Below are 57,671 nucleotides of genomic sequence, written 5' to 3'. Positions count from 1 at the left end.
AGCGACACCCCGGTCGTCGTCGGCGCGGTCGCCGAGAACCAGGTGCAGCTCGGTGACGGCGGCGCCATGCAGACCCCGGCCGGCCGCGCCTCCGGCCTCGGCCGCCCGCAGGCCCCGCAGCCGCCCGCCGGGGGCTTCGGCCCGCCCGGCAGCGGCGACGGCCACTACGGCGGCATGCCGCCGCAGGGCTCGTTCGGCGCGTACACCGACGACGACTTCGCCAAGCCCCGCACGGGCCGCAAGTGGCTCAAGCGCTCCTTCCTGTTCGTCCTCACGCTGGGCGTGGTGGGCGGCGCGCTGTACGGGGGCTGGCGCTGGACCCAGACCCAGTACTACGTGGGCTCCAAGGACGAGCACGTGGCGCTGTACCGGGGCATCAGCCAGGACCTGGCCTGGGTGAAGCTCTCGGCGGTCGAGAAGGACCACCCCGAGATCGAACTCAAGTACCTGCCGCCCTACCAGCGGAAGCAGGTCGAGGAGACGATCGCGGGCGGCACCCTCGGCAAGGCCGAGACCAAGATCCAGCAGCTGGCGACGCAGGCCACGGCCTGCAAGAAGCAGGAGCAGCGCAAGGCCGCCGCCGACGGCGCGGCCGACAAGGCTCCGCCGCCCTCCAAGGGCACCGCCACCCCCGACTCCAAGCCCACCACAGCCGCTCCCTCCCCGGGCCCCACCCTCTCCGAGGAGGAGCAGAAGCTGGCCTCGAACTGCGGCAAGCAGTAACCGGCCCGTAGGGGGGCCTTCACCACCATGAGCGTTGTCACCAACACGACCACCATCGGCGCCATCGAGGCGCCGAGCCGCCGCAACACCGAACTGTGGCTGCTCGGCTTCGCCGTCGCCATCCCGGTGTTCGCCTATCTCAACGTCGGCCTGGCCATCGACGGCAAGGTGCCGTCCGGCATGTTCGGCTACGGCGCGGGCCTGACGCTGCTGGCGGGCGTGGCGCATCTCGTGGTGCGCAAGTGGGCGCCGTACGCGGACCCGCTGCTGCTGCCGCTGGCGACCCTGCTGAACGGCCTCGGCCTGGTGCTGATCTGGCGGCTGGACCAGTCGCCGCGGATCATCGCCCGGTACGACACGTTCACGCCGGACGCGCCGAAGCAGATGATGTACTCGGCGATCGGCATCGCGATGTTCGTCGGCGTGCTGATGCTGCTCAAGGACCACCGCGTCCTGCAGCGCTACACGTACATCTCGATGGCCGTGGCGCTCGTGCTGCTGCTGCTGCCGCTGGTGCCGGGCCTCGGCGCCGACGTCTTCGGCGCGAAGATCTGGATCAACATCGCCGGCTTCTCCATCCAGCCCGGTGAGTTCGCCAAACTCGTCCTGGCCGTGTTCTTCTCCGGCTATCTGATGGTGAAACGCGACGCACTGGCCTTGGCCAGCCGTCGCTTCATGGGCCTCTACCTGCCGCGTGGCCGCGACCTGGGCCCCATCCTGACCATCTGGGCGATCAGCCTGCTCATCCTGGTCTTCGAGAACGACCTCGGTACCTCGCTGCTGTTCTTCGGCATGTTCGTGATCATGCTGTACGTGGCCACCGAGCGGACCAGCTGGGTCGTCATGGGTCTGCTGATGTCCACCGCGGGCGCGGTCGTCGTCGGCTCGACCGCCAGCCACGTGCAGTCCCGTGTCGCCGCCTGGCTCGACCCCTTCGGCTGCCTGGAGACGGCCCCCGAGGGGTCCAACATGCTCGCCGCCTGCGATCAGATGACGCAGGTGCTCATGTCCTTCGGATCCGGCGGCATCCTCGGCACCGGCCTCGGCCAGGGCAACTCGGACCTGATCGGCTTCGCCGCCAACTCCGACTTCATCTTCGCCACCGTCGGCGAGGAGCTCGGCCTGGCCGGCGTGATGGCGTTCCTGCTGCTGTACGGCCTGATCATCGAGCGCGGTGTGCGCACCGCCCTGGCCGCCCGCGACCCCTTCGGCAAGCTGCTCGCGATGGGCCTGTCCGGCGCGTTCGCGCTGCAGATCTTCGTCGTCGCCGGCGGCGTCATGGGCCTGATCCCGCTGACCGGTATGACGATGCCGTTCCTCGCGTACGGCGGTTCCTCCGTGATCGCGAACTGGGCCCTGATCGGTGTGCTGATCCGTATCAGCGACACCGCGCGCCGCCCGGCGCCCGCCCCCGCCCCGTCCCCCGACGCCGAGATGACCCAGGTGGTCCGCCCGTGAACAAGCCCCTGCGCCGGGTCGCGATCTTCTGCGGCCTCCTGGTCCTCGCCCTGCTGATCCGCGACAACTGGCTCCAGTACGTCCGGGCCGACGAGCTGAACTCGCACACGAAGAACAAGCGGGTCACGATCGAGCGGTACGCCCACGAGCGCGGCAACATCATCGTGGACGGCAAGCCGATCACCGGCTCCGTCGACACCAAGGACCCGTACTACGCGTTCAAGCGCACGTACGTGAACGGCCCGATGTGGGCGCCCGTCACCGGGTACGCCTCCCAGGCCTTCGGTGCCACGCAGATCGAGTCGATCGAGGACGGCATCCTCACCGGCAACGACGACCGGCTGTTCTTCGACCGCACCCTGTCGATGTTCACGGGTGAGAAGAAGACCGGCGGCGACGTCATCACCACCCTGAACGGCGCCGCGCAGAAGGCCGCCTTCGAGGGCCTCGGCGACAAGAAGGGCTCGGTCGTCGCGATCGACCCGCAGACGGGCAAGATCCTGGCGCTGGCCTCCACGCCGTCGTACGACCCGTCCAGCTTCGCCGGCTACCACAACAAGGACGCCAAGGCCTGGCAGGCGCTGGAGAAGGACCCGGAGAAGCCGAAGCTGAACCGCGCCATCCGTGAGATCTACCCGCCCGGCTCCGTCTTCAAGGTCGTCACCGCCGCGGCCGCGCTGGAGAACGGCAAGGTCACGAACATCGACGCGGCGACGGACACCCCGGAGCCGTACAAGATCCCTCTCTCCACCAAGAACATGAAGAACCACGCCTCGGGCTGCGAGAACGCCAGCCTGAAGCGGGCTCTCGAGGTGTCCTGCAACTCGGTCTTCGCCAAGCTCGGCGACGACGTCGGCCGCGACAAGATGGTCGAGATGGCGGAGAAGTTCGGCTTCAACAAGGAGCAGTTCGTCCCGGTCCGCGCCGTGGCCTCCGTCTACAACAAGAACATGGACCGCGGCGGGAACGCGCTGTCGTCCATCGGTCAGTTCGACACCGCCACCACGCCGCTGCAGATGGCCATGGTCGCGGCCGCGGTCGCCAACGACGGCAAGCTGATGAAGCCGTACATGATCGACCAGCTGCGCGCCCCGAATGTGGACATTGTCACCCAGACCGAGCCGGAGGAGATGAGCCGTCCGGTCTCGGCGGAGAACGCGCAGCTGCTGCAGACGATGATGGAGAGCGTCGTCAGCGACGGCACCGGCTCCAAGGCGGATGTGAACATGGAGGGCGTGAAGGTCGGCGGCAAGACCGGCACCGCCCAGCACGGCGAGAAGAACAAGGCCCGCCCGTACGCGTGGTTCATCTCCTACGCCAAGACCGACCAGGGCTCCCCGGTCGCCGTCGCGGTCATCGTCGAGGACTCCGCCGGCACCAACCGCGAGGACATCAGCGGTGGCGGCCTGGCCGCCCCGATCGCCCGCGATGTGATGAAGGCGGTCCTGAAGAGCAGGGGCTGACCCGACCGGCCGGGCACAGTCGGATACCGGTCCTGTATCAGGTACTGGTCACGGACGGAACGCCTTGCGCAGCCCGGTACCGTATGCGCGAACAGCTATACCGCCGGACCACGCACGGGTGCGGTCGGGACAGACGGAGAGGGCTGGTAAAGGCTATGGAAGAGCCGCGTCGCCTCGGCGGCCGGTACGAGCTGGGCTCGGTGCTCGGCCGTGGTGGCATGGCCGAGGTCTACCTCGCGCACGACACCCGGCTCGGTCGCACCGTCGCCGTGAAGACGCTGCGGGCGGATCTCGCCCGTGACCCGTCCTTCCAGGCCCGGTTCCGCCGGGAGGCCCAGTCCGCCGCCTCGCTGAACCACCCGGCGATCGTCGCCGTCTACGACACCGGTGAGGACTACGTCGACGGGGTCTCCATCCCGTACATCGTGATGGAGTACGTCGACGGCTCCACCCTGCGTGAGCTTCTTCACAGCGGCCGCAAGCTGCTGCCCGAGCGCACCCTCGAGATGACCGTCGGCATCCTGCAGGCGCTCGAGTACTCGCACCGCGCCGGCATCGTGCACCGCGACATCAAGCCGGCGAACGTCATGCTGACGCGCACCGGCCAGGTCAAGGTCATGGACTTCGGCATCGCCCGCGCCATGGGCGACTCCGGCATGACCATGACGCAGACCGCCGCGGTGATCGGCACGGCCCAGTACCTCTCCCCGGAGCAGGCCAAGGGCGAGCAGGTCGACGCCCGCTCCGACCTGTACTCCACCGGCTGCCTGCTGTACGAGCTGCTGACCGTGCGGCCGCCGTTCGTCGGCGACTCCCCGGTCGCGGTCGCGTACCAGCACGTGCGCGAGGAGCCGCAGCCGCCGAGCACCTTCGACCCCGAGATCACGCCCGAGATGGACGCCATCGTCCTCAAGGCGCTGGTCAAGGACCCCGACTACCGGTACCAGTCCGCCGACGAGATGCGCGCGGACATCGAGGCCTGCCTCGACGGCCAGCCGGTCGCCGCCACCGCGGCGATGGGCGTGGCCGCGTACGGCGCCGCGGGCGGTTACGGCGGCTACGGCGCCGACGACCAGCCGACGACGGCGCTGCGGCAGACCGACCCGGCCGGTCAGACCTCGATGCTCCCGCCGATGAACCCGGACGACGGCGGCTACGGCTACGACGACCGCCCCGGCGGCCGCCGCGGGAACAGGCCTCCGAAGAAGTCGAACACGTCGACGATATTGCTGGCGGTGGCGGGCGTACTGGTGCTCGTCGGCGCGATCCTGATCGGGCAGGCGCTGTTCGACCAGGACAACGGCTCCGACCAGGTCCCGGTGCCCCAGCTCGTCGGCAAGACGCTCCAGCAGGCGCAGACCAGCGGCACCAACGTGGGCGTGAAGGTCCAGCAGGGCGGCACGGCCCGCTGCGAGCAGCCCAAGGGCTCCATCTGCACCCAGAGCCCGGAGGCGACCGAGGGCGCGCGGATGGCCAAGGGCGAAACCATCACCGTCCAGGTGTCCGAGGGCTCCCCGCTGCAGGAGGTTCCGGACGTCACCGAGAAGTCCCAGGAAAGCGCTACGGAGCAGCTGGAGAACAAGGGCTTCAAGGTCGCGGTGAAGGAGGAGGAGTCCGACGAGGAGCCGGGCACGGTCCTGAGCCAGAACCCGAAGGGCGGCTCGCAGGCCGAGAAGAACTCCGAGGTCACCATCACGGTGGCGAAGAAGTCCCTGAAGACCGTCCCGCGTGTCGTGGGGAACCAGTTCGACCAGGCCAAGGCCCAGCTCGAAACGCTGAAGTTCACCGTCGCCCGCGTCGACGTCGACTCGCAGCAGCCGGCCGGAACGGTGATCGAGCAGGACCCGAAGGGCGATTCGAAGGCGGCCGAGGGCACGCAGGTCACGCTGAAGGTCTCCAAGGGCCCGGCCCAGCAGCAGACCATCCCGGGTGACATCGCGGGCAAGAAGCTCAAGGACGTCCGGGAGCAGCTCCAGGGCATGGGTCTGAACGTCCAGCTCGCCCCGGGCGCGTCCGACAAGGACAACGCCACGGTGGTCAACAGCAACCCCGGCCCCGGCTCTCCGGTGACTCCGGGCCAGACGGTCATGCTGTGGACCGTGGGCGGCGACGACGGCGGTGACAACGGCGGCGGCTTCTTCGGCGGCGCCAACGGCTAGCCGCGGCCGACGACATGCAGTGGGGCCCGCCTCCTTCGGGAGGCGGGCCCCACTGCGTTGGTTCCGGGCGGTGTCAGCCGAGTTCGGCCGGCGGGGTGCGGGTGTTGTCGACCTTCTCCGTGCGCTCCAGTTCGCCCCAGACGATGAAGCGGTAGTCGGAGGTGTACATCGGCGTGCACGTCGTAAGAGTGATGTAGCGGCCGGGCTTCTTCTTGCCCGCCTGCTTGGGGATCGGCTGCAGGACCTCGACGTTGTACTTGGTCGTCTGCGGCATGGTCTTGAAGACCTTGTAGACGTACCAGGTGTCCTTGGATTCAAAGACGATCGAGTCGCCGGTCTTCAGCTTGTGGATGTTGTGGAACTTCGCGCCGTGCCCGTCCCGGTGCGCGGCCAGGGTGAAGTTGCCCTGCTTATCCTGGGGGAGGGCGGACTTGACCGGGTCGGTGTAGTAGCCGGCGACGCCGTTGTTCAGGGTCTTGCTGTCGGTGCCCTGCTTGACGAGTATCTCGCCGTTCCCCATCGCGGGGACGTGCAGGAAGCCGATGCCGTCCCTGGTGTCGAGCGCCCCCGGACCACCGGCCCAGCGGTCGCGGACCTGATCGCCCTCTTTCGCCGCCGCCTGGTCGGCGAGCACGTTCGTCCACCACAGCGAGTAGACGACGAACAGACCGAGCAACACCCCACCCGTGATGAGCAGTTCGCCGAATACGCTGACCGCGGTGGCGATCCGCTCGCGCGCACGTGACACTGTGTCGGTTCCTCTCTCAGCCTACGAGCGCGTCCGGTTTCCCCTTGCTGCGCGGGCGTTCCTCGACCATCTTCCCCCACACGATCATCCGGTAGGTGCTCGTGAACTCGGGGGTGCAGGTGGTCAGTGTGATGTATCGGCCCGGCGCGGTGAACCCCGACCCCTTCGGAACGGGATCGATCACGGAGACGTTCGAGGGGGCGGTCTGCGGCAGGATGCTCGCCATCTCGTACGTGTAGTACGTGTCCGCCGTCTCCACGACGATCGGATCACCGGGCTCCAGCCGGTTGATGTACCGGAACGGTTCGCCGTGCGTGTTCCGGTGGCCGGCCACCGCGAAGTTGCCCTGCTTGTCCTGCGGCATCGCGGTCTTCAGCTTGCCCTCGCCGTAGTGGCCCACCATGCCGCGGTCGAGGACCTTCGGCTTGCTGATGCCCTCGGCGATCGGCACCACCACGTCGAGCTTCGGGATGTACATGATCGCGAAGCCCTGGCCGGGCTCGAAGGCGTCGGGCGTGCGGCCGTCCTTCGTCTTCGCCCAGTCCTGGGTGATCTGTTCCTTCGCCGTGTTCGCCTCCTGGCCGGCCCGGACGTTCGTCCACCACAGCTGGTACGCGACGAACAGCAGCATCACCACGCCGAAACTGATGAACAGCTCGCCCACCACCCGGCTGGCCACCACGCCCACGCTCTCCTTGCGGGCACGGGCGGCCCTGCGGGCCTCCACCCGGGACATCGGGCGGGAGGGCGCCTGTTCGGCCGCAGGAGGGGCCGTGGCGGCCCCTCTGCGCCCTCTGGCCTTCGCGGCCCTGCGGCGTTCCGCCCGGCCCGGGCCGGGGACGGGAGCGGGGGCGGGCGTCGTGCCCGGTTCCTCGACCGTCCGCAGCGCCACCGTCTCGTCGTCGCGCACCTGCGCGTGCGCGTACGGCTCGGGGTCCGGTATCGGCTCGTACGCGGCCGTGGGCTCGGCCTCGTACATGGCGGTCGGCTCGGGCTCGTACGCGGCCGTGGGCTCGGGCTCGTACACGGGAGCCGGCTCAGGTCGGTACAGCGCGGCCGGGTCGGGCTCGTACAGGGCCGCGGGCTCGGGCTCGTACGCCGCCGCGGGCTCGGGCTCGTACCCGTACGCCGCGGGCTGTTCCCCGTACCCGTACGGCTCCGGGTCGGGGTCGGGCTGGCTCGCCGCCCGGAACCAGGGCGACCCCTCCGTCACGCGACGGCCTTGCCCACCACCGGCGCGAGGCCCGTCGAGCGTGCCACCGCGCCCGTGTCACCGCACTGCTCCAGCCAGTTGGCGAGCATCAGGTGACCGTACTCGGTCAGCACCGACTCGGGGTGGAACTGCACGCCCTCCACCGCGAACTCACGGTGCCGCAGGCCCATGATGATGCCGTCCTCGGTGCGCGCGGTGACCTCGAGCTCGTCCGGCAGGTCGGCCGGCTCCGCGGCCAGCGAGTGGTACCGGGTCGCCGTGAACGGCGAGGGGAGTCCGGCGAAGACGCCCTTGCCCTGGTGCGTGACCGGGGAGGTCTTGCCGTGCAGCAGCTCGGGGGCGCGGTCGACCACGCCGCCGTACGCGACGGCCATCGACTGCATGCCCAGGCAGACGCCGAAGACCGGGACGCCCGTGGCCGCGCAGTGCTTCACCATGTCGATGCAGACGCCGGCCTGCTCCGGGGCGCCGGGCCCCGGGGAGAGCAGGACGCCGTCGAAGCCGTCCTGGGCGTGCTCCAGGGCCACCTCGTCGTTCCGCAGCACCTCGCACTCCGCGCCGAGCTGGTACAGGTACTGCACGAGGTTGAAGACGAAGCTGTCGTAGTTGTCGACGACGAGAATGCGAGCGCTCACTGACCGTCCACCGTCACATCGTTGAACGGAAGCAGCGGCTCCGCCCAGGGGAACACGTACTGGAAGAGCACGTAGACGACAGCGAGGACGAGCACGAGCGAGATAAGCGCCCGTACCCACGTGTTGCCCGGCAGATGCCGCCAGATCCAGCCGTACATGACGTCTGCCGGTCCTTCTCTCTCGACTGTGGTCCCCATGCCCGTCGGGACCAGGGTAAGGGGCGGAGGTGTCGTCTTGGGTCAGCAGTTCAAAGCTGTGGATCAGAGCTGTGGATTGTTCAGAGCTGTGGATTGTCCAAGGCCGTGGGTCGGCCCTGGGTCACGGGCCGGGTGGCGTCCAGGTGGGCCCAGACGATCAGCCGGTGGCTGCTGCCCCACTCGGGCTCGCAGGTGGTGAGCGTCAGATAGCGGCCCGGGCCGTCGAATCCGGACTTCCGCGGCACCGGGTCGATCACGCCGGTGTCGGTGGGCACGGTCCGGTACGGCTTCCCGGTGATCCGGTACGTGTACCAGGTCGTCCCGTCCGTGAGGACGACCGCGTCGCCGGGACGGAGCTCCGGCACGTCCTTGAAAGGGTCCCCGTACGTGCGGCGGTGACCGGCGACGGCGAAGTTGCCGGTCGCGCCGAGGCGGGCGGTGCCGGCGTAGTGGCCGAGGCCCTTCTTGAGCGTGCCGGTGGCCGTGCCCTCCAGGACCGGCCAGTCCCACTCGGAGCCGAAGCGGGGGATGTACATGACGGCGATGCCCTTGCCGGCGCGGTACGGCGGCGGGGCGGGGGCCTGCGCGGGTGCCTGCGCGGGCGGCGGCTCGCGGGCGACCCACTCGTCCTGGAGAAGCCGGATCTGGCCGTCCATGGCGGCCTCGGCCTTCACGCCCGTCCAGAACATCACGTAGCCGACGAAGAGCACGATGACCGCGCCCACGGTGATGCACAGCTCGCTGAACGTCCTGACGACCAGTCGTACCGACAGCACCACTGGCCTCCTCGGCCGCCCCTGCGGCTCAGCTGCTCGGCTTGGCGTAGTGGAGATCCACTGTGCCGGAGTACCCCGGCAGAGTCACCGTCTCGTGCTCGTCGACTTTCCAGCCGAGCCCGTAGGCCTTCACGTACAGCTGGTAGTTCTGCAGCGCCGGGGACGCCGTCAGCGCCTTCTCCAGCGCACGCCTGTCGCCCACGGCGGTGACCTTGTACGGGGGCGAGTAGACGCGGCCCTGGAGGATCAGGGTGTTGCCGACGCAGCGCACGGCGCTGGTGGAGATCAGCCGCTGGTCCATGACCTTGATGCCGGTCGCGCCGCCCTTCCACAGGGCGTTCACGACGGCCTGGAGGTCCTGCTGGTGGATGACCAGGTCGTTGGCCTGGGGCTCGGGGTAGCCGGGGGCGGCCTGGGCGTTCGGCGGGGCGTCGTCGAGGGTGACGGTGAGGCCCGGGCCGGTGACCTTGGTCGTGCCGGCGGCGGCCTCCAGGGCGCGCAGTTCGGCGTCCTCGGCCTTGGTCGAGCCGTCGTCGCGGCGGGCGAGGGTGTCCACTTGGTCGCGCACGGCCGCGGTCGACTCGTCGAGCTGGGCGTTCTTGTGACTCCGCTCCTGGATCAGGTCGGAGAGCCGCAGCAGGGAGTCGTCCGTGCGAATGTTGGTGCCCTTGGCGGTGTTGAAACTGGTGACGAAGATCAGACCGGCGAGCGCGAAGACGGCAGCGGTGAGCACCCGGACGGGGCTCCAGCGGTTGCGTCGCCCAGGTCCGGCGGCGGAGTCGGCAGAATTGCTCAACGTACCCTGATCCCCTTCCGTGCCGCGGAAGCACTACGCTAACGGACGCCCCGGGGGGCCGGTGGTCCTCCCACCCCCGTCCCGGTGCCAGCCATCGTTCACTGCGCGGTCACGCAGCGCATCGACAGGAGAGTCCCTCGTGCCGAAGTCACGGATCCGCAAGAAGGCCGACTACACGCCGCCGACGGCGAAGCAGGCGACCAACATCAAGCTGACCAGCAGCAGCTGGGTGGCTCCCGTGATGCTGGCGCTCTTCCTCATCGGCCTGGTGTGGATCGTGGTCTTCTACGTCACCGACGGCACCCTGCCCATCAAGTCGTTGGCGAACTGGAACATCGTCGTCGGCTTCGGCTTCATCGCGGCCGGCTTCGGCGTCTCCACCCAGTGGAAGTAGGGGAAGCTCACCCCAGAACTTATCCACAGAGTTGTCCACATCACTGGGGACAAAGTTACGACGATCTGTGGATAACTCACATGAGGTTGACGCCGATGTGACTGGTGAGACCTCGGAAGATTCCGCCCACGCCCCTTGCCCAGCCTGGAAAATCCCAGGTCAGAGGCAAGGGGCGTGGGTTTTTCGCACACCGTGCACAAGATCCGGCACGCGCTGTGGACAACTCTGGGGAAAGCTTGCACGGGCGGTGTCCGCCCTTACGGCCCAGCAGCCGGAACGGCGGTCTCGGACCCCGGGACGCCGGCTCAGACCAGCGCGGCGGATCGGGCCAGCACGATCCCCAGGTTCACCGCGAGCAGCAGCCCGCAGGCCCCGTACTGCACCAGCCGGCGCCGCTCCCGCGGCGCGTGCACCATCGCCAGGGTGACCAGCGCACCGCCGACCAGACCGCCCACGTGCGCCTCCCAGGAGATGTTCTCCCGGGTGAAGGTCAGCAGCAGCGACAGGCCGATGAAGAGCACCACCGGCCGCATGTCGTGCCGCCGCCGCTTGGCGAGCACCGCGAAGGCGCCGATCAGGCCGAAGACGATGCCGGAGGCGCCCAGCGAGAACTGGTTCTCCGGGGCCACCAGATAGACCAGCACGGACCCGGAGAGCCCGGAGAGCAGGCAGAGCAGCGCGTACCGCGTACGGCCCAGCTCCGGCTCGACGGTGCCGCCGATGATCCACAGGCCCAGCATGTTGAACAGGAAGTGCGGGATCTCCTGGTGCAGGACCGTCGAGGTGAGCAGCCGGTACCACTCCCCGTCCGCGACCCCGACCGTCTCGGCGAGCGCCGGACTGTACGCGTAACCGATCATCGCCAGCTCGTCGACCAGCCGGTCGCCGGCCACCAGCACCGCGATGAACAGGGCCAGATTGATCCCGATCAGGATCTTGGTGACGAAGCGCCCGTCGGACGCGAGCCGGCCGCCCACTATCGTGCGCGGCTGGTTGGCCCCGGGCGCGTGGCCCGTGCCGGATCCGTTGCGGACGCAGTCGGGGCACTGGAAGCCCACGGACGCGCTGACCATGCACTCCGGGCAGATCGGCTTCTCGCACCGGGTGCACCGGATGCCCGTCTCCACGTCCGGGTGGCGGTAGCAGCGCGACAGACCGGACTCCATGGGAGGTCCCTCCTGAGGACGTGGACGGCGGGGCCGGTGACAACACACCGCCCCGCCCATCCATACGGACGGGCGGGGCGAAAAGGTTCCCCGGAGACGAAAGGGGAGCCGCGCGCCGGCGTCAGCGCGTCTCGATCACCACGGACTGGATGACCACGTCGTTGACCGGACGGTCGGTGCGCGGGTTCGTCTGGGTGGTGGCGATCGCGTCCACGACCTTCTTGCTCGCCTCGCCGGTGACCTCACCGAAGATGGTGTGCTTGCCGGTCAGCCAGGCCGTCGGGGAGACGGTGACGAAGAACTGCGAGCCGTTGGTGCCCGGGCCGGCGTTGGCCATGGCCAGCAGGTACGGCTTGTTGAACGCGAGCTCCGGGTGGAACTCGTCGGCGAACTTGTAGCCCGGGCCGCCGGTGCCGTTGCCCAGCGGGTCGCCGCCCTGGATCATGAAGCCCTCGATGACCCGGTGGAAGACCGTGCCGTCGTAGAGGGGGGCGGTGGACTTCTGGCCGGTGGCCGGGTCGGTCCACTCGCGCTCGCCCTTGGCGAGCTCGACGAAGTTCTTGACCGTCTTCGGGGCGTGGTTCGGGAAGAGCTCGATCTCGATGTCGCCCTGGTTGGTCTTGAGGGTGGCGTAAAGCTTCTCGGCCACGATGTGCCTTCCGTGAGTCTGCACTTACGTCGACCGATCCTCGCACGGAAGGGGCGCGGAGGCAGAAGCATGACCCGGATGGCTGCCCCGCATGCCGGACGGGGAATCTGCGGGCATGATTTCGCGAAGGGCGGATATGCGAACTGTGCCCTGTTCGGGACGTGCCACTCGGTTGCGTCCCGGATCCCGCGATTACGCCACCGAGGAGGAGGATCCCGTGACCCGCATGGACAGCGTGCGCGCCGCGACCGGTTCGGCGAAGGACAGCGTGCGTCACGCCGCGGACGTGGTGGCGCCTTACGCAGACACGGCCAGAGAGCAGGCCGCGCTCTATGCGCATGAGGCACGCGTCAAACTCGCACCGAAGGTCTCCAAGGCCGCACATCAGGCCCGTGTGCAGGCTCGTGTGCAGTACGCCGCGCATGTCGCGCCGCATGTACCGCCGCGGGTGGACGCTGCCGCGCACACAGCGGCGGACCGTACCCGCAAGGCCGCCCGGGTGGCGGCCGACTACACCGTGCCGCGTGTCGAGAGCGCGGTCGCGGCGACCGGTCCCGTCCTGGAGGAGGCCGGTCAGCGTTCCGTCGCCGCCTGGGCCGCACTACGCGGTCAGGTGACTCCGAAGGAGATCGAGAAGCTGGTCAGGAAACACAAGCGCCGGGCCAAGGCCGGGACGGCCGCCAAGGGGATGCTGGTCCTCGGGCTGCTGTTCGGCGGGGCCTTCGCCGTGTGGAAGTGGTGGGACAAGCAGGCCAATCCCGACTGGCTGGTCGAGCCGCCCGCGCCCACCGAAGTCTCGGAGGGTACTGAGGGGTCGGAAGGTTCGGGTCGTTCCCCGCTGTCGTCCGTGGAGGGCGGTGGCTCCCTCGACGCCGAGGTGGAGGCCAAGCAGGCCGAGTCCGATGCCGCCGATCGCGATCGTGACGAGCGCCGCTGACGCCTGAGCGTCGTTCGGGGCACGTCGGGCGGTGGACGCCGGTCGAGCGGATGGCTCCGATCGGTCGGAAAACGTCGGTCGGTCGGAGAACACCGGTCGAGCGGATGACTCCAGTCGGTCGGAGAACACCGGCCGGTCGGACGACTCCGGTCAGCCGAGGACGTCGGCCGGTCCGAGGACGCCGGGAGACTGTGCGCTCCCGGCGTCTACGCCGTCGCGGCACTTTCCGCGAGGGCGCGCTCGCCGCGCTCCGCCCGCTCGGCCCGCTCGTCGCGGTCCGCGTCGTCGACCGGGTCGGTCTCCAGGGCGGCATCGGCACGCAGGTGACGGTGGCGTGCGGAGGGCGTGGCGTTGTGCGCCTCGGCGCGGATGCGCTGCTTGATGGTGGGCGGCAGGGACCTGTCCCGCGCCGCCGGAGAGACGGCGGCGGAGGCCGGTGCTCTCCGGTCCACCTGCGCGGGCACCGTCGCGAGCACGCGGCGGGCGGTGGCGTCGGAGGCGGTCGGCTCCTCCGGGCGGCTGACGGCGGGCTGCTGGGCGGCGGTCGCGGGGGTCGCGAAGCCGAGGGCGCCCAGGAGGGCGACGAATACGGAGACGAAGGCGGTCCAGAACTGCTTGACCTTGGCGGTTGCCATGGCTCCTCGCTTTCGGCGGTGCGCCGGGGGCCGGCGCGTCATTCGGACGGGTCTGCGGTGGTTCATTTCAGGTTGCGCGATCTACATACCTTTCTCATGATGTGTACGCAGCCCGGGAAACCCAGGACCGACGCCGTCGCCACGCAGTTCTTCCGATGAACACCACCCGTGCGGCGCAACCGGCCGCTTCCGCTTCCCTGCTCGGGCGGCCGGCGCGAACTCCCGCCGGGCCGCGGCCGCCTCGGCCCACCGCACCGCCGGCCCCATCGCCAGCCCGGCCACCAGGAAGATCCCGCCGAGCACGAACCACCCCGGCACGCCCCAGGTCATGAGCAGCGCCGTGACCAGCAGCGGCCCCGCCGTACGGGCCAGCGGCACCCCGGTGCCGAAGAAACCCTGGTACTGGCCGACCCGGCCGGCCGGCGCGAGGTCGAAGGAGAGCTGCCAGGACCCGGCCGACTGCCGCAGTTCCGCGGCCACCTGAAGGACCGCGCCCGCGACGAGCACGCCGAGCGCCGCCCAGCCCGGCAGCGCGAGCGCCGACAGCGCGAACACCGCGCACGAGACGAGCATCACCGCACCGGACGAACGCACCGCACGGGTCGCGGACGCCGGATCGGTCACCGAGCGGGCGACGCGGACCTGAAAGAGCATCACGGCCGCCGTGTTGAGCACGAACAGCGCCGAGACCGTCCAGCCGGGCGCCTCCGTACGGGCCGAGACCCACAGTGGCAGCGCCAGGCTCAGCAGCGGCAGCCGCAGCAGCAGGACCGCGTTCAGCAGGCTCACCAGCGCGTACGGGCGGTCCCGCAGCACCGCGAACCGGGGCGCGGCCTCATCGCCCGGCTCGGCGGCCGGCTCCGCGGCCGGGACCTTCGGCAGCCCGGACAGGACCAGCGCGCAGATCAGGAAGGCCGCCACGTCCAGGGCGAACACCGCCAGGAACGCCTCCCGGCTGCCCAGGTGCAGGGCCAGGCCGCCGAGCCCCGCGCCGACCGCGAGGCCCGCGTTGAGCGTGGACTGCAGCCGGGCCATCACGCCGGTGCGCTCCTCCTTGTCCACGAGGCCGGCCAGCAGCGCCTGCCGCGCCGCGGCGAGCCCGCACTGCGCGGTCGCGTACGCCGCGGCGGCCACGAGGAAGAGCCCGTACGAGCGGATGAAGAGGAACGCCGCGACGGACCCGGCGGTCAGCAGCGCGAGCACGACCGCGGTGCCACGCGCCCCGCGCCGGTCGGCCAGGTGGCCCAGCGGAACGCCGGCGAGGGAGCCGACGGCCCAGGCGAGCGTCAGGCCGAGACCGATCTGGGCCGCGGACAGGCCGACGATCCGGGAGAAGTACAGCGCGGAGCAGACGTAGAAGGCGCCGTCGCCGACGGAGTTGCTCAGCTGCGCGGCGGCGAGCGCGCGGGGCGCTCCGGGCGGGGGCAGGAGAGTGAGGGCCATGTCCATGACGTTAGCGAGTCACTGGCCCGCTGACCTGGTCCATTCAAGGCCGGGGAGACTGGGCCACTTGGACGCCCCCGAACACCTCTCACAGGGCGAAATGCATAATGACCGTCCCCCACGGAGAGCGTCTCTGCGAAAGACCGGAAGACCGTCCCCGACGAGAGAGCGGCCATGACCATCGAGTGGCGTTACACCATCCAGCCCGATCTGGGCGTGCTGTCCCTGGCCGGCTTCCTCGGCACGGACGCCGTGGGCCGGTTCGCGGGCGCGGTGGGCTGGGCGGTGGCCCGCGGCACGGGTCCGGTCATCCTCGACCTGACGAGCCTGCGCGGCTGGTCGGACGGCGGCCGCGCGGCGGTCGCCGAGGCGGCGGTCCGGCTGGCGGCGGAGGGACGGAGCCTGGAGCTCGCGGCGGCGCCCGAGGGCGGCTGCCCGCCGATACCCGTGCACCCCGATCTGCCGGCCGCGCTCGCCGCCCACCGCGGCGGCAGCGGCGCGGAGCAGCGCGAATGGCGCACCGGCGACTGGCCGACCCCGGAGCAACCGGTTTGAAGTGACGTGAGCCACAGACTGTCACAGCCGTGACCCGCCCGGTGTCTTGAGTCCGAACCCCCTGGGAGACGGACCCGGAGGCGACGGAGGAGACCCGCCATGGCTGAGCACACCAGCGCCACGAACGTCCCGAACGTCACGGGCGCCGCGGACGTCGCGCACGTCACGAACGTCGTCGTGATCGGCGGCGGTTACGCCGGGGTCATGGCCGCCAATCGCCTCACCCAGCGCGACGACGTGACCGTGACCGTGATCAACCCGCGCCGGAGCTTCGTCCCGCGCCTCCGCCTGCACCAGCTGGTCGCCGGAACGCACGAGGCGGTCGTCGACTACGCCACCGTCCTCGCCGACGGCGTCCGGCTGCGCGTGGACACCGTGGACCGCATCGACGCGGCGGGCCGCGGCGTGACCTTGGCGAGCGGCGACACCCTCGCGTACGACTACCTGATCTACGCGGCCGGCAGCGGCAGCACCGTCCCGCAGGTGCCCGGCGCGGCCGCGTTCGCGTACCCGATCGACACCCTGGAGACGGCCCGGCGGCTGCGGGCCGTCCTCGAGGACACGCCCCTGTCGTCCCCCGTGACGGTCGTCGGCGGCGGCCCCACCGGCATCGAGACCGCCGCGGAGCTGGCCGAGCGGGGGCGCGGGGTCACCCTGGCCTGCGGCGGCGCCCTCGGCCCGTACCTGCACCCCCGCGCCCGCCGTACGGCCGCGAAGAGGCTGGCGGAGCTCGGCGTGACCGTGCTGGAGGGCCCCGGGACCAAGGTGACCGCCGTGACCGCCGACGCCGTGCAGCTCGCCGACGGCCGTCGGCTCGACGCCCACGTCACCGTCTGGTCCACCGGCTTCGGCGTGCCCGACCTGGCCGCCCGCAGCGGTCTGAGCACCGACGCCGTCGGCCGGCTGCTCACCGACGAGACGCTGACCAGCGTCGACGACGAGCGCATCCTCGCCGCCGGAGACTCGGCCGCCCCGTCGGACCTGCCGTTCCGGATGGGCGCGTACGGCGCGGGCTGCCTGGGCGCGCACGCCGCCGACACGGTGCTCGCCCGGCTGGCCGGGCAGCGGCCCGAGCGGGTCAAGCTGTCGTTCCCGGCGATGTGCGTGAGCCTCGGCCGGCGCACCGCGATCTTCCAGCTGGCCCACAAGGACGACACCGCGATGCGGCTCTACGTGCCGGGGCGGGCGGGCGCGAAACTCAAGGAGTTCTCCTGCGAGGCCAGCGTCAAGCACCTGGTGCACGAGGCCGCGAAGCCCGGCTCGCACCGCTGGCCCACGAACGACGCGCACCGGCGCGCGCAGCTGGCCGAACGCGGCGGGACGCCGGACGCCCCCGTGCAGGCCGTGGTGAAGGCCGCCGCCGGGCACACGGCCTGACGGCCGCCGAGGAGGGGAGCGCATGCCGTGGCCGACGCCACCACCGACCGGGCGACCGAGAGCTTCGTCGCCCACCGGAATCTGCTCTTCACCGTCGCGTACGAGGTGCTGGGCTCCGCCGCCGATGCCGAGGACGTCCTGCAGGAGACCTGGCTGCGCTGGATCCGGGCCGAGCCGGACCGGGTCGCCGACCACCGGGCCTACCTGGTCCGGATCGCCACCCGCCAGGCGCTCAACCGGCTGCGCACCGTGAAGCGCCGCAGGGAGGCGTACGTCGGGCCGTGGCTGCCCGAGCCGATGCTCACCACCCCCGACGTCGCCGACGTCGAACTGGTCGAGAGCGTGTCGATGGCGATGATGCTCGTCCTGGAGAGCCTCTCCCCGACCGAACGGGCCGTCTTCGTGCTCCGCGAGGTGTTCGAGATCGACTACGAGGAGATAGCCGAGGCCGTCGAAAGGAGCCCGGGGGCCGTCCGCCAGATCGCCCACCGCGCCCGCCGGCGCGTCGACGCCCGCCGCCCGCCACCCGCGCCGGACGGCCTCCCCGGGCGTGGTCCGGGCCGCGCTGGAGTCGTTCCGGCGCGCGCTCGAGTCCGGGAACCCGCAGGAGCTGCTCGACGTGCTCGCCCCGCAGGTGGTGCTGGTGAGCGACGGCGGCGGCGGGAAGCGGGCCGCGCTGCGGCCCGTGGTCGGCGCCGACAAGGTGGCCCGCTACTCCTTCGGCGGCACCGCCAGACACCGGGTGACGGTCGCCTGCGAGACCACCGTGGTCAACGGCAGCCCGGCGCTCGCCGTGCACGTGAACGGCGAACTGGACGGCGTCATGGCGCTGCGCGTCGAGGACGCCCTGATCACCGGCCCCTCCTACGTCCGCAACCCCGAGAAGCTCACCCACGTCGGCTCCGAGACGCCGCTCGCCCTGCGCTGAGCCGCGGACCGCCCCGGACCGCCCCGGATCGCCCCCGGCCCGCCCGCGGCCGCCCGCGGACGAGCCGCGCGAGCCGACGCAAATGCCCTCCGCCCGGGAGTCTTCCCAGGTCGGAGGGCATTCGAGGAGTGGAGCCTAGGGGAGTCGAACCCCTGACATCTGCCATGCAAAGACAGCGCTCTACCAACTGAGCTAAGGCCCCGGAAAACGCAGGCGACCGGTCGTTCTCCCGACCGGGCCGCGCCGCAGACCAGAGTACCGGGTCACCCCCCGGGTACGGCAAAAACATTGGGGCTCCCGGTGCGAGAGCACTCTCCGTAAGATGCTTGCGAGGTTCGCAGTGGCGAACCGCAGGGATGGGGAGAAGCAATGGATGCAGCGCAGCAGGAAGCCACGGCAAGAGCCAGAGAGCTTCAGCGCAGTTGGTACGGCGAGCCGCTGGGGGCGCTGTTCCGCCGGCTGATCGACGATCTCGGGCTGAACCAGGCCCGGCTCGCGGCCGTACTCGGCCTGTCCGCGCCCATGCTGTCCCAGCTGATGAGCGGCCAGCGGGCCAAGATCGGCAACCCGGCGGTCGTCCAGCGCGTCCAGGCCCTGCAGGAGCTCGCGGGTCAGGTCGCGGACGGCAGCATCAGCGCCGCCGAGGCCACCGACCGCATGGAGGAGATCAAGAAGTCGCAGGGCGGCTCGGTCCTCACCACCACCAGCCAGACGACGAACAGCTCGGGCGCGCCGACCGTGCGCCGGGTGGTCCGCGAGATCCAGTCGCTGCTGCGCTCGGTCGCGGCGGCCGGCGACATCATCGACGCGGCGGACTCTCTCGCCCCGACGCATCCGGAACTGGCAGAGTTCCTCCGGGTGTACGGCGCGGGCCGTACGTCCGACGCGGTCTCGCACTACGAGTCGCACCAGAACTGACGCCGACACGGCACGACGGGAGCGGGCGCAGCGCAATGGGTGAGGTCTTCGCGGGCCGGTACGAACTGGTCGACCCGATCGGACGCGGCGGGGTGGGCGCGGTGTGGCGTGCCTGGGACCACCGGAGGCGGCGTTATGTCGCCGCCAAGGTGCTCCAGCAGAGCGACGCGCACACCTTGCTGCGTTTCGTCCGCGAGCAGGCTCTGAGGATCGACCACCCGCACGTCCTCGCCCCGGCCAGCTGGGCCGCGGACGACGACAAGGTGCTGTTCACCATGGACCTGGTGAGCGGCGGCTCGCTGGCGCACCTCATCGGCGACTACGGTCCGCTCCCGCCGCGCTTCGTCTGTGTCCTGCTCGACCAGCTGCTGGCCGGTCTGGCCGCGGTGCACGCCGAGGGGGTCGTGCACCGCGACATCAAGCCGGCCAACGTGCTGCTCGAGGCGACCGGAACCGGGCGGCCGCATCTGCGGCTGTCCGACTTCGGCATCTCCATGCGCAAGGGCGAGCCCCGGCTCACCGAGACGAACTACGTGGTGGGCACGCCCGGTTACTTCGCGCCGGAGCAGCTGATGGGCGCGGAGCCGGACTTCACCGCCGACCTGTTCGCCACCGGCCTGGTGGCGCTGTATCTCCTCCAGGGGACCAAGCCCGACTCCCAGGCCCTCGTCGACTACTTCACCGCCCACGGCACCCCCGGGGCCCCGCAGGGTATCCCCGAGCCGCTGTGGCAGGTGCTCGCCGGGCTGCTCCAGCCCGACCCGCAGTCCCGGTTCCGGACCGCGAACGGCGCGCGCAAGGCGCTCGCCACGGCCGTGGAGCTGCTGCCGGACGCCGGTCCGGACGAGGAGCCGGTCGAGGTCTTCGACCAGCTCGGTCCGCTGCCGGCCGGCTTCGGCCCGGACGGGCCGCCGGCGGCCGCCCAGGAGCCCACAGCTGCTACGGCCCCCACGGCCGCTCCTGAAGCCGCGCAGGAGTCGGTTCTCCCGGCCGAGACGAGCTTCCGCCTCCCGCCGCCCGCACCGCCGCACCAGGCGTCCCCCACGCCGTCCCCGCAGCCGCCGGACACGCCCGCCCACCAGCAGCCGCCGGCGGCGCCGATGCCCGCGTACCCGGCCGCCCCTTACACCGCCGCCGCCCACCAGGCAGCCGCGCCCGACTTCGCGCAGGCCCCCACCTCGGGCCAGGACTTCGCCCAGGCCCCCACGTCCGCCGTGCCCTACGGGCAGCCGGCGACCCGTCAGTACACGGCGCACGCCCCCGTACGGACCCCTGCGGCCGCCGTGGCGCAGCCGCAGCAGGCGGCTCCCCCGGCCCCGCGTACGCGACCGGGACCGCCCCCGAAGGTGGCGGTCCCGGTGCTGATCGTCGCGCTGCTGTGCCTGGCGGTCGGTGTCTGGGCCCTCACCCAGGTCTGATCCTCGGGTTTGACCGGCCGCCCGGCACGAAGGGCTACCAGGCCGGCGGCGGCCCGTACTGCGTCGGCTCCTGCGTGTGGGCCGGTGCCTGGGCCTGCGCCCGGGTCGCCCGCCGCCGGGCGACCAGCACCCAGCCGCCGAGCCCGAGCAGCAGCACCGCACCCGCCCCGAGCGCGACGGCCGCGACCAGCTTCATCGTCCCGCTGGTCGACGCCTCCGAGCCGCTCTGCCCGCTGGCGGCCGCGTCCCGGTCGTCGTCGGTGACCGCGAACGGCCCGGGGTCGCCCACGTACCCGGGGCCGTCCTGCGCCTGGCCCACGACGTTCACCCGCAGCGTCAGCGGCACCGGCTTGTCGCCGTACACCTTCACCACCTCCGGGCTGAGCGTCGCCGACAGGTAGTACCAGCCGGCGAACCGCATGTCGCTGACGTCGCCGGAGGACTCGAAGCGGTTCTCGTACGCGACCGGCGGCTGCGGGTCCAGCGCCAGCGTGGCCTGCTTGCCGCTGTACGAGAGCGTGTTGTCGTCGACGTGGCCGCCGGCCGGGTTGTCCAGCGACAGCACCAGCGCGTTGCTCACGTAGTCGTCACCGGTCGGGCTGCTGCCCAGCTCGGCGGTGGCGAACAGCTGCTGTCCCCAGTCGACCGGCACCCGGTAGAACAGCGTCTGCCCCGGCCTGATGTCGTCCCGCCACTCACCCTCGGTCAGGCTGGTGGCGTCGAAGTAGCTCGTGCCGCCGACGCGCTTCGTCGGGCCGCCATCCGGCGGCTGCGGCGAGGCGGACGCCCAGTCGTCCGAGGGCGCGGTCGGCGCGGCCGCCTTCAGCGCCGGCTCGGTGACGTGCCGGATCTCCAGGCCCCAGTCCTCGGGCGTGGACGTCGACTTGCTGGTCCGCTCGACGAGCACGTAGTACGCGCCGGGCGACTGGCAGTTGCCGCCGTCCCCGCCCGGCTCGACCTCGCGCATCGCGTACGCGGTGATAGGCCGCGTGTACCCGGCCGACGAGAACTGGGCCTCCTGCGCGCTGCACTGGGAGCCGGAGCCGTCCTGCAGGCTGACCTTGATCCCGTCGGTGTAGTCCGCCTTGCCGCCCGGCGGCGGCACCGCCACGACCGACACGTACGCGTTGTGCTGGCCGTCCAGGTCGACCCGGTAGTACTGCTTGCCGGTGCGGGAGACGGTGTCGCGGTAGACCGAACCCGGCTTCAGCTGCGCCGAGTTCGTGGTCGTATCCGCGCCCTTCACCTGCTGCGCCGCACTGTCGTACGCGTACGGGGCCTCGCCGGCCGCCCAGGCGGGCCCGGGCAGCGCGACCACCGCGCACAGCGCCGCCACCGCGGCCGCGGCCCTGCGGCCCGTGCCGCGCACTGTCCGGATGCGCTGCGTCGTCACGCGCTTCTCCTCGTCGTCTCCGTGGTCGTCGTCCGGTTCGCCGCCCTGCGCCGTACCAGTACGAGTACCGTGCCCGCGATCAGGACGACCGCGCCGCCCGCGGCAGCGGCGGCCGCGGTGCCGGTCCATCCTGCCCCGCCCGTCCCTCCGCTGTCTGCGCGGCCGGGCGAATCGTCCCGATCGGTCGCTGTGCGTTCCGCCACCGGGGCGCCGTGCTGCGGTCCGGCGAGCGCGTCGCCGAGCACCGCCACCCGCAGCACCACACCGATCTGGGGGTTCTCGGCGATCTCGGCGGCCCGGGCGCCGAGGGTCACGGCGATGTAGAAGCCGCCCTTGGTGTGCACCGGGAGGACGTTCGGGTGGTGCTCGTGCCGGTTGGTCCAGGAGACCGGCACGGTGCCCAGCTCGATCTTCGCCGGACGGCCGTTGTAGACGGTGCGCGGGTCGAACTCGCCCGTGCCGCCGCCGACCGGGTGCCGCCCCGGGGTGTACACCTCGGAGGCGCCGTACGAGCTCGCCCCGCCGTACCCCTTCACGGTCGGCTCGTTGGCGAACTCCACGTCGTAGCGCAGCTGCTGTCCCCAGCCGACCGGGACGCGGTACCAGAGCGTCTGGGACGGCAGCAGCCGGTCCCGCCACACGCCGGGACCGATCTCGCGGGCGTCGTTGAAGCCGGTGCCGCCGCGGATGTCCTTCGGGTCGCCCGCCGGCACCGCGGCGTCCTTGTCGCCCTTGCCGTACTCCGGCTGCGACTGGGCGAGCTTCGTCCCCGCGGCCGGCGGCGCCTCGACGCCGAAGGTCATCTCGACGGGCCAGCGTGCCGCGTCGGAGTCCGCCTGGCTCTTGCGCTCGACGATCAGGCGATAGCGGCCCGCCTCGTCGCAGGTCCGCTTGCCCTCCTCGCTCGGTACGCGGAGCACCGCCGAGGTGAGCGGGGTCGCGCCCTCGTGCTGGGAGAAGAACTGGGTGTTCAGGTCACACCGGCTGTCGCCCTTCTCGACACGGGTGCTCAGCGCGTCCAGCATGTCGACCTTCGCGCCGGGCTGGGGCACCACCGTGGCGGAGAAGCTCGCGGTGGAGAGGGCGTCGAGGTCGACGGCGTAGTGCCGCTCCTCGCCGGGGCCGATGGTGTCGAGGTACTGCCCCGGGACGAGCTTCGGGGCCCGGTCGCGGGTCGCCGTGCCCTCCACCCGGGTGCCCTTGAGCCGGTAGCCGTCGGCGGACAACTGCGAGGCGCGCTGCAGCTGTCGGGCGAGCGAGGCGGCGTCCGGGGCGTCGTAGTAGCGGCCGTTGCCGGCCTCGGCGATGCACTCCAGCTGTTCGCGGGCCTTGCCCCGGACCTGGAAGCCGACGGTGTCGATGCGCAGCCCTACGCCGTCCTTGGCGAGCTGCTCGGCGACCTCGCAGGGCTCGGGGGTGCCGCAGCTGTCCTCGCCGTCGGAGATCAGCAGGATCGTGCGGGTGCCGATCGCCCCGGCGGGCGCCGGCGGCAGGTCGGCGGCGGCCTTCTGCAGCGAGTAGCCGATCGGGGTGTCGCCCTTGGGCTTCACGGAGGCGACGGCCTGCTTCAGTCCGGACCGGTCCAGCGGTTCGACGGGGGTGAGGAGCCGGGTGTCGGTGCAGCCCGTGTCACGGTCCGCGCCGTACACCCGCAGTCCGGTGGGGTAGCCGTCCGGGAGGCTGTCGACGACCGTGCCCACAGCGGAGCGGGCCGCCTCCATGCGGGTACGGCCGGAGCCGGCGTCCTCGGCCATCGAGCCGGAGGAGTCCAGCACCATCACCAGACTGCTGCGGCCGTCCCCCTCGGCGGCCGGTGCGGCGGTCGCCGGTCCGACGGGAGCCAGCGTCCAGGCGAGCACCGCCCCGGCCGCTGCTCCCGCCGCCGTCCGGCGGCGCGTTGCTGCTCTCATCTCCTGTGTCCCCCTTGGCCACGACCACGCATCTTTGCTCTTGCAAGCTAGTGATTTGCGCAGGCGAACTCAAGGGCGCCACTGTCACGGTCCTGAAACAGCGAGAAGCCCCGGCCGCATGCAGCGGACCGGGGCTTCATCGACAGACTGTGCGCGTCTCACACACCCGAACCTGCGGGCACGGAGTCGGTCGCCTCCGTCCACAGATCCTGCTCGGCGCGATCCGCCTGGATCTGGCGGTACACGAGGAGCCCGCCGATGGCGGCCAGTGCGACCAGGAGAAGCTTCTTCACCGCGCGACCTCGTCTTTCCTTGACGTATGAGGACTTCTGGCGCCCGACTATACACACCGACCGATATCGATCGGTGACCTACCCGAGGCAATCCATCACCTCACGGCACCGGGCTCACGGCGGTAAAACGATCGGCCCGGACGGGAAGTTCCGTCCGGGCCGATCGATCTGTGGGGCTAACAGGATTTGAACCTGTGGCCTCATCCTTATCAGGGATGCGCTCTAACCAACTGAGCTATAGCCCCGCCGCGCTCTGCGGTGTGTGTCCCGCGCGCTGACTCCTGAAGATTAGCGCACGTGGGGGCCAGTCCCAAAATCCCCGGGGCCGGAGCCCCCTATGGGCGCTACTCGTCCTCCGCCAGCGTCAGCTCGACACCGCCGACGAAACCTGCCGACAGGTTGTAGATGAACGCGCCCAGGGTCGCCAGCGCGGTCATCAGGACCACGTCGATCACCGCGATCACCGAGGTGAACATCAGCACCCGCGGCAGCGACAGGAACGACTGCAGATCGAAGCCGTTGGACTCGTTCGAGCCCGTCGCCTCGCTGATCGTCCCGCCGACGGTCGAGAAGACGCCCATGGCGTCCATGACCATCCACAGCACCGCCGCCGCGACGACCGTGCAGATGCCCAGCGCGATGGAGAGCAGGAAGCTCACCTTCATCACCGACCACGGGTCGGCCTTCGCCACCCGCAGCCGGGCCTTGCGCGTCCGGGGCGTCGTACGCGCCCCCGTACGCGGCCGCCGCACGGCCGAGTTGCCACCCTGGTCCTGCTGGCCCGGGTACGCCTGCGGCGGGTGGTACGGCTGCGCGGCCGGCGCGCCACCGGGGCGCTCGCCGGGCAGCGGACCGTTGTTGCCGTAAGACACGCCCACCCCCTGAGAGTCCGTGGCGGGGCCACGGGCGCCGTTCGCTCCAGCGGCAGCTCCGGCAGCGGCCGATCCGGCGCCCATGGCTCCACTCACGCTCTACTCCTCGTGCTCCCCGGCCGAGGACTCCGTGTCCCCGCCCGTCTCGACCGTGGCAACGGCCTCGATCCCGTCAGAGGCCGTGCCGGCCGCGACGCCCTCGGCGTCGCCGTCCTCGACCTCGTCGGCCTCGCTGCCCGCCTCGGCGTTGCGCGCGATGCCGACGACGGCATCCCGCTTGCCCAGATTGATCAGCTGGACGCCCATGGTGTCACGGCCGGTCTCCCTGACTTCATTGACGCGCGTGCGAATCACACCGCCGGACAGCGTGATGGCGAGGATCTCGTCGGTCTCCTCGACCACCAGCGCGCCGACCAGCGAACCACGGTCCTCCACGATCTTGGCGGCCTTGATACCGAGGCCACCGCGACCCTGGACGCGGTACTCGTCGACGGCGGTCCGCTTCGCGTACCCACCGTCGGTGGCGGTGAAGACGAACGTACCCGGCCGGACGACGTTCATCGAGAGGAGTTCGTCGTCCTCGCGGAAACTCATGCCCTTCACGCCCGACGTGGCCCGGCCCATCGGCCGCAGCGCGTCGTCGGTGGCGGTGAACCGGATCGACTGCGCCTTCTTGCTGATGAGCAGCAGATCGTCCTCGGAGGACACCAGCTCCGCGCCGATCAGCTCGTCGTCGGTGCCGCCCTCCCGCTCCCGCAGGTTGATGGCGATGACGCCGCCCGAGCGCGGGGAGTCGTAGTCCTTCAGCGCGGTCTTCTTCACCAGACCGGCCTTGGTGGCGAGCACCAGGTACGGCGCGGCCTCGTAGTCGCGGATCGCGAGGATCTGGGCGATCTGCTCGTCCGGCTGGAAGGCCAGCAGGTTGGCCACGTGCTGGCCGCGGGCGTCCCGGCCGGCGTCCGGCAGCTCGTACGCCTTGGCCCGGTACACCCGGCCCTTGTTGGTGAAGAACAGCAGCCAGTTGTGGGTGGTGGTGACGAAGAAGTGGTCGACGATGTCGTCCTGCTTCAGCTTCGTGCCGCGCACGCCCTTGCCGCCGCGCTTCTGCGAGCGGTAGTCCTCGGTCTTGGTCCGCTTCACATAGCCGCCCCGCGTGATGGTGACGACGATGTCCTCCTCGGCGATCAGGTCCTCGATGGACATGTCGCCGTCGAACGGCACCAGCTTGGAACGGCGGTCGTCGCCGAACTTCTCGACCAGGGCCGCCAGCTCCTCGCTGACGATGGTCCGCTGCTTCTCCGGCGAGGCCAGGATCGCGTTGTACTCGTTGATCTTCGCCTGCAGCTCGTCGTGCTCGGCGACGATCTTCTGGCGCTCCAGGGCGGCGAGCCGGCGGAGCTGCATCTCCAGGATCGCGTTGGCCTGGATCTCGTCGATCTCGAGCAGGCCCATCAGGCCCTCGCGGGCGATCTCGACCGTCTCGCTGCGCCGGATGAGCGCGATGACCTCGTCGATCGCGTCCAGCGCCTTGAGCAGACCGCGCAGGATGTGGGCGCGCTCCTCGGCCTTGCGCAGCCGGAAGCGCGTCCGGCGCACGATGACCTCGATCTGGTGCGTCACCCAGTGGCGGATGAACGCGTCGAGCGAGAGGGTGCGCGGCACGCCGTCGACGAGCGCCAGCATGTTGGCGCCGAAGTTCGTCTGCAGATCGGTGTGCTTGTACAGGTTGTTGAGGACGACCTTGGCGACCGCGTCGCGCTTGAGCACGATGACCAGGCGCTGACCGGTCCTGGACGAGGTCTCGTCGCGGACGTCGGCGATGCCGCCGATCTTGCCGTCCTTCACCAGGTCGGCGATCTTCTGCGCGAGGTTGTCCGGGTTGACCTGGTACGGAAGCTCCGTGACCACCAGGCACTGGCGGTTCTGGATCTCCTCGACCTCGACCACCGCGCGCATCGTGATGGAGCCGCGGCCGGTGCGGTACGCCTCCTCGATGCCCTTGCGGCCGACGACGAGTGCGCCGGTCGGGAAGTCCGGGCCCTTGATCCGCTCGATGAGCGCGTCGAGCAGCTCCTCGTGCGTGGCCTCGGGGTGGGCCAGGTACCACTGGGCGCCCTCGGCGACCTCGCGCAGGTTGTGCGGCGGGATGTTGGTCGCCATGCCGACGGCGATACCGGCGGAGCCGTTGACCAGCAGGTTCGGGAACCGGGCCGGCAGGACCGTCGGCTCCTGGTTGCGGCCGTCGTAGTTGTCCTGGAAGTCGACGGTCTCCTCGTCGATGTCCCGGACCATCTCCATCGACAGCGGCGCCATCTTGCACTCGGTGTAGCGCATGGCGGCGGCCGGGTCGTTGCCCGGGGAGCCGAAGTTGCCGTTGGAGTCGACCAGCGGCATCCGCATCGACCACGGCTGGGCGAGCCGGACGAGCGCGTCGTAGATCGAGGTGTCACCGTGCGGGTGGTACGTACCCATGACGTCGCCGACGACGCGGGCGCACTTGTAGAAGCCCTTCTCGGGCCGGTAGCCGCCGTCGTACATCGCGTACAGCACGCGCCGGTGGACCGGCTTCAGGCCGTCCCGCACGTCGGGCAGCGCACGCGACACGATGACGGACATCGCGTAGTCGAGATACGAGCGCTGCATCTCGGTCTCGAGCCCGACGGGCTCGATCCGGAGCACCGGCTCTTCTTCTTCGGTGGTCACAGGGGTGTTTTCGTCGGCCATTGCTGGTCGTCAGTCCTTTCGTACGGTCAGCTGAGACCGACTCAGATGTCGAGGAAGCGAACGTCCTTGGCGTTGCGCTGGATGAACGAGCGGCGCGCCTCGACGTCCTCGCCCATCAGCACCGAGAACAGGTCGTCGGCCTGGGCGGCGTCGTCCAGGGTGACCTGGCCGAGCACGCGGTGCTCGACGTCCATGGTGGTGACGCGCAGCTCCTCGGCGTTCATCTCGCCGAGACCCTTGAAGCGCTGGATCGAGTCCTCGCGGATCCGCTTGCCGTTCTGCTTGCCCAGCTCGACCAGGGCGTCGCGCTCGCGGTCCGAGTACGCGTACTCGAAGTCGTCCCGGCCCCACTTGATCTTGTAGAGCGGCGGACGGGAGAGGTAGACGTGGCCGTGCTCGATCAGCGGCCGCATGAAGCGGAAGAGGAAGGTGAGCAGCAGGGTGTTGATGTGCTGGCCGTCGACGTCGGCGTCCGCCATCAGGATGATCTTGTGATAGCGGAGCTTCTCGATGTCGAAGTCCTCGTGGACCCCGGTGCCGAAGGCCGAGATCAGCGCCTGGACCTCGGTGTTCTGCAGGATCTTGTCGACCCGGGCCTTCTCGACGTTCAGGATCTTGCCGCGGATCGGCAGGATGGCCTGGTACATCGGGTTCCGGCCGGACTTGGCGGAGCCGCCGGCGGAGTCTCCCTCGACGATGAAGATCTCGCACTTGGTCGGGTCGTTCGACTGGCAGTCGGAGAGCTTGCCCGGGAGGGACGCCGACTCCAGGAGACCCTTGCGGCGGGTCAGGTCGCGGGCCTTGCGCGCGGCCACGCGTGCGGTGGCGGCGGTGATGCCCTTGCGGACGATGTCCGCGGCCTCGTTCGGGTTCCGGTCGAACCAGTCCGTGAGGTGCTCGTGGACGACCTTCTGGACGAAGGTCTTCGCCTCGGTGTTGCCCAGCTTGGTCTTCGTCTGGCCTTCGAACTGCGGCTCGCCGAGCTTGATCGAGATGATCGCGGTCAGACCCTCGCGGATGTCGTCGCCCGTGAGGTTGTCGTCCTTCTCGCGGAGCAGCTTCTTGTCGCGCGCGTACTTGTTGACGAGCGTCGTCAGCGCGGCGCGGAAGCCTTCCTCGTGCGTACCGCCCTCGTGGGTGTGGATCGTGTTCGCGAAGGAGTACACGCCCTCGCTGTACGACGAGTTCCACTGCATCGCGATCTCGACCGAGAGCATGCGCTCCTTGTCCTCGGCCTCGATGTCGATGACGGTGGGGTTGATCAGCTCGCCCTTGCGCGAGTTGAGGTACTTCACGAAGTCGACGATGCCGCCCTCGTAGTGGTACTTCACCGTGCGCGCGGCCGGCTCGGCGGCCGCCTCGGCGTCGGGGTCGTCGGCGCCGACCGTGGCCTTCGCGGACTCGCGCTCGTCGGTGAGCGTGATGGTGAGGCCCTTGTTGAGGAAGGCCATCTCCTGGAAGCGGCGCGAGAGCGTCTCGAAGGAGTACTCGGTCGTCTCGAAGATGTCCGGGTCGGACCAGAACGTGACCGACGTGCCGGTCTCGTCGGTCTCCTCGTGCTGGGCGAGGGGCGCGGTCGCGGCGCCCATCTTGTAGTCCTGGGTCCAGCGGTGGCCGTCGGTCTTGACCTCGACGGCGACCTTCGTGGACAGGGCGTTCACGACGGAGACGCCGACACCGTGCAGACCACCGGAGACCGCGTAACCGCCGCCGCCGAACTTGCCGCCCGCGTGCAGCACGGTCAGCACGACCTCGACGGCCGGCTTGCCCTCGGACGGGACGATGCCGACGGGGATGCCGCGTCCGTTGTCGACGACGCGGACGCCGCCGTCGGCCAGGATCGTCACGTCGATGGTGTCCGCGTGACCGGCCAGGGCTTCGTCGACCGAGTTGTCCACGACCTCCTGCACCATGTGGTGCAGGCCGCGCTCTCCGGTCGAGCCGATGTACATGCCGGGGCGCTTGCGCACCGCATCCAGACCCTCGAGGACCTGGATGTTGCTGGCGGTGTACTGGTTGTTCTCGTTGGGGTTGCCGGAATCGGCCACGAAGCGCCCTTTCTGGCACAGCACAGGCCGTCTCCTGGCATGCGGGAGCGGCTGCGTCGTTCGACATGTTCCGCAGGGTGGCGGGATTGTCTTCCAGTCTACCGGTACCACTGACACTCATGGGGGTTTGCCGGTACCTGAATGCTCATGTGCCGCCCTGCGCGGGCGCGAGACGACTCCCCATATACGGACAGGGGCTCAAAGAGCCCCTGACGGCCACCCAGCGCTTCGAGGTGTGACGCCTCGCCCGCTGTGGGCAACGGTTCTGCCGGACCACCCTCGCCGCACCCCGTTGTGGGCATGCGTTCCGCAGGACCGGAACGGGTGGGCACGACGGAACGGCGCCTGTGCGGGCGCGCTCCGACCCTGCGCCTGGACCCGCACCAGTACGGGCGGCTTACCCGTAGGTGTCCCCGGGCCCCACAGACCCCGGCGCCCGCAGGGACCCGTACCGCCGCGGCCCGGCGGAAGGCCCGAGCACCTTGATCACCCGCACCGTCCCGTGCCCGAGATCCTCGTTCAGCCGCGCGACCAGCCGCGGCGCCAGCAGCCGCAACTGGGTGGCCCACGCAGTGGAGTCGCACTGCACCGTCAGCACCCGCGCATCCGGCTCGTCCTCGTACCGCAGCGGCACACAGTGCTTCGCCAGGTCCTCGCCCACGATCTGCGGCCAGCGCCCCATCACCCCGCCGACCGCCGCCGGCGTCTCCCAGCCGCGCTCGGTGATCAGCCGGTTGATCGCCGAGCCGAGCGCCATCGGATCGCGCCCGTCCGCGTGCGCCCCGGACCGCAGCCCGCCCCCGCGCCGCGCCTGCTTCTTCTGCTGCGCCGCCGCGCCCCGCGCCCGCGCCGCCTCCTTGGCCGCGCGCAGCGCGACCCGGGCGAGATCCACACCCGAGGGTTCGGGAGTCACAGGCTTGTCCCCACCCTGGGGACGGACGCCGTCGCTCATACCCGCTCCACCGCCCCGTCGGCCACGGCGTACCGCACGCCCGCCAGCACGCCCGGCACGTCGTCGTCCACCGCCGCCGTCACCAGCACCTGCTCGCCCGGCGCGACCAGCTCCGCCAGCCGCTCCCGGCGCCGCGCGTCCAGCTCGGCGAACACGTCGTCCAGGACCAGTACCGGCTCGTTGCCCTCGGTGCGCAGCAGGTCGTACGAGGCCAGCCGCAGCGCCAGCGCGTACGACCAGGACTCGCCGTGGCTCGCGTACCCCTTGGCCGGCAGCTCGCCCAGCTTCAGCAGCAGCTCGTCGCGGTGCGGGCCCACCAGCGTGACCCCGCGCTCGATCTCCTGCTTGCGCACGTCCGCGAGCGCGGCGATCAGCTGCCCGTACAGCTCCTCGCGGGTCTGTCCGGCGCCCGGCGCGGAGGGCCGGTACTCCAGCAGAATCGGTCCGCCGCCGGGCGCCAGCTGCTCGTACGCCTTGTCCGCCAGCGGCTGCAGCGTGGCGATCAGGTCCAGCCGCTGGGCCAGCAGCTCCGCGCCCGCCCGGGCGAGGTGCTGGTCCCACACGTCCAGGGTGGACAGGTCCATGGAGCGGCCGCCGTGCCGGCGGGCCATCGCCGCGGACTTCAGCAGGGTGTTGCGCTGCTTGAGCACCCGCTCGTAGTCGGACCGCACGCCCGCCATCCGCGGCGAGCGCGCCGTGATCAGCTCGTCCAGGAACTTCCGGCGCTCGCCGGGGTCGCCCTTTACCAGCGCCAGGTCCTCCGGCGCGAACAGCACGGTCCGTACGATCCCCAGCACGTCACGCGGCTTGACCTGCGAGGACCTGTTGATGCGGGCCCGGTTGGCCCGGCCCGGGTTGAGCTCCAGCTCGACCAGCTGCGAGCGCTCGCCCTGGGTGACGGCGGCCCGGATGACCGCCCGCTCCGCGCCCATCCGCACCAGGGGCGCGTCGGAGGCGACCCGGTGGCTGCCGAGGGTGGCGAGATAGCCGACCGCCTCGACGAGGTTGGTCTTGCCCTGCCCGTTCGCCCCCACGAACGCGGTGACGCCCGGGTCGAGGGGCACCTCGACCCGGGCGTACGAGCGGAAGTCGGCCAGCGACAGATGCGTGACGTGCATGGTGTGCGCCGACCTTCCCCCGGCTGCTGTGCACCGCCGGGTGCACAGCCTGTGGATTACTTCTTCGTCTCGACCGCGTGGCCGCCGAACTGGTTGCGCAGCGCGGCGATCATCTTCATCTGCGGGGAGTCGTCCTGACGCGAGGCGAACCGCGCGAACAGCGAGGCGGTGATCGCCGGCAGCGGCACCGCGTTGTCGATGGCGGCCTCGACCGTCCACCGGCCCTCGCCGGAGTCCGACGCGTAGCCGCGCAGCTTGTCCAGGTGCTCGTCCTCGTCCAGCGCGTTGACCGCCAGGTCCAGCAGCCAGGAACGGATGACCGTGCCCTCCTGCCAGGACCGGAAGACCTCGCGGACGTCGGTGACCGAGTCGACCTTCTCCAGGAGCTCCCAGCCCTCGGCGTAGGCCTGCATCATCGCGTACTCGATGCCGTTGTGGACCATCTTCGCGAAGTGGCCGGCCCCGACCTTGCCCGCGTGGACCGAGCCGAACTCGCCCTCGGGCTTGAGCGCGTCGAAGATCGGCTGGACCCGCGCGACGTGCTCGGCGTCGCCGCCGTACATGAGCGCGTAGCCGTTCTCCAGGCCCCAGACACCACCGGAGACGCCGCAGTCGACGAAGCCGATGCCCTTGGCCGCGAGCTCCTCGGCGTGCTTCTCGTCGTCGGTCCAGCGGGAGTTCCCGCCGTCCACGACGATGTCGCCGGGGGAGAGCAGCCGGGCCAGCTCGTCGATCGTCGACTGGGTCGCCGCACCGGCGGGGACCATGACCCACACGACGCGCGGGCCCTTGAGCTTGCCCACAAGCTCCTCGAGGCTGTGGACATCCGCGAGGTCCGGGTTGCGGTCGTATCCGATGACGGTGTGGCCTGCGCGGCGGATGCGCTCACGCATGTTGCCGCCCATCTTGCCGAGACCGACGAGACCGAGCTCCATCAGAGATTCCTTAAGCGTCGTGTGCGGTTGTACCCGGGTCCGAGCCTACGCCCGGACCCTCGTGCACACCTGTGGGGTCAGCCGCTCAGTCGACGCCGTCAGCCGCTCAGGCGCACCGGCATGATCAGGTACTTGTACGCGTCGTCCGCCTCGGCGTCGAGCGCCGGCTTGCCGCTCAGCAGCGCGGGCTTGGTGGACGTGGTGAAGGAGAGCTGGGCGACCGGGGAGTCGATGGCGCTCAGACCGTCCAGCAGGAAGGTCGGGTTGAAGGCGATCGAGATGTCGTCGCCCTCCAGCTGCGCGTCCAGACGCTCCACAGCCTGTGCATCGTCGCTGGAACCGGCCTCCAGGATCAGCACGCCCTGTTCGAAGCTCAGCCGCACCGGGGTGTTCCGCTCGGCGACCAGGGCCACACGCTTGACGGCCTCGACGAACGGGGCGGTCTCGATCACCGCGACGGAGTTGAACTCGGTCGGGAACAGCGTGCGGTACTTCGGCAGGTCGCCCTCGAGCAGGCGGGTGGTGGTGCGTCGGCCCGCGCCCTCGAAGCCGATCAGGCCCTCGCCCGCACCGGAGCCGGAGAGCGCCAGGGTGACCGTGTCGCCGCTGGTGAGCGACTTGGCGGTGTCCAGCAGGGTCTTGGCGGGCACCAGGGCGACCGCGGAGGCGTCCGGGGACTCCGGCTTCCACAGGAACTCGCGGACCGCGAAGCGGTAGCGGTCGGTGGAGGCCAGCGTGACCGTGTCGCCCTCGATCTCGATGCGCACACCGGTCAGCACCGGCAGCGTGTCGTCACGGCCGGCGGCGATGGCCACCTGCTGGGCGGCGGAGGCGAAGACCTCGCCCGGGACGGTGCCGGTCGCGGTCGGCATCTGCGGCAGCGCCGGGTACTCCTCCACAGGCAGGGTGTGGAGGGTGAAGCGGGAGGAGCCGCAGACCACGGTCGCCCGTACACCGTCTGTGGAGATCTCGACGGGGCGGTTGGGAAGGGCGCGGCAGATGTCGGCGAGCAGGCGGCCGGAGACCAGGACCGTGCCGTCCTCCTCGACCTCGGCCTCGACGGAGACGCGGGCCGAGACCTCGTAGTCGAAGCTGGAGAAGCTCAGCGCGCCGTCCTCGGCCTTCAGCAGAAGGCCCGCGAGCACGGGCGCCGGCGGACGGGCCGGGAGGCTCCGGGCCACCCAGGCCACCGCCTCCGCGAGTACATCGCGCTCCACCCGGATCTTCACCGGAACCGCCTCCTGCATGTTGCTGGCTCTTCGTCGTCTGGCAGGGACCCAGTCTGACGTACGCCACCGACACTCGGTGCGGCTCGGGGTCAAGTCGTGACGAGCCGCGCCTGGCGGTCCGGCCTCGAGTTGTGCACAGCACCCACTTCGAAGCGGATTTCCCGGTAACTCTGAGTGGGAGTAGTAGTAGGGCCTGTGGAAACCGTGGATAACGGTGTCTGAGCAGGTCAGGCCCGGTTTTTTGTCCACCGGCCCTGTGGGCGACAGCAGTGGACAACTGGGGGTTTCTGTGGACACCCGAAAGTTCTGCACACCCCATGCACAGGCGGCGGCGACTTCTCCCCAGTGCTGTCCCCAGCTTTCCCACCGTTCCCCACAGCCAAACCCGCGCCCTCGGTGTGACGCCTTTCACTCGACCCGGTGAGAGCGGGTGTTTCCTTGCCGAACAGTGGACAGGGATGTGGGAAACCTGGGGACAACTGGCTCTCCCCTGTGGGCTGCCCGTGGACAAGTCTTCGGGCCTCCTGTGGACGGCGGATTCATCCACAGTCTGTGGAACTTGGTTGATCACAAATCCACAGCCGCGTGACCTGCTGTGTTGATCATTCCCCCAGGCTCGCTGTGGATACAAACTGGACAACTTGGGAGTCCCCAGGCTGTGGACGGAAGATCTTCCCCACTTCTGTGGAGAACCCCGTCCGACCAGCTGGTATTCGAACAGCCCCCGTCCGTACACAGGTGCCCGCCGGCCCGTACACCGGCGCCCAGCGAGCTCCACGGGGCGTGCCGGCCCACGAAAAAGCGCCCCGGGACGGTGTCCCGAGGCGCTCTCCGCGCGGTGCCGACAGCCCGCGTCAGCCGTTCTTGATGCGGTTGGTGAGCTCCGTGACCTGGTTGTAGATGGAGCGCCGTTCCGCCATCAGCGCGCGGATCTTCCGGTCCGCGTGCATGACGGTCGTGTGGTCGCGGCCGCCGAACTGCGCGCCGATCTTCGGCAGCGACAGGTCCGTCAGCTCCCGGCACAGGTACATGGCGATCTGGCGGGCCGTCACCAGGACCCGGCTGCGCGAGGATCCGCAGAGGTCCTCTACCGTCAGCCCGAAGTAGTCGGCCGTCGACGCCATGATGGCGGGGGCGGTGATCTCCGGGGCCGAGTCCTCGCCGCCCGGGATCAGGTCCTTGAGCACGATCTCGGTGAGCCCGAGGTCCACCGGCTGCCGGTTGAGCGAGGCGAACGCGGTCACCCGGATCAGCGCGCCCTCCAGCTCGCGGATGTTCCGCGAGATCCGGGAGGCGATGAACTCCAGCACCTCCGGCGGGGCGTTGAGCTGCTCCTGCACCGCCTTCTTCCGGAGGATCGCGATCCGCGTCTCCAGCTCCGGCGGCTGCACGTCGGTGGTCAGACCCCACTCGAAGCGGTTGCGCAGCCGGTCCTCCAGGGTCATCAGCTGCTTGGGCGGCCGGTCCGAGGAGAGCACGATCTGCTTGTTCGCGTTGTGGAGGGTGTTGAAGGTGTGGAAGAACTCCTCCTGCGTCGACTCCTTGCTCGCGAGGAACTGGATGTCGTCGACGAGCAGGATGTCCACATCGCGGTAACGCTTGCGGAACGCGTCGCCCTTGCCGTCGCGGATGGAGTTGATGAACTCGTTGGTGAACTCCTCCGAGCTCACGTACCGCACCCGGGTGCCCGGGTAGAGGCTCCGCGCGTAGTGCCCGATCGCGTGCAGCAGATGGGTCTTGCCGAGGCCCGACTCCCCGTAGATGAAAAGGGGGTTGTACGCCTTGGCGGGCGCCTCGGCGACGGCGACGGCGGCCGCGTGCGCGAACCGGTTCGACGAGCCGATGACGAAGGTGTCGAAGAGGTACTTGGGGTTCAGCCGGGCGTGCGGCTCGCCGGGTCCCCCGGCCGCGGGCGGCTGTCCGGCGCCGCCGGCGGCGTGCCGGGGCCCCGGGCCGGGCTGGGACACGGACGGGCCGGGACCCATCTGCGGCTCGGGCAGCTCGGCGCGCTCGGGACGCGGCGGCTCGTACGGCGCGGGGCGCTCGTCGTAGCGCGGCGCGGAGGGCTGCCGGTCGCGGCTGCCGTACGGCTCGTGCCACTGCTCGGCCGGCGCCTCGCGGTCCTGGTAGCCGCCGAGCCGCGGCTGCTGCCAGGAGAGGTCCTCCTGGGAACGCGGCCAGACGCCCGGGTCGGGGCGCTGCTGCTGGTAGTCGGGGTAGGCGGGGCGTACCGACGGCAGGTCGTCGCCGCCGGGCCGGTGCCCGTAGCCGCCGCCGTCGTACTTCTCGTACGTGTCGGCAGGTCCGCGGTCGTCGTAGCGGGGGTGCTGCGGCTGCGGGGCCGGGGGGCCGGCGGGCTCGCCCGCGGAGTCGTCGACGGTGATCGCGATCCGGATGGGGCGGCCGCACTCACGGCTGAGGGTGTCGCTGATCAGTGGCGCGAGCCGGCCCTCGAGGACCCGCTTGCCCCACTCGTTGGGCACGGCCAGGAGTGCGGTGTCGGCGACCAGTGCGAGAGGCTGGCACCGTTCGATCCACTGCTTGTCCTTGGGCTCGATGCCCTGCTGGCCCTCTCCCAGGAGCTGGTCGAGCACGCGTGGCCACACTGCGGCAAGATCAGCAGGTACGTCAGCCACGGGGCACGCTTCCTCGTTGGTCCCACGAATGTGTGGTTCTCGGGACGGTCGGTCGGGGTCCGTCCGCAGTCCGTCAGGACAGGTAAGGACAGAACGGAAAAAGATTCCGGAGTTCAGCCACGGTAGTCGGGGCGGCTGACGTGGTTCAAGTTGTTGTCCACAGCCTGTGCATACAGAGCCCCGGCGTGGGGCCGGTTTGACCGGATGGCGTAGCCGCGCGTACCGTAACCAGGTCGAGTTGTCGATGGCTGCTGCCGCCTGCCTCCGATGGGCAAAGATCACGGTCAGTGATCGTGTAGCGGTGCACTCGGGCGTATTGCGAGCTACTCGTGGGCGCACGGTGACAGCCAGGCGATGCCCCGCCACCCACGAATCATTACTGGAGCCCCCGAGTGAGCAAGCGCACCTTCCAGCCGAACAACCGTCGTCGCGCGAAGACCCACGGTTTCCGCCTGCGCATGCGTACCCGCGCCGGCCGCGCCATCCTGGCGAACCGCCGTGCCAAGGGTCGCGCGAGCCTGTCCGCCTGATCGCTTAAACAGGTCATGACGTGCTGCCTACCGAGAATCGGCTGAGGCGGCGCGAGGACTTCGCGACCGCGGTACGCCGAGGACGCCGGGCCGGACGCCCGAGCCTCGTCGTCCATCTACACAGCGGTGCAACGGACCCGCACGCGCCTGGGGAGAGCGCTCCTCCGGCACGTGCGGGTTTCGTCGTGAGCAAGGCAGTGGGTGGAGCGGTCGTCCGCAACCAGGTGAAGCGGCGTCTTCGCCATCTGGTCAGGGATCGGCTGTCCGAGCTGCCCCCCGGTAGCCTGGTGGTAGTACGGGCGCTGCCCGGAGCGGGCGACGCCGATCATCCTCAGCTGGCCCGAGACCTGGATGCCGCTTTCCAGCGGTTGCTGGGAGGGGGCACGCGATGAAGTACCCGCTGCTGGCCCTGATCAAGCTGTACCAGTGGACGATCAGCCCGCTGCTGGGTCCGGTGTGCCGGTACTACCCGTCGTGCTCGCACTACGGATTCACGGCCATCGACCGGCATGGCGCGATCAAGGGAACGGCCCTGACCGCCTGGCGCATCCTGCGGTGCAACCCGTGGTCGCCCGGAGGCGTGGACCATGTCCCCCCGCGCAAACGTCCCCGCTGGCACGAAATGCTGCGGAACGCCCTGCGTGGCGAGAAGGGCGGGTCCTCCGCCGACACGAGCCCGGCCGCAGAGACCTCGCCCAATGCTCAAGGAGCCTGATTAGTGGACACGATTGCCAGTCTGTTCGCCTTCATCACCACACCCGTCTCATGGGTGATCGTCCAGTTCCACAGTATGTACGGGGCGATCTTCGGTCCTGACACGGGTTGGGCCTGGGGCCTGTCCATCGTGTCCCTGGTGGTCCTGATCCGGATCTGTCTGATCCCGCTGTTCGTCAAGCAGATCAAGTCGACCCGGAACATGGCCGCTCTTCAGCCGAAGATGAAGGCGATCCAGGAGCGCTACAAGAGCGACAAGCAGCGCCAGTCCGAAGAGATGATGAAGCTGTACAAGGAGACGGGTACCAACCCGCTCTCCTCGTGCCTTCCCATCCTGGCGCAGTCGCCGTTCTTCTTCGCGCTGTACCACGTGCTGAGCAAGATCGCCTCGGGTGAGGAGATCGGTGTTCTCAACCAGAGCCTCGTGGACAGCGCCCGTCAGGCCCACATCTTCGGCGCCCCGATCGCGGCGAAGTTCATGGACAGCCCCGAGAAGGTCGAGGCGCTCAACGCCTCCCTGACCGATGTGCGCATCGTGACCGCGGTCATGATCGTCCTGATGTCGGCCTCGCAGTTCTTCACGCAGCGCCAGCTGATGACGAAGAACGTGGACCTGTCGGTGAAGACGCCGTACATGCAGCAGCAGAAGATGCTGATGTACATCTTCCCGGTGATCTTCGCCGTCATGGGCATCAACTTCCCCGTCGGTGTCCTCATCTACTGGCTGACCACCAACGTGTGGACCATGGGCCAGCAGATGTACGTGATCAACCAGAACCCGACCCCGGGATCCAAGGCCCAGGACGCCTACCTGCAGCGCCTGCTGAAGAACGTCACCCACCACAGTGAGGTCCGCGGCCGGCGCCGGAAGAACATCGTCAAGCTGATCGTGGCCAAGGGCGGCGACCGCAACGAGCAGGAGCGCCGCTTCGTCACCGGCCTCGCCAAGGCGGGCTTCGCGCCCCAGGCCGACGGCACCGTGGTGAAGAGCGACACGATCACCGCCGAGGCCGAGGGCGGGGCCGTCACCAAGCGGCAGCAGCCGAAGCGCCAGTCCAAGTCCCAGCGCCAGTCCGGCGGTGCGGTGGGCGGCCAGCACAAGAGCGACGAGGCTCCCTCCGAGCCCACCTCGCTGGAGAAGAAGCCGCAGGAGTCCGTCGAGGAGTCCAAGCCCAACCGGCCGAGCCGCGCCAACTCCGGCAACACGTCCCGCCAGGGCAAGTCCGGGCAGCGCAAGGGCCAGCAGCGGCCCAAGCACCCGTCGTCCAAGAAGTAGTAAGGAGTCCATCCGTGACGGAAGGCACCACCTCCGCCGCCGCCGAGGGTGGCGACACCCTGACCCGCCTGGAGCAGGAGGGTGAGATCGCGGCCGACTACCTCGAGGGTCTGCTCGACATCGCCGACCTGGACGGCGACATCGACATGGACGTCGAGGCGGACCGGGCCTCGGTCTCGATCGTCAGCGATTCGAGCAGCCGTGAGCTGCAGAAGCTGGTCGGCCGGGACGGCGAGGTGCTGGAGGCGCTCCAGGAGCTCACGCGTCTGGCCGTGCACCGCGAGACCGGTGACCGCAGCCGTCTGATGCTGGACATCGCCGGCTTCCGCGCCCAGAAGCGCACCGAGCTCGCCGAGCTGGGTGCCAAGGCCGCGGAAGAGGTCAAGGCCACCAAGCAGCCGGTGAAGCTGGACCCGATGACGCCGTTCGAGCGCAAGGTCGTGCACGACGCGGTCGCCGCCGCCGGGCTGCGCAGCGAGTCCGAGGGCGAGGAGCCGCAGCGCTTCGTCGTCGTACTCCCTGCCTGACCCCTTCTTGTTGTGTCGGCCCCGTCTGTTCGCAGGCGGGGCCGATCTTTGTCAGCCTGATAGTCGGGCCACCCAGCGCGGTGGCGCGGTACGGAAGGACGGTTCCCGTGACGGAGTCAGCGGAACTCCCCCAGGCGCCTGAGCAGGCGCGGACGGTCTTCGGCGAGTACTTCCCGGAAGCCGTCCGCTATGCCGAGCTGCTCGCGGACGCGGGAGTGAAGCGTGGGCTGATCGGCCCGCGCGAGGTGCCGCGCCTGTGGGAGCGGCATCTGCTGAACTGTGCGGTGCTCTCCGAGGTGGTGCCCGAGGGCGTCACGGTCTGCGACGTGGGCTCGGGTGCGGGTCTGCCCGGGATCCCGCTGGCCCTGGTGCGACCGGATCTGAAGATCACGCTCCTCGAGCCGCTGCTGCGGCGGACGAACTTCCTCCAGGAGGTCGTGGAGCTGCTGGGCCTGGACCATGTGACCGTCGTACGTGGCCGTGCCGAGGAAGTACTGGGCAAGCTGCAGCCGGTGCATGTCGTGACCGCGCGCGCCGTGGCGCCGCTGGACCGGCTGGCCGGCTGGGGCGTGCCGCTGCTGCGTCCCTACGGCGAGATGCTGGCCCTCAAGGGCGACACTGCCCAGGAGGAGCTGGACAGTGCCCGGGCGGCACTGTCGAAGCTCGGTGTGGTGGAGACCTCGGTGCTTCAGGTCGGCGAGGGCATCGTGGATCCGATGTCGACGGTGGTCCGGGTGGAGGTCGGGGAGAGCCCCGGCGGTGTCCGGTTCGCTGCCAAGCGGGCCAAGGCCGCCCGTCCCAGTCGGACGCGACGCCGGCGCTAGGAGCCGGTCGTTACGTCACGCGAACTGCCATACGTACGCATTTCGGAGTGTCGGGCGGTCGCGGCGGGATGGCGCGTGCATCGTGTTTCACGTGAAACGTCGCTCACTGCTGCAGGGGATCATCAGCCGCGGCCGCGCGGCCGCCACGCCCCGAGACCGCAAGCCCAAGCCGCCGGCAAAGCCCCCCGTGAGGGTTACGGAGTTGTCCACAGAGGTGGATTCATCCACAGAACCCCGGGCCTCGCTGGTTCACGACCCCGAAAGCATGGCAGGCTCTGTTCATCGCGAGCCTGAAGCCGAGGAGAGTGAATCCTTGCGGTCCGACGCCAACATCGCGGGACCGATGACCGAACCGGTCCCCGGTCCCCGAACCGAATCGCCGGGGTCCGATGTTTCACGTGAAACATCGCCCCCGATCGACGACACCCCCATTGGTCGTGCTGCCCAACTGGCAGTCGAGGCCCTGGGGCGTGCCGGAGAGGGACTTCCCCGGCCTCCCCAGACGCGCATCATGGTGGTCGCCAACCAGAAGGGCGGCGTGGGCAAGACGACCACGACGGTCAACCTTGCCGCTTCGCTGGCGCTGCACGGCGCCCGTGTCCTGGTGATCGACCTCGACCCGCAGGGCAATGCCTCCACGGCGCTGGGCATCGACCACCATGCCGAGGTCCCCTCGATTTACGACGTCCTGGTGGAGAGCAAGCCGCTCTCCGACGTGGTGCAGCCCGTCATGGATGTCGAGGGCCTCTTCTGTGCACCGGCGACCATCGACCTCGCCGGTGCGGAGATCGAGCTGGTGTCGCTGGTGGCGCGCGAGAGCCGGCTGAAGCGGGCGATCGAGTCGTACGAGCAGCCGCTGGACTACATCCTGATCGACTGCCCGCCCTCGCTCGGTCTGCTGACGGTCAACGCCCTTGTGGCGGGAGCCGAGGTGCTGATCCCGATCCAGTGCGAGTACTACGCGCTGGAGGGCCTCGGCCAGCTCCTCCGGAACGTGGACCTGGTGCGCGGGCATCTGAACCCGACGCTCCATGTGTCGACGATCCTGCTCACCATGTACGACGGCCGGACCAGGCTCGCCTCCCAGGTCGCCGACGAGGTGCGCAGTCACTTCGGCGAAGAGGTGCTGCGGACCAGCATTCCGCGATCGGTACGCATCTCCGAGGCCCCGAGCTACGGGCAGACCGTGCTCACCTACGACCCGGGCTCCAGCGGCTCGCTGTCGTACCTGGAGGCGGCCCGTGAGATCGCGCTGCGGGGCGTCGGTCTGCACTATGACGCCCAGCACGCCCATGCGGGCATCCAGAACAACCAGCACAGCATGTCGGAGGGGATCCAGTGAGCGAGCGACGTAGGGGGTTGGGGCGTGGGCTCGGTGCGCTGATTCCCGCGGCTCCCCAGGAGCGGCAGGTACCGGCGGTCGGCATCACGGCAGGTTCGGCCTCGCCGGGTGAGATTCCGGCGCCGGCCCCGGACCGGGGTGTGGCGGCCGCGAAGCTGGCGACCATGCCGGTGAGCGCGCCGGCACCGGAGGAAGTGATCCCGGTCGTCGAGGCCGAGATCGTGGTGGAGCCGGAGGCTCCCGCCGGAGCGCACTTCGCGGAACTGCCGCTGGACTCGATCACGCCGAACCCTCGCCAGCCGCGTGAGGTCTTCGACGAGGACGCGCTGGCCGAGCTGGTCACCTCCATCAAGGAGGTCGGTCTGCTGCAGCCGGTCGTCGTGCGGCAGCTGAGCCCTGAGCGCTATGAGCTCATCATGGGCGAGCGGCGCTGGCGGGCCTGCCGTGAGGCGGGTCTGGAGCGGATCCCGGCGATCGTCCGGGCGACGGAGGACGAGAAGCTTCTTCTGGACGCCCTCCTGGAGAACCTCCACCGTGCCCAGCTGAACCCGCTGGAGGAGGCAGCCGCCTACGACCAGCTGCTCAAGGACTTCAACTGCACGCACGACCAGCTGGCCGACCGGATCGGGCGTTCACGTCCGCAGGTGTCGAACACGCTGCGACTGCTGCGGCTCTCGCCGCCGGTGCAGCGCCGCGTCGCCGCCGGGGTGCTGTCGGCCGGTCATGCGCGGGCGCTGCTGTCCGTGGAGGACGCGGAGACGCAGGACAAGCTCGCGTTCCGGATCGTCGCCGAGGGCCTCTCGGTGCGCGCGGTCGAGGAGATCGTCGCGCTGATGAGCTCCGAGCCCGAGGCGGCGAAGAAGCCGCGCGGGCCGCGGGCCGGCGCACGGGTCTCCCCGGCGCTGACCGATCTGGCGACTCGACTGTCGGACCGCTTCGAGACCCGGGTGAAGGTCGATCTGGGGAAGAGTAAGGGCAAGATCGTCGTCGAGTTCGCCTCGATGGAGGACCTGGACCGCATCCTCGGCACCCTGGCACCGGGCGAGGGACGGGTGATGGACCGCCCGCTCTCCGAGTCGGGCGAGGAGGAGGACGAGGGCTGAGAGCCCCCCCCGGGGCTTCCGTTCCGTTCCTGGGGCGGATCGTGTGTCGGCGTATGCCGGAACACGATCCGCCCTTTGCCTTCGCTCGGTGTCCGCCCGAGTGTCCGATGGATACGATGCGTTCAGGTATGGCATATCCACCGTGAACCGGCTCAGAGAGGGGCGGGGCCATGCAAGAGGTGAGCCGCGGCCGATGGGTGACGGCGGGCTTGGGCCTGGGTGTGGTCGGCGGCTTCCTCGGCAGTCTGCTGAGGGAGCGCAGCGCGCTGGCGCAGGCTCGCGGTGCGGCACGTGAGGGAAGTGAGGACCCGTGGGGCGTCGACTCGTACCGCTCACCCTGGACAATCTTCCGGACCTCCCGAAGCGCTGCCGCTCGTGTGTCTTCTGGGAGCTTGACGCGGTCAGCGGAGAGGCCGCGGTAAGGGCGGGTCGTCCGGAGTTGGAGAAGGAGGCCTGGATCTCCGCCGTGCTTCTGGAGTGGGGTTCGTGCGGCCGGGTCGTCTACGTCGACGAATTGCCCGTCGGTTTCGTGCTCTACGCTCCCCCCGCCTATGTGCCCCGGTCGATGGCGTTCCCCACGAGCCCGGTGTCGGCGGATGCCGTCCAGTTGATGACGGCCTGGATCATGCCGGGCTATCAGGGACAGGGCCTGGGCCGGGTGATGGTGCAGACGGTCGCCAAGGATCTGCTGCGGCGCGGCTTCCGGGCGATCGAGGCCTTCGGCGACGCACGCTGGAAGGAGCCGGCCTGCGTGTTGCCGGCAGACCATCTTCTGGCGGTGGGCTTCAAGACGGTGCGGCCGCACCCGGCGCATCCGCGGCTGCGGCTGGAGCTGCGGACGACGCTCTCCTGGAAGGAGGACGTCGAGATGGCCCTGGACCGGCTGTTGGGGGCGGTGCAGAAGGAGCCCGCCCTGCGGCCGCTGTAGCGCCGGGTCCTGCAAGGGCCTCGTACGACGACGGCCCGCCCCCGAGTGGGGGCGGGCCGTTCGTGTTTCACGTGAAACACACGGAGGCGTGGGGCCTACGTGTTCACTCCCCGATGAAGGCCTCGAGGTCGCGCACGATGGCGGCCTTCGGCTTGGCGCCGACGATCGTCTTCACGACCTCGCCGCCCTGGTAGACGTTCATGGTCGGGATCGACATGACGCCGTACTTCGCAGCCGTGTCCGGGTTCTCGTCGATGTTCAGCTTGACGATCTCGATCTTGTCACCGTGCTCCGCGGCGATGGCCTCGAGCGAGGGCGCGATCTGGCGGCAGGGGCCGCACCAGGCCGCCCAGAAGTCCACCAGGACGGGCTTGTCGCTCTTGAGGACGTCTGCCTCGAAGGTCTTGTCGGTCACGTTCTTCAGATCGGCCACGGCGGCCTCCTTCTGCTTCGCGGGGTGTGGGGTGGGGAGGGCGGGCCTCAGACGGCGGTGGTCCGGGCGGGCTCTCCGGCCTTCTCGCCGTCGGCGAGAGCGGCGAGGAAACGCTCGGCGTCGAGGGCGGCGGAGCAACCGGTGCCCGCAGCGGTGATCGCCTGGCGGTAGGTGTGGTCGACGACATCGCCGGCGCCGAAGACACCGGTCAGGTTGGTGCGGGTCGAGGGCGCGTCCACCTTCAGGTAGCCCTCCTCGTCCAGCTCAAGCTGACCCTTGAACAGCTCGGTGCGCGGGTCGTGGCCGACCGCGATGAACAGGCCGGTGACGGGGAGTTCGCTGGTCTCGCCGGTCTTGGTGTTGCGCAGGGTCAGACCGGAGAGCTTCTGCTCGCCGTGGATCTCGGCGACCTCGCTGTCCCAGGCGAACTTGATCTTCGGGTCGGCGAAGGCCCGCTCCTGCATCGCCTTCGAGGCACGCAGCGAGTCACGGCGGTGGACGATCGTCACCGACTTGGCGAAGCGCGAGAGGAAGGTGGCCTCCTCCATCGCGGTGTCGCCGCCGCCGATCACGGCGATGTCCTGCTCCTTGAAGAAGAAGCCGTCGCAGGTGGCGCACCAGGAGACGCCGCGGCCGGAGAGCACGTCCTCGTTGGGCAGGCCCAGCTTGCGGTGCTGGGAGCCCGTGGTGACGATGACGGCCTTGGCGCGGTGCACGGTGCCGGCGGTGTCCGTGACGGTCTTGATCTCGCCGGTGAGGTCCACGGCGACGACGTCGTCCGGGACCAGCTCGGCGCCGAAGCGCTCGGCCTGGGCGCGCATGTTGTCCATCAGGTCCGGGCCCATGATGCCGTCACGGAAGCCGGGGAAGTTCTCCACGTCGGTCGTGTTCATCAGGGCGCCACCGGCGGTGACAGCACCCTCGAAGACCAGCGGCTTCAGCGACGCGCGCGCTGTGTAGAGCGCGGCGGTGTAACCCGCGGGCCCGGAGCCGATGATGATCACGTTACGGACGTCGCTCACGGGTTTCTTCCTCGTCTCTGCAGACTGCCTACTGCCTACGGTGGCGGGTTCGGTGACTCTCACCCCACCCAACGGATCCTAAGGGTGATGCATTCCCGGATCCGCCGCGCGGCACGGCAAAGCGTCAGGTACGAGGGTAGGGGTGGGTCAGCAGCACGTCGGCCTTGGCACCGCCGCCGCCCTCGGCGCAGGAGGCGTCGAGGACGTACGCCTGGACCTGGGAGCTGTCCGTGGCGTGGGGGAGGACGACGAGATAGGCGCGCGTGCCCTGGTAGTCGCCTGGTTGGAAGGCGAGGACGACGGGGTCCGGCCGGTCGATGCCGGCGCGTACGCAGCCCGGCAGCGTGGAGTCCGCGTTGCGCATCGGGGTGTTGCCCTCGGACTCGGTGCTCATGGAGTCGGGTGCGACGCCCTTGGGGATGGTGCGGGACCCGTCGCGTCCCAGGAGTTCGTGGACGCGCTGGTCGATGCCCTCGCCGGAGAACCGGGCGTCCGCACCGCTCGCCGCGGCGTCGACCTTCTTGTCGCCGCTCTCCGCGGCGTTCTGCAGCCCGCCGGGCTGGAGGAGCAGCGTGCCCAGACCGAGGACGGCGGCGCCGAGGACACCACCGAGCACAGCGACGCGGCGGCGTCGGCGGCCGGACGGCCGTCCGGGGCCCGTGGCGGCCCGAGGGCGCCCTGCGGGGCGGTCGGCGGCCGTGGAGGGCACGGCCGAGGGTTCGGCTGCCGGAGCGTCGCTCTGAGCTCCGGCCGGTGTTTCACGTGAAACATGTGCCGCGGTGTCCGGGGCGGTGGCGCTGAGGAGCGCTTCGGCGGCGAGCGCGGCGTCGATCCGGCCCGCGATGTCGGCCGGCATCCGGGCGGGCCCGGGCAGCGTGCCGAGGAGGCCGCGGATCTCCTCCAGGCTGGTGCGCACGTCCGCGCAGAGGGCACAGCCGTCGAGGTGTCTGCGCACGGCGGATGTCCGCGCCGGCGGCAGCAGGCCCTCGGTGAGGTCGGAGATCTCCGAGACATCCGGGTGTTGTGTCGTGTCGGCCCTGCCGGTCGTGGATGTCACGCGCGCCCACCTCCGCCCTTCACAGCAGCTGGACCGTTGGGTCCCGTATCCGATCGCCTCGACACCGGTGGGACGGATGTCCCTGGCGTCCGGTTCCTTCCCCCGTCGGGAGGCTCGTTACCCCCTGTGTCCGTGCGCAGATGAGTGAGCAGCGGGACCAGTCGGGCCCGGCCGCGCGCACAACGGCTCTTCACGGTTCCGGTGGGGACGTCGAGGATGCGGGCGGCCTCGGCGACGGGGTAGCCCTGCATGTCTACCAGAACGAGCGCGGCGCGCTGGTCGGCGGGAAGTGTGGCGAGCGCCCGGAGCAGCTCCCGGTGCAGGTCCTGCCGTTCGGCGGGGGCCTCGGCGGACTCGTGGGGTTCGAGGAGCTGTTCCAGGCGGGTGGTGTCGTCGACGGGCGAGGTCTTGCGGGAGGCTGCCTTGCGGGCGCGGTCGAGACAGGCGTTGACGGTGATCCGGTGGAGCCACGTCGTGACCGCCGACTGGCCCCGGAAGGTGTGGGCGGCACGGAAGGCGGAGACGAGGGCGTCCTGGACGGCGTCGGCGGCCTCCTCGCGGTCCCCCAGGGTGCGCAGGGCGACCGCCCACAGCCGGTCCCGGTGCCGGCGCACGAGCTCACCGAAGGCGTCCGGGTCCCCGGCCACATGGCGCGCCAGGAGTTCCTGATCGCTGAGACCGCCTTGTTCGTCCACCGGTGAGCCCCCTCCCCTGCGCCGTCAGCTCGTGATCTTGATATCCGCGACCTGGCCGCGGTAACCACCGTCGGCACTCGGCAGTTCGGTCAGCCAGATGAGGACGTAGCGCGTCTTCACCGGCTTGTCCGGGGTGAGGGTCACATGGGAGCCCTTCTCCGATGCCTGGGTGGCGTAGTCACTGGGTGCGCCGGGTCGGGAGCCGGCGCTCTCGGGCGCGGTGCGCAGTTCGACCGCGGTGGCGCCCTCGAAGGTGACCTCGACCTTGCCGACCTGCTGGACCTTGCCGAGGTCCAGGACGAGGCCCACGCCTTCCTTCAGATTGCCGAGCTTGGGGTAGCCGCGATAGCTGCTGGTCGGCCACGAGGTGCTGGGATCGCCGTCGTAGGCGCTCTTTATCTGCGAGTGGTTCTCCGAGCCGTCGCCGAGCGGGTCGAAGTCGTAGGCCTCGACGATCTCGACCGGCCGTCCGGAGTTCTCGGGCTGCTTGTTCTCGGTGCTCTCCGGCTGCGTGGTCCGGGGCGGTTCCTTCTCCTTGTTGCGGTCAAGGAGCTTGTCGGCCACCTGCCAGCTGCCCAGGCCGAGCGCGGCGATGAGCAGGGCGGACACGGCCCACTTCAGGGCCTTGCCGGTGCGGGACTGCAGCGGGGCGGGCGGCTGCGGCAGCGGCTGCGTGACGGCAGGCCGGGTCTGCCGACTGCCGTACGTGCCCTGCTGGTACGTGGTGCGCTGGTACTCGGCCGGGGCCGGGAACTCGGGCTCCGGGGGCCGGATCCGCGGCATCGCCGCGACGGCCTTGGCGAGCTCGTCCGGCGTGGTGCAGGGCGGCTCCTGGCGTGAGGCCGTGGCGCCGTCGTTGGCCAGGGCGCGCATGGCGATCTCGGAGAGTCCGCGGTGCACGCCGGCTCGCACCTGGTCAGGGGCGATCAGACCGACGTCCTTGGGGAGTCCGCTCAGTCCGTAGGCGTCGTTGTCGTACGGCCAGCGCTGGGTGAGCGCGGCGTACAGCAGCGCGCCGATCGCCTCCGTGTCGGTGCGCTGCGGGCGCTCGGCACTGATGCCGCGCAGGGCGGCGTTCACGGCCAGGCCGCGGACCCGGTACTGGCCGGTGGAGCTGCGCAGTACGGCGCTGGGCGTGAGCCGGAGGTGGGCCAGGCCCTCGCGGTGGGCGGCGGCCATGGCCTGGGAGACCTGTGAGACGAGCTGGTACGCGTCGTGCGGCTCCATGGGCCCGGCCGCGAGCAGAGCGGTCAGCTCGGTGGAGTCCGGGAGCCACTCGTGCACCACGTAGACCAGGTCGTTCTCCTCGACGGCGTCGAGGACCTGGACGAACCGGGGGTCGCCGAGCAGGGCGGCGGACCGTGCGGCCGCCAGCACCGACCGGGCGCGCGGGTGGTCGGCGGGCAGCACATGCACGCCGACGGCCCGCCGGAGTTTCTCGTCGACGGCCCGCCAACTGCTGAAACCGTCCAGACGAGTGACGCACTCCTCCAGCCGGTACCGTCTGGCCAGTTTGTGGCCGCTGTGGAGTTCCGGCGCCTCGATGACGGGTTGTGGGTCGCTCCTCTTCCCGTCGTCGCCGCCGTCCGCGTCCGGCGCGGTCTTCTCCGTGTTGTCCTGCGTGTCCGCCACCCCGTCGGTCGCGGCCGTGTCCGCCTGGGCGGTCAGCGGGTCGTCACCGCTGTTGTCGGCCACGTCGACGGCAGCCGTGCTACGTTCCGCCACCGTCGTTCCTGCCTCCCCATCCGTTGCGCCACTTCCAACAGCCATGCCAATTGTGCCCACAGTCCGGCGCTATGCACGACACGCGGCGGCGGACGATGGTTGTGCGGAACCGATCGATCTAACGGCCGAGACGGCCGCGCACCATGCCGACCATGGAGTTGAGCTCCGCGATCCGCATCCGGCGGGCCGCGACGAAGAACAGTCCGAACAGCACCACGCTGCCGACGACGAGGGCCACCAGCGAGCCGAACGCGCCGTTGCCGAGCGTTTTCAGAAGGCCGAAGCCGACCGCGCCGGCCACCACCGCGGCGGGCAGTGAGGCCAGGCTCAGACGGGCGTAGGTGCGCAGTACGTGCACGCCGTCCAGGTCGCCGCCGAGCCGGTTGCGCAGCCGCTTCCAGGCGACGCCGACGCCCACCATGTAGGCGAGGCCGTAGGACGCGGCCATGCCGACGACCGCCCACTGCGAGGGCAGCACGAAGTAACAGGCCGCCGAGGCGGCCGCGTTGACGCCGGCGACGATGACCGTGTTGTAGAAGGGCGTCCGCGTGTCCTCGTAGGCGTAGAAGCCGCGCAGGACGACGTACTGGACCGAGTACGGGATCAGGCCGAGGCCGAAGGCCATCAGGATGAAGCCCATGCCCTGGGCGGCCTCGACGCCGCTGGACGCGTACAGCAGGGTGCACATCGGGACGCCGAGCGCCAGGAAGGCGAAGGAGACCGGGACGATCGCCACGGCGGAGTTCCGCAGGCCCTGCGAGATGTCGTCGCGGACCGCGCCCGGGTCGTCGTCGTGGGCGGCGCGGGAGATACGGGGCAGCAGCGCCGCCATGACGGAGACGGTGATGATCGCCTGCGGCATGCCCCAGATCAGCTGGGCGTTGGAGTAGGCGAGGAAGCCCGCGCCGTCCTTGCCGGAGGCCTCGCCCGCGGCGGTGGCCAGCTGGGTCACGACGAGCACGCCGGCCTGGTTGGCGAGGACGAACAGGACGGTCCACTTGGCCAGTTTGACGGTCTTGCCGAGGCCGTGGCCCTTCCAGTCGAATCGGGGCCGGAAGCGGAAGCCGGTCTCCCGCAGGTACGGGATCATCGCCAGGGCCTGGACGACCAGACCGAGCAGGGTGCCGATGCCGAGGAGGCGGATGCCCTCGTCCGGGATGGTGGTGACGCCCATGCGGGACTCCGCGGACGAGCCGTAGACCCAGATGAACAGGCCGAACGTCACGATCATCACGATGTTGTTGAGGACCGGGGTCCACATCATCGCGCCGAACTTGCCGCGGGCGTTCAGGATCTGACCCATCACCACGTGCACGCCCATGAAGAAGATGGTGGGCAGGCAGTAACGGGCGAAGGTGACGGCGACGCCGTTGGCGTCGGGGTTGTCGGCGATGGTGTTGGACATCAGCCGGATCAGCAGCGGGGCGGCGAACACGGCGACGGCCACGATCGCGCCGAGTGCCACCATGACGAGGGTGAGCAGACGGTTGGCGTACGCCTCGCCGCCGTCCTCGTCGTTCTTCATCGACCGGACCAGTTGCGGCACGAAGACCGAGTTGAGGCCGCCGCCGACGGTGAGGATGTAGATCATCGTCGGCAGCGTGTACGCGACGGTGAAGGTGTCGCCGAGCAGGGCGGCGCCGAGCGCACCGGTGATCACCAGGCTGCGGACGAAGCCGGTCAGCCGGGAGACGAGGGTGCCGGCCGCCATGACGGCGCTGGACTTGAGAAGTCCGGAGGCCCGGCCTCCCGACTTCTTCGGTGCGGGCGCGGGCATCGGATCCGGCTCCGGAGCGGGGGGCGGCACCTGGCCGCCGGGGGTCTGCTGGTCCCGGTACAGGTGCGCGAAGGCGTCCGGCTCGGGGGTCTCCTCGCCGGCCCGGGTCACCAGGTCGTCGACGCCGGTGAACTGGACCGAGCGGGCGTCGTCGCCGTACGGCAGGTGCCGGGACGGACCGTCGGGCTCGGGCGCCGGGGTCTGCGCCCACACCCGCGGGTCGGGCGCGTGCTGGGGCGAGGCCGGCTGCTGGTAGAGCGGCTGCGGGTCGGCGTAGGTGCCCGGCGGGGGCGGGGGGTGCGCGGCCCGGTCGTAGAGCGCCTCCGACACCGGGTCCTGGGCGGACAGGTCCTGCGCCCGGTACGGGTCGTGGTCGTAGGCGTCCTGGACGTAGGGGTCCTGCGCGTACTGGTCCTGCCCGTGCGGGGCCGGGGCCCCGGGCGGCGGCGCCTGGTCCTGGCCGGGCCCCGGCGGCGGCGCGGGCGTCTCGCCGGACGGCGTAGCTGCGCTGCCCGGGCCCTGGCCGCGGTCACCGTCGTACGGCGCGTTCATGCTTACCCCACCTCATCGTCCCCGGCCGACCGGCCACGACATCGCTCAACGGTCCACTTTCTCACCCGTGCCCGACGGGTCGCCGCTTTCGGGACCGGTGTCCGGCGTCGGGTCACTCGGCTGCTCAGGATCGTCGCCCTCCGCAGCCTCCGTCTCGCTCTCCGTCCCGTTCTCCGCGTCCTCCGACTCCGCAGCGGCCTCCGCCTCGGCGTTCCTGGCCGCGGCGCGCTTGCGCTGGGTGTACATCCGGATGCCGGCGAGCACCAGGAGCAGGACGCCGCCCGCGATGACCAGCATCACGGTCGGGGTGATCTCGGAGACCTTCACGGTGAAGGTCATCGGGCGGCCGTACGGCTTGCCGTCTTCGGTGTACAGCTGGGCGGTCATGGAGACCGGGCCGTTGGCGTTCGCCGAGGCGGTGAACTTCACCGACTGGCTGTGTCCGCCGTCGATCTTCACCGACGCTGCCGCCGTCTCGTCGCCGTCGTTGAGGTGCAGACGGGTCGGCTTGGTGGACGTGAGCCGGAGCTCCAGGTTGTCCACCCCCTGCAGCAGTCTGTTCTGCACGGTGACCGGGATGGTCGCGCTGCGGCCGGAGAGGGTCAGGTCGGACTTGTCGATCAGCCGGACCTCCTCGGTGAGGCTCTGCAGGTAGTCGAGAACCTCGATCCGGTACAGCGCGGCGGCGGGGGCCTGGCCACGCCAGGAGGTCGACATCATGCGGCTGATCGCGTTGCCGAACGGGGTCACCACGCGCTGCGGCATGGTGAGGATGACCTCGAAGCCGTCCAGCTCCTCCTGGGTCCTCTTCATGTCGCGGAACGCCTCGACCGGCAGTTCCCGCTTGCGCAGCTTCTGCGGGTACCGGGAGCTGCTCGGGACGTCCGTCTCCGCCCGGGGGTCCGGGCGGACCGCGGCCGCGGCGATCAGGTCCAGTGACCCCGTCCAGCGCTGCGCCGCCAGCCCTCGCAGCGCGGTCGCCATCGTCTGGGCCTGGGCGGCGGTCGGCATCCGCTGCGGGGCGACGACGATGCTGCGGGACTTGTCGGGGGCCTGCTGGGTGATGGCCAGCGTCTGGGCGAGGAAGCGCTGCACCGCGAGGGTGGAGTTCTCGGCCCGGGTCATGTCGCTCTGGAAGAGCGTGGAGAGCGTGGAGTCGGCGACGACCGCGGTGGTGCCGCCGCCGATCGGGCGGGCCGCCGTGGGCGTGTAGCTGAGGTCGTCGCGGAGGCTGTCGCTGCGGGCGATGACCTTGCGGGCGCCGGCCGAGGTGGCGACGTCCACGATGGCCGGGTCGACCGCGCCCTCGACCGGCCAGGCGAAGTCGGTGTCCGGCGTCACATGGAGGATCGTCTCCACGGTGGTCCTGGCGACCTCGGTGGCCGGCTTGAGCTGGCCCAGCGAGCCGGAGACATCCTTGCCCCGGTGGGCCAGGGAGGCGAGATCGGGGTCGGCGAAGGGCAGCGCGACCACCTTCTTGCCGGCCACCGCCTTCTCCAGGGAGCTCAGCCACTGCTCGGCGACCGCCTGGTTCCTGCCCTGCACCGTGTCGGTGCCGCTCTTGACGCTGTAGTTGTTCGTCATGGCGTCCACGGTGGCGAGCAGGTCCGGGTCGATCACCCAGGTGACCGGCAGTTCCTTGCCGAGCGCGACCATGCGCTCGAGCCGGCCGCCGGGGGCGAGCTCGGCGGCGAGGTCGTCGTTCTCGAAGACGGGCGTCTGCTGGTCGTCGGGGGCGGTCTCGGCGGAGACGCGGGCCGAGGAGATCAGCGGCCACAGGTAGGTGAGCTGGGTCTTCTTCGTGGTGGCCTCGGGCTGCCAGGGCAGGAAGGTCCGCTCGATGCCGAGGACCCGGTCGAAGCCCTGGGGGGAGGTGCGCCCGGTGAGGGAGACGCCGAGCTGGTAGACCCCGGGGTCGTCCAGGCCGAGCTTGGCGACCGGCACGGAGAGCGTGAAGTCCTTGCTGAGCCCGGAGCCCAGCTGCGGGATCTTGACGGTGTAGGAGCCGCCGAGCGGGGCCGGGTCACTCTCGGCCCGGTAGCCGGTGCGTCCCGCTGCCTCGTCGATCGAGCTGCGGTTGTCGAGCGAGGGACCCACGCGCAGGTCCACGGTCGCGGCGGTGACGTCCTGGCGGCCGTTGTTGGTCACCGTGCCGCTGATCGTGAGGGTGTCGCCCTCCAGCGGGGCGCTCGGCGCCAGTGTGTCGAGCGACACATCCACCGTCCGTGAGCCGGTGGGCTCCTTCTCGGCGACGGGCCCGGACGCGGGCGGCGGCGCGGCCGACGCGACGGGTACCTGGAGCAGGCCGGCCAGCAGCGGCGCCGCGGCCGCCAGAGAGGCCGTGCGCCGGAGCAACCGGCGGGCAGGTGAGGGAGAGGTCCCCTGGATGTCTGCCGCCTCGGCCACGCGTTCGCCCGTCCTCGTCGTTGTCTGTGGTGTCGGTGCTTGCCCGTGCTGTGTCCACGCATGGTAACGAGGCACGCTGTGGCGAAGTGCTGGGGACTGCTCCAGCAGTTGTGATCATCCTCGGTGGCGGGTGAAATCGGGGGCGCTCCGGGCGGTGCGGCCACGTACCCTTTTCTGTTGTGCCGAACGCCAACGAAGACAACCCGACTGCACTGAGCCAGGTGCAACGCCGCGCGGTCAGCGAGCTGCTGCGCGTCTCCCCTGCCGCCGACGACCTCGCGCGCCGTTTCCAGGAGGCGGGTTTCCGTCTCGCGCTGGTCGGCGGCTCGGTGCGCGACGCATTGCTCGGGCGGCTCGGCAACGACCTCGACTTCACCACCGATGCCCGTCCCGAGGACGTGCTGAAGATCGTCCGCCCGTGGGCGGACGCGGTCTGGGAGGTCGGGATCGCTTTCGGGACGGTCGGCTGCCAGAAGGACGCCCGGGTCGGGGACACGGTGCAGCGCTTCGAGATCGAGGTGACCACGTACCGCTCCGAGGCGTACGACCGGACCTCGCGCAAGCCCGAGGTCTCCTACGGCGACTCCATCGAGCAGGACCTGGTGCGCCGGGACTTCACGGTGAACGCGATGGCGGTCGCGCTGCCGGAGAAGGAGTTCATCGACCCGTACGGCGGTCTGGAGGACCTCGCCGCGCGTGTGCTGCGCACCCCCGGTACCCCCGAGGAGTCCTTCTCCGACGACCCGCTGCGCATGATGCGGGCCGCGCGCTTCGCCGCGCAGCTCGACTTCGAGGTGGCGCCCGAGGTCGTGGTGGCCATGAAGGAGATGGCCGAGCGCATCGAGATCGTCTCCGCGGAGCGGGTCCGGGACGAGCTCAACAAGCTGCTGCTCGCCACGTACCCGCGCAAGGGCCTCGGGCTGCTCGTGGACACCGGGCTCGCCGATCACGTGCTGCCCGAGCTGCCGGCCCTGCGTCTGGAGAGTGACGAGCACCACCGGCACAAGGACGTCTACGAGCACTCGCTGACCGTTCTGGACCAGGCGATCGCGCTGGAGGAAGCCGGCCCCGACCTCGTCCTGCGCCTCGCGGCCCTGCTGCACGACATCGGCAAGCCGCGCACCCGCCGCTTCGAGAAGGACGGCCGGGTCTCGTTCCACCACCACGAGGTGGTCGGGGCGAAGATGACGAAGAAGCGCATGACGGCGCTGAAGTACTCGAACGAGATGATCAAGGACGTCTCCCGTCTCGTCGAGCTGCATCTGCGTTTCCACGGCTATGGCTCCGGGGAGTGGACCGACTCCGCGGTGCGGCGCTATGTGCGCGACGCCGGCCCGCTGCTGACGCGGCTGCACAAGCTGACCCGCTCGGACTGCACCACGCGGAACAAGCGCAAGGCCGCCGCTCTGTCGCGGACCTATGACGGCCTGGAGGAGCGGATCGCCCAGCTCCAGGAGCAGGAGGAGCTGGACGCGATCCGGCCCGACCTGGACGGCAACCAGATCCAGGAGACCCTCGGGATCAGCCCGGGTCCGGCCGTCGGCCAGGCGTACAAGTTCCTGCTGGAGCTGCGCCTGGAGAACGGGCCGATGGAGCACGACCAAGCGGTCGCCGCACTCAAGGAGTGGTGGGCGACGCAGAGCTGACTCGCACCCGGTCGATGTTTCACGTGAAACATCGACGGGACGAGGTGAGTGCGGGGCGATGTTTCACGTGAAACATCGCCCCTCATGCTGTCCGGCGGAGGGACAGTGCCACGCCGGCGTACAGGACGGCGACCATCACGACCAGCGGTACGGATCGGCCGTCCGCAGGGAGGATCAGGGCCGCCACCCCGGCCGCGGCGACGAAGGCGACGTTGAACAGGACGTCGTAGAGCGAGAAGACCCGGCCGCGGTAGGCGTCGTCCACCGAGGTCTGCACGACGGTGTCCGTCGCGATCTTCGTGCCCTGAGTGGCCAGCCCCAGGACGAACGCGGCGATCATGAAGGGCACGGGCGCGAACGTCAGGCCCAGTGCCGGCTCCAGGACCGCGGCCGACGCGGCGCACACCGTCATCCAACCGAACGGACCCAGCCGCCCCACGGTCCACGGCGAGACCACCGCTGCGGCGAAGAACCCCGCACCCGAGACGGCGACGGCCAGCCCCAGAAGGGCGAGCCCGTCTGACTCGGTCTGGCCCCAGGAGTACCGGCAGAGCATCAGCACGGCCACCGTGAGCGCGCCGTAGCAGAAGCGCATCACCGTCATCGCGCCCAGCGCGCGTGCCGCCGGCCGGCGCTCGGCCAGATGGCGCAGCCCCTCCACCAGCCCTCGGGCGGTCGAGGCGATCGCGGCCGTGAGCCGGGGCTGCACCTGTCCCGGGTCGGGTCCGAGCAGAGTGCGGGGCATGCGCAGGGCGGCGAGCGCCGAACAGAGGTAGAGCGCCGCACCCAGGGCTACCACCGCCGCGTCGGAGTCGGAGGCGATCAGCCGTACGCCGAAGGCGAGGCCGCCACCGGCGGTGGCGGCCAGGGTGCCGGCGGTCGGTGACAGCGAGTTGGCGATGACCAGACGCTCCTCGTCCACGACCCGGGGGAGCGCGGCCGAGAGCCCGGCGAGAACGAAGCGGTTCACGGCGGTGACCGAGAGCGCGGAGGCGTAGAAGAGCCAGTCCGGGACGGGGGCGAGGATGAGGAGGGCCGTGCCGGAGGCGAGCAGGGCACGGAGCAGGTTGCCGTAGAGGAAGACCTGCCGGCGCTGCCAGCGGTCCAGGAGCACCCCCGCGAAGGGGCCGACGAGCGAGTACGGCAGCAGCAGCACCGCCATCGCCGAGGCGATGGCCGCGGGTGAGGTCTCCTTCTCCGGGGAGAAGACGACGTACGTGGCCAGGGCGACCTGATAGACGCCGTCCGCGCACTGGGACAGCAGCCGGACGGCGAGCAGACGACGGAAGTTCGTCAGGCGCAGGAGTACGCGCAGATCACGTACGACGGGCATGGCAGCAAGACTCACATACCGTGACGCGCAAACGGCAGAGGGTCCCCGGGCGTTTGCCGCGGGGACCCTCTGCCGTCGGTCACGACTCAGCGCTCCTGGGGAGTGCTCAGCGCTCGACCTCGCCCTTGATGAACTTCTCGACGTTCTCGAAGGCCTCGTCGTCGAAGTACTGCACCGGCGGGGACTTCATGAAGTACGAGGAGGCCGAGAGGATCGGGCCGCCGATGCCGCGGTCCTTGGCGATCTTCGCGGCGCGCAGGGCGTCGATGATGACACCGGCCGAGTTCGGGGAGTCCCAGACCTCGAGCTTGTACTCCAGGTTCAGCGGGACGTCGCCGAACGCACGGCCCTCGAGGCGGACGTAGGCCCACTTGCGGTCGTCCAGCCAGGCCACGTAGTCCGACGGGCCGATGTGGACGTTCTTGTCGCCCAGGTCGCGGTCCGGGATCTGCGAGGTGACAGCCTGCGTCTTCGAGATCTTCTTGGACTCCAGGCGCTCGCGCTCGAGCATGTTCTTGAAGTCCATGTTGCCGCCGACGTTCAGCTGCATGGTGCGCTCCAGGCGGACACCGCGGTCCTCGAAGAGCTTCGCCATGACGCGGTGCGTGATGGTGGCGCCGACCTGGGACTTGATGTCGTCGCCGACGATCGGGACGCCCGCCTCGGTGAACTTGTCCGCCCACTCCTTGGTGCCGGCGATGAAGACCGGGAGGGCGTTGACGAAGGCGACCTTGGCGTCGATGGCGCACTGGGCGTAGAACTTCGCCGCGGCCTCGGAGCCCACGGGCAGGTAGCAGACGAGGACGTCGACCTGCTTGTCCTTCAGGATCTGGACGACGTCCACCGGGGCCTCGGCGGACTCCTCGATGGTCTGGCGGTAGTACTTGCCCAGGCCGTCGTGCGTGTGGCCGCGCTGGACGGTCACGCCGGTCTGCGGGACGTCGCAGATCTTGATGGTGTTGTTCTCGCTGGCGCCGATGGCGTCCGCCAGGTCGAGACCGACCTTCTTCGCGTCCACGTCGAAGGCGGCCACGAACTCGACGTCGCGCACGTGGTAGTCGCCGAACTGGACGTGCATCAGAC

At 70.3% G+C, this 57,671-nt stretch carries 50 protein-coding genes, 2 tRNA genes and 1 pseudogene (2 of these 53 only partly in view); 21 read left to right on the top strand and 32 right to left on the bottom strand.

Going from position 1 to position 57,671, the window contains the following annotated elements; genetic code table 11:
* The 4 genes from ABZO31_RS16820 to pknB form a co-directional block, all read left to right on the top strand.
* On the top strand, window positions 1–723 hold the final stretch of the coding sequence (locus ABZO31_RS16820) for a PP2C family protein-serine/threonine phosphatase (RefSeq protein WP_406862041.1). The gene continues 750 nt to the left of window position 1, outside the view; only the last 723 of its 1,473 coding nucleotides appear in the window; its start codon lies beyond the left edge, outside the window; the stop codon is at window positions 721–723.
* A gap of 27 nt (window positions 724–750) precedes the next feature.
* The gene (locus ABZO31_RS16815; protein ID WP_406862040.1) at window positions 751–2,181 is read left to right on the top strand and encodes an FtsW/RodA/SpoVE family cell cycle protein; all 1,431 of its coding nucleotides are present in this window, start codon (window positions 751–753) and stop codon (window positions 2,179–2,181) included.
* Complete coding sequence (locus ABZO31_RS16810; protein ID WP_406862039.1) at window positions 2,178–3,644, top strand: peptidoglycan D,D-transpeptidase FtsI family protein; 1,467 nt, start codon at window positions 2,178–2,180, stop codon at window positions 3,642–3,644. Before ABZO31_RS16815 ends, ABZO31_RS16810 begins: the two co-directional genes overlap by 4 nt.
* 155 nt (window positions 3,645–3,799) lie before the next feature.
* On the top strand, window positions 3,800–5,803 hold the full coding sequence (gene pknB, locus ABZO31_RS16805; RefSeq protein WP_406862038.1) for a Stk1 family PASTA domain-containing Ser/Thr kinase: 2,004 nt from the start codon (window positions 3,800–3,802) through the stop codon (window positions 5,801–5,803).
* A 73-nt stretch (window positions 5,804–5,876) separates the two neighbouring features.
* On the opposite strand, the gene ABZO31_RS16800 is transcribed toward pknB, so the two are convergent.
* The 6 genes from ABZO31_RS16800 to ABZO31_RS16775 form a co-directional block, all read right to left on the bottom strand.
* Complete coding sequence (locus ABZO31_RS16800; protein ID WP_406862037.1) at window positions 5,877–6,551, bottom strand: class E sortase; 675 nt, start codon at window positions 6,549–6,551, stop codon at window positions 5,877–5,879.
* Window positions 6,552–6,567: 16 nt separating this feature from the next.
* The gene (locus ABZO31_RS16795) at window positions 6,568–7,764 is read right to left on the bottom strand and encodes a class E sortase (protein ID WP_406862036.1); all 1,197 of its coding nucleotides are present in this window, start codon (window positions 7,762–7,764) and stop codon (window positions 6,568–6,570) included.
* A complete protein-coding gene (locus ABZO31_RS16790; protein ID WP_406862035.1) occupies window positions 7,761–8,399 on the bottom strand; it encodes an aminodeoxychorismate/anthranilate synthase component II in 639 nt (212 codons plus the stop codon). The genes ABZO31_RS16795 and ABZO31_RS16790 overlap by 4 nt, the downstream gene beginning before the upstream one ends.
* A complete protein-coding gene (locus ABZO31_RS16785; protein ID WP_393644873.1) occupies window positions 8,396–8,557 on the bottom strand; it encodes a hypothetical protein in 162 nt (53 codons plus the stop codon). The genes ABZO31_RS16790 and ABZO31_RS16785 overlap by 4 nt, the downstream gene beginning before the upstream one ends.
* 119 nt (window positions 8,558–8,676) lie before the next feature.
* Window positions 8,677–9,369 (bottom strand): class E sortase, encoded by a 693-nt coding sequence (locus ABZO31_RS16780; protein ID WP_406865375.1) that lies wholly within the window; start codon window positions 9,367–9,369, stop codon window positions 8,677–8,679.
* Between the two features lie 31 nt (window positions 9,370–9,400).
* Window positions 9,401–10,168, bottom strand: a complete 768-nt coding sequence (locus tag ABZO31_RS16775) for a DUF881 domain-containing protein (RefSeq protein WP_406862034.1) — start codon at window positions 10,166–10,168, stop codon at window positions 9,401–9,403.
* Between the two features lie 139 nt (window positions 10,169–10,307).
* Here ABZO31_RS16775 and crgA point away from each other — a divergent pair, with 139 nt between their 5' ends.
* Entirely contained in the window at window positions 10,308–10,562 is a 255-nt protein-coding gene (gene crgA, locus ABZO31_RS16770; protein ID WP_406862033.1) for a cell division protein CrgA, read from the top strand.
* 305 nt (window positions 10,563–10,867) lie between these two features.
* Here the strand turns inward: crgA and ABZO31_RS16765 are convergent, their stop codons facing one another.
* Window positions 10,868–11,728, bottom strand: coding sequence for a rhomboid family intramembrane serine protease (locus tag ABZO31_RS16765; RefSeq protein WP_406862032.1), 861 nt, complete (start codon window positions 11,726–11,728; stop codon window positions 10,868–10,870).
* Between the two features lie 121 nt (window positions 11,729–11,849).
* Window positions 11,850–12,377, bottom strand: a complete 528-nt coding sequence (locus tag ABZO31_RS16760) for a peptidylprolyl isomerase (protein ID WP_406862031.1) — start codon at window positions 12,375–12,377, stop codon at window positions 11,850–11,852.
* A gap of 217 nt (window positions 12,378–12,594) precedes the next feature.
* On the opposite strand from ABZO31_RS16760, the gene ABZO31_RS16755 reads away from it, so the two are divergent.
* Complete coding sequence (locus ABZO31_RS16755) at window positions 12,595–13,314, top strand: DUF5324 family protein (protein WP_406862030.1); 720 nt, start codon at window positions 12,595–12,597, stop codon at window positions 13,312–13,314.
* Between the two features lie 206 nt (window positions 13,315–13,520).
* On the opposite strand, the gene ABZO31_RS16750 is transcribed toward ABZO31_RS16755, so the two are convergent.
* Window positions 13,521–13,949 carry a DUF6344 domain-containing protein gene (locus ABZO31_RS16750; RefSeq protein ID WP_406862029.1) on the bottom strand — a complete coding sequence of 143 codons (429 nt, stop codon included), beginning with the start codon at window positions 13,947–13,949 and terminating at the stop codon, window positions 13,521–13,523.
* Between the two features lie 81 nt (window positions 13,950–14,030).
* Window positions 14,031–15,392 (bottom strand): MFS transporter, encoded by a 1,362-nt coding sequence (locus ABZO31_RS16745; protein ID WP_406862028.1) that lies wholly within the window; start codon window positions 15,390–15,392, stop codon window positions 14,031–14,033.
* 174 nt (window positions 15,393–15,566) lie between these two features.
* Here ABZO31_RS16745 and ABZO31_RS16740 point away from each other — a divergent pair, with 174 nt between their 5' ends.
* The 3 genes and pseudogenes from ABZO31_RS16740 to ABZO31_RS16730 all read left to right on the top strand — a co-directional run bounded on the left by ABZO31_RS16740 (window position 15,567) and on the right by ABZO31_RS16730 (window position 18,252).
* Window positions 15,567–15,947: an anti-sigma factor antagonist gene (locus ABZO31_RS16740; protein WP_406862027.1), complete on the top strand. Its 381-nt coding sequence runs from the start codon at window positions 15,567–15,569 to the stop codon at window positions 15,945–15,947.
* Window positions 15,948–16,151: 204 nt separating this feature from the next.
* Window positions 16,152–17,324 (top strand): NAD(P)/FAD-dependent oxidoreductase, encoded by a 1,173-nt coding sequence (locus ABZO31_RS16735; protein ID WP_406865374.1) that lies wholly within the window; start codon window positions 16,152–16,154, stop codon window positions 17,322–17,324.
* Between the two features lie 27 nt (window positions 17,325–17,351).
* Window positions 17,352–18,252: pseudogene (locus tag ABZO31_RS16730) on the top strand (RNA polymerase sigma-70 factor).
* Between the two features lie 129 nt (window positions 18,253–18,381).
* On the opposite strand, the gene ABZO31_RS16725 reads toward ABZO31_RS16730, so the two are convergent.
* Window positions 18,382–18,454 (bottom strand) — tRNA-Ala (locus ABZO31_RS16725).
* A gap of 167 nt (window positions 18,455–18,621) precedes the next feature.
* On the opposite strand from ABZO31_RS16725, the gene ABZO31_RS16720 reads away from it, so the two are divergent.
* The gene (locus ABZO31_RS16720) at window positions 18,622–19,170 is read left to right on the top strand and encodes a helix-turn-helix domain-containing protein (RefSeq protein ID WP_406862026.1); all 549 of its coding nucleotides are present in this window, start codon (window positions 18,622–18,624) and stop codon (window positions 19,168–19,170) included.
* A gap of 35 nt (window positions 19,171–19,205) precedes the next feature.
* Window positions 19,206–20,588 carry a serine/threonine-protein kinase gene (locus ABZO31_RS16715; RefSeq protein ID WP_406862025.1) on the top strand — a complete coding sequence of 461 codons (1,383 nt, stop codon included), beginning with the start codon at window positions 19,206–19,208 and terminating at the stop codon, window positions 20,586–20,588.
* A 34-nt stretch (window positions 20,589–20,622) separates the two neighbouring features.
* Here ABZO31_RS16715 and ABZO31_RS16710 read toward each other — a convergent pair whose 3' ends face one another.
* The 12 genes from ABZO31_RS16710 to dnaA form a co-directional block, all read right to left on the bottom strand.
* Window positions 20,623–21,981: a hypothetical protein gene (locus tag ABZO31_RS16710; RefSeq protein ID WP_406862024.1), complete on the bottom strand. Its 1,359-nt coding sequence runs from the start codon at window positions 21,979–21,981 to the stop codon at window positions 20,623–20,625.
* Window positions 21,978–23,891: a vWA domain-containing protein gene (locus ABZO31_RS16705; RefSeq protein WP_406862023.1), complete on the bottom strand. Its 1,914-nt coding sequence runs from the start codon at window positions 23,889–23,891 to the stop codon at window positions 21,978–21,980. The genes ABZO31_RS16710 and ABZO31_RS16705 overlap by 4 nt, the downstream gene beginning before the upstream one ends.
* Before the next feature lie 158 nt (window positions 23,892–24,049).
* Window positions 24,050–24,184, bottom strand: coding sequence for a DLW-39 family protein (locus tag ABZO31_RS16700; protein ID WP_003958712.1), 135 nt, complete (start codon window positions 24,182–24,184; stop codon window positions 24,050–24,052).
* A 171-nt stretch (window positions 24,185–24,355) separates the two neighbouring features.
* Window positions 24,356–24,429: transfer RNA gene (locus ABZO31_RS16695), tRNA-Ile, on the bottom strand.
* Between the two features lie 99 nt (window positions 24,430–24,528).
* Window positions 24,529–25,152 (bottom strand): DUF3566 domain-containing protein, encoded by a 624-nt coding sequence (locus ABZO31_RS16690; RefSeq protein ID WP_406862022.1) that lies wholly within the window; start codon window positions 25,150–25,152, stop codon window positions 24,529–24,531.
* A 3-nt stretch (window positions 25,153–25,155) separates the two neighbouring features.
* Complete coding sequence (gene gyrA, locus ABZO31_RS16685) at window positions 25,156–27,780, bottom strand: DNA gyrase subunit A (protein WP_406862021.1); 2,625 nt, start codon at window positions 27,778–27,780, stop codon at window positions 25,156–25,158.
* 41 nt (window positions 27,781–27,821) lie between these two features.
* Complete coding sequence (gene gyrB, locus ABZO31_RS16680; protein ID WP_406862020.1) at window positions 27,822–29,852, bottom strand: DNA topoisomerase (ATP-hydrolyzing) subunit B; 2,031 nt, start codon at window positions 29,850–29,852, stop codon at window positions 27,822–27,824.
* 373 nt (window positions 29,853–30,225) lie between these two features.
* Window positions 30,226–30,780 carry a DUF721 domain-containing protein gene (locus ABZO31_RS16675; RefSeq protein WP_406862019.1) on the bottom strand — a complete coding sequence of 185 codons (555 nt, stop codon included), beginning with the start codon at window positions 30,778–30,780 and terminating at the stop codon, window positions 30,226–30,228.
* Window positions 30,777–31,898, bottom strand: coding sequence for a DNA replication/repair protein RecF (gene recF, locus ABZO31_RS16670; RefSeq protein WP_406862018.1), 1,122 nt, complete (start codon window positions 31,896–31,898; stop codon window positions 30,777–30,779). The genes ABZO31_RS16675 and recF overlap by 4 nt, the downstream gene beginning before the upstream one ends.
* 56 nt (window positions 31,899–31,954) lie before the next feature.
* On the bottom strand, window positions 31,955–32,833 hold the full coding sequence (gnd, locus tag ABZO31_RS16665; RefSeq protein WP_406862017.1) for a phosphogluconate dehydrogenase (NAD(+)-dependent, decarboxylating): 879 nt from the start codon (window positions 32,831–32,833) through the stop codon (window positions 31,955–31,957).
* A 98-nt stretch (window positions 32,834–32,931) separates the two neighbouring features.
* A complete protein-coding gene (gene dnaN, locus ABZO31_RS16660; RefSeq protein ID WP_406865373.1) occupies window positions 32,932–34,062 on the bottom strand; it encodes a DNA polymerase III subunit beta in 1,131 nt (376 codons plus the stop codon).
* A gap of 854 nt (window positions 34,063–34,916) precedes the next feature.
* Window positions 34,917–36,698, bottom strand: a complete 1,782-nt coding sequence (gene dnaA, locus ABZO31_RS16655; protein ID WP_406862016.1) for a chromosomal replication initiator protein DnaA — start codon at window positions 36,696–36,698, stop codon at window positions 34,917–34,919.
* A gap of 392 nt (window positions 36,699–37,090) precedes the next feature.
* Between dnaA and rpmH the strand changes: the two genes are divergently transcribed.
* From rpmH to ABZO31_RS16610, 9 genes are all read left to right on the top strand, one after another.
* Window positions 37,091–37,228, top strand: a complete 138-nt coding sequence (rpmH, locus tag ABZO31_RS16650) for a 50S ribosomal protein L34 (RefSeq protein WP_015659252.1) — start codon at window positions 37,091–37,093, stop codon at window positions 37,226–37,228.
* 20 nt (window positions 37,229–37,248) lie between these two features.
* On the top strand, window positions 37,249–37,620 hold the full coding sequence (gene rnpA / locus ABZO31_RS16645) for a ribonuclease P protein component (RefSeq protein ID WP_406862015.1): 372 nt from the start codon (window positions 37,249–37,251) through the stop codon (window positions 37,618–37,620).
* Window positions 37,617–37,943: a membrane protein insertion efficiency factor YidD gene (gene yidD, locus ABZO31_RS16640; protein WP_406862014.1), complete on the top strand. Its 327-nt coding sequence runs from the start codon at window positions 37,617–37,619 to the stop codon at window positions 37,941–37,943. The genes rnpA and yidD overlap by 4 nt, the downstream gene beginning before the upstream one ends.
* Window positions 37,944–37,946: 3 nt before the next feature.
* Window positions 37,947–39,218, top strand: a complete 1,272-nt coding sequence (gene yidC, locus ABZO31_RS16635) for a membrane protein insertase YidC (RefSeq protein ID WP_406862013.1) — start codon at window positions 37,947–37,949, stop codon at window positions 39,216–39,218.
* Between the two features lie 14 nt (window positions 39,219–39,232).
* Window positions 39,233–39,745, top strand: a complete 513-nt coding sequence (locus tag ABZO31_RS16630; RefSeq protein WP_406862012.1) for a protein jag — start codon at window positions 39,233–39,235, stop codon at window positions 39,743–39,745.
* Window positions 39,746–39,852: 107 nt separating this feature from the next.
* Entirely contained in the window at window positions 39,853–40,569 is a 717-nt protein-coding gene (rsmG, locus tag ABZO31_RS16625) for a 16S rRNA (guanine(527)-N(7))-methyltransferase RsmG (protein ID WP_406862011.1), read from the top strand.
* A gap of 265 nt (window positions 40,570–40,834) precedes the next feature.
* Window positions 40,835–41,911 (top strand): ParA family protein, encoded by a 1,077-nt coding sequence (locus ABZO31_RS16620; RefSeq protein ID WP_406862010.1) that lies wholly within the window; start codon window positions 40,835–40,837, stop codon window positions 41,909–41,911.
* On the top strand, window positions 41,908–43,014 hold the full coding sequence (locus ABZO31_RS16615; protein ID WP_406862009.1) for a ParB/RepB/Spo0J family partition protein: 1,107 nt from the start codon (window positions 41,908–41,910) through the stop codon (window positions 43,012–43,014). Before ABZO31_RS16620 ends, ABZO31_RS16615 begins: the two co-directional genes overlap by 4 nt.
* Before the next feature lie 310 nt (window positions 43,015–43,324).
* Complete coding sequence (locus tag ABZO31_RS16610; RefSeq protein ID WP_393644819.1) at window positions 43,325–43,942, top strand: GNAT family N-acetyltransferase; 618 nt, start codon at window positions 43,325–43,327, stop codon at window positions 43,940–43,942.
* A 103-nt stretch (window positions 43,943–44,045) separates the two neighbouring features.
* Here ABZO31_RS16610 and trxA read toward each other — a convergent pair whose 3' ends face one another.
* The 7 genes from trxA to ABZO31_RS16575 all read right to left on the bottom strand — a co-directional run bounded on the left by trxA (window position 44,046) and on the right by ABZO31_RS16575 (window position 53,609).
* Window positions 44,046–44,375: a thioredoxin gene (gene trxA / locus ABZO31_RS16605; RefSeq protein WP_406862008.1), complete on the bottom strand. Its 330-nt coding sequence runs from the start codon at window positions 44,373–44,375 to the stop codon at window positions 44,046–44,048.
* A gap of 47 nt (window positions 44,376–44,422) precedes the next feature.
* The gene (trxB, locus tag ABZO31_RS16600) at window positions 44,423–45,397 is read right to left on the bottom strand and encodes a thioredoxin-disulfide reductase (RefSeq protein WP_406862007.1); all 975 of its coding nucleotides are present in this window, start codon (window positions 45,395–45,397) and stop codon (window positions 44,423–44,425) included.
* 124 nt (window positions 45,398–45,521) lie between these two features.
* The gene (locus ABZO31_RS16595) at window positions 45,522–46,454 is read right to left on the bottom strand and encodes a hypothetical protein (RefSeq protein WP_406862006.1); all 933 of its coding nucleotides are present in this window, start codon (window positions 46,452–46,454) and stop codon (window positions 45,522–45,524) included.
* On the bottom strand, window positions 46,451–47,149 hold the full coding sequence (sigM, locus tag ABZO31_RS16590) for an RNA polymerase sigma factor SigM (RefSeq protein ID WP_406862005.1): 699 nt from the start codon (window positions 47,147–47,149) through the stop codon (window positions 46,451–46,453). The genes ABZO31_RS16595 and sigM overlap by 4 nt, the downstream gene beginning before the upstream one ends.
* A 24-nt stretch (window positions 47,150–47,173) precedes the next feature.
* Window positions 47,174–48,874: a serine/threonine protein kinase gene (locus ABZO31_RS16585; RefSeq protein ID WP_406862004.1), complete on the bottom strand. Its 1,701-nt coding sequence runs from the start codon at window positions 48,872–48,874 to the stop codon at window positions 47,174–47,176.
* A 118-nt stretch (window positions 48,875–48,992) separates the two neighbouring features.
* On the bottom strand, window positions 48,993–51,203 hold the full coding sequence (gene murJ / locus ABZO31_RS16580; protein ID WP_406862003.1) for a murein biosynthesis integral membrane protein MurJ: 2,211 nt from the start codon (window positions 51,201–51,203) through the stop codon (window positions 48,993–48,995).
* A 45-nt stretch (window positions 51,204–51,248) separates the two neighbouring features.
* Window positions 51,249–53,609: a DUF6049 family protein gene (locus ABZO31_RS16575; RefSeq protein WP_406862002.1), complete on the bottom strand. Its 2,361-nt coding sequence runs from the start codon at window positions 53,607–53,609 to the stop codon at window positions 51,249–51,251.
* Between the two features lie 179 nt (window positions 53,610–53,788).
* Here ABZO31_RS16575 and ABZO31_RS16570 point away from each other — a divergent pair, with 179 nt between their 5' ends.
* Window positions 53,789–55,255 carry a CCA tRNA nucleotidyltransferase gene (locus ABZO31_RS16570; RefSeq protein WP_406862001.1) on the top strand — a complete coding sequence of 489 codons (1,467 nt, stop codon included), beginning with the start codon at window positions 53,789–53,791 and terminating at the stop codon, window positions 55,253–55,255.
* Window positions 55,256–55,337: 82 nt separating this feature from the next.
* On the opposite strand, the gene ABZO31_RS16565 is transcribed toward ABZO31_RS16570, so the two are convergent.
* Window positions 55,338–56,588 carry an MFS transporter gene (locus ABZO31_RS16565; RefSeq protein WP_406862000.1) on the bottom strand — a complete coding sequence of 417 codons (1,251 nt, stop codon included), beginning with the start codon at window positions 56,586–56,588 and terminating at the stop codon, window positions 55,338–55,340.
* Between the two features lie 106 nt (window positions 56,589–56,694).
* Window positions 56,695–57,671: the 3' portion of an inositol-3-phosphate synthase gene (locus ABZO31_RS16560; protein WP_406861999.1), read on the bottom strand. It continues 106 nt past the right edge of the window; 977 of the gene's 1,083 nt are visible here — the last part of the coding sequence; its start codon lies beyond the right edge, outside the window — the gene reads right to left on this strand; its stop codon occupies window positions 56,695–56,697.

The sequence above is a fragment of the Streptomyces solicamelliae genome (genome assembly GCF_045348655.1).
Classification (GTDB): domain Bacteria; phylum Actinomycetota; class Actinomycetes; order Streptomycetales; family Streptomycetaceae; genus Streptomyces; species Streptomyces solicamelliae.
The sequence above is the reverse complement of the archived record's forward strand: the minus strand, read 5'-3'. Positions and strand labels throughout refer to the sequence as shown.

Coding starts and splice junctions, on each gene's coding strand:
- gyrA (WP_406862021.1), bottom strand. CDS start 27,780: ATGGCCGACGAAAACACCCCTGTGACCACCGAAGAAGAAGAGCCGGTG.
- yidD (WP_406862014.1), top strand. CDS start 37,617: ATGAAGTACCCGCTGCTGGCCCTGATCAAGCTGTACCAGTGGACGATC.
- ABZO31_RS16815 (WP_406862040.1), top strand. CDS start 751: ATGAGCGTTGTCACCAACACGACCACCATCGGCGCCATCGAGGCGCCG.
- ABZO31_RS16735 (WP_406865374.1), top strand. CDS start 16,152: ATGGCCGCCAATCGCCTCACCCAGCGCGACGACGTGACCGTGACCGTG.
- recF (WP_406862018.1), bottom strand. CDS start 31,898: ATGCACGTCACGCATCTGTCGCTGGCCGACTTCCGCTCGTACGCCCGG.
- murJ (WP_406862003.1), bottom strand. CDS start 51,203: ATGAACGCGCCGTACGACGGTGACCGCGGCCAGGGCCCGGGCAGCGCA.
- ABZO31_RS16675 (WP_406862019.1), bottom strand. CDS start 30,780: ATGAGCGACGGCGTCCGTCCCCAGGGTGGGGACAAGCCTGTGACTCCC.
- pknB (WP_406862038.1), top strand. CDS start 3,800: ATGGAAGAGCCGCGTCGCCTCGGCGGCCGGTACGAGCTGGGCTCGGTG.
- ABZO31_RS16740 (WP_406862027.1), top strand. CDS start 15,567: ATGACCATCGAGTGGCGTTACACCATCCAGCCCGATCTGGGCGTGCTG.
- gnd (WP_406862017.1), bottom strand. CDS start 32,833: ATGGAGCTCGGTCTCGTCGGTCTCGGCAAGATGGGCGGCAACATGCGT.
- ABZO31_RS16705 (WP_406862023.1), bottom strand. CDS start 23,891: ATGAGAGCAGCAACGCGCCGCCGGACGGCGGCGGGAGCAGCGGCCGGG.
- ABZO31_RS16565 (WP_406862000.1), bottom strand. CDS start 56,588: ATGCCCGTCGTACGTGATCTGCGCGTACTCCTGCGCCTGACGAACTTC.
- ABZO31_RS16715 (WP_406862025.1), top strand. CDS start 19,206: ATGGGTGAGGTCTTCGCGGGCCGGTACGAACTGGTCGACCCGATCGGA.
- ABZO31_RS16745 (WP_406862028.1), bottom strand. CDS start 15,392: ATGGCCCTCACTCTCCTGCCCCCGCCCGGAGCGCCCCGCGCGCTCGCC.
- ABZO31_RS16720 (WP_406862026.1), top strand. CDS start 18,622: ATGGATGCAGCGCAGCAGGAAGCCACGGCAAGAGCCAGAGAGCTTCAG.
- ABZO31_RS16765 (WP_406862032.1), bottom strand. CDS start 11,728: ATGGAGTCCGGTCTGTCGCGCTGCTACCGCCACCCGGACGTGGAGACG.
- ABZO31_RS16620 (WP_406862010.1), top strand. CDS start 40,835: ATGGCAGGCTCTGTTCATCGCGAGCCTGAAGCCGAGGAGAGTGAATCC.
- ABZO31_RS16750 (WP_406862029.1), bottom strand. CDS start 13,949: ATGGCAACCGCCAAGGTCAAGCAGTTCTGGACCGCCTTCGTCTCCGTA.
- ABZO31_RS16785 (WP_393644873.1), bottom strand. CDS start 8,557: ATGTACGGCTGGATCTGGCGGCATCTGCCGGGCAACACGTGGGTACGG.